51 protein-coding genes and 1 pseudogene (2 of these 52 running past the window's edge) are annotated in these 57,288 nt (G+C 66.2%); 22 read left to right on the top strand and 30 right to left on the bottom strand.

Annotation, left to right across the window (positions count from 1 at the left end; genetic code table 11):
- On the top strand, positions 1 to 230 hold the final stretch of the coding sequence (pgl, locus tag AB0O71_RS06635; RefSeq protein ID WP_363743473.1) for a 6-phosphogluconolactonase. The gene continues 502 nt to the left of window position 1, outside the view; only the last 230 of its 732 coding nucleotides appear in the window; the start codon falls outside the window, past its left edge; it ends in the stop codon at positions 228 to 230.
- Positions 231 to 318: 88 nt separating this feature from the next.
- Positions 319 to 1,917 carry an ABC-F family ATP-binding cassette domain-containing protein gene (locus AB0O71_RS06630; RefSeq protein ID WP_363743471.1) on the top strand — a complete coding sequence of 533 codons (1,599 nt, stop codon included), beginning with the start codon at positions 319 to 321 and terminating at the stop codon, positions 1,915 to 1,917.
- Here AB0O71_RS06630 and AB0O71_RS06625 read toward each other — a convergent pair.
- The 4 genes from AB0O71_RS06625 to AB0O71_RS06610 are packed head-to-tail and all read right to left on the bottom strand — an operon-like array spanning position 1,914 to position 4,350.
- Positions 1,914 to 2,816, bottom strand: coding sequence for a cutinase family protein (locus tag AB0O71_RS06625; protein ID WP_363743469.1), 903 nt, complete (start codon positions 2,814 to 2,816; stop codon positions 1,914 to 1,916). The genes AB0O71_RS06630 and AB0O71_RS06625 overlap by 4 nt on opposite strands.
- Positions 2,809 to 3,741, bottom strand: coding sequence for an SURF1 family protein (locus AB0O71_RS06620; RefSeq protein ID WP_363743468.1), 933 nt, complete (start codon positions 3,739 to 3,741; stop codon positions 2,809 to 2,811). Before AB0O71_RS06620 ends, AB0O71_RS06625 begins: the two co-directional genes overlap by 8 nt.
- Positions 3,734 to 3,979 carry a hypothetical protein gene (locus AB0O71_RS06615; protein WP_363743466.1) on the bottom strand — a complete coding sequence of 82 codons (246 nt, stop codon included), beginning with the start codon at positions 3,977 to 3,979 and terminating at the stop codon, positions 3,734 to 3,736. Before AB0O71_RS06615 ends, AB0O71_RS06620 begins: the two co-directional genes overlap by 8 nt.
- Positions 3,976 to 4,350, bottom strand: coding sequence for a DUF3099 domain-containing protein (locus AB0O71_RS06610; protein ID WP_363743464.1), 375 nt, complete (start codon positions 4,348 to 4,350; stop codon positions 3,976 to 3,978). The genes AB0O71_RS06615 and AB0O71_RS06610 overlap by 4 nt, the downstream gene beginning before the upstream one ends.
- A 133-nt stretch (positions 4,351 to 4,483) precedes the next feature.
- Here AB0O71_RS06610 and fabG point away from each other — a divergent pair, with 133 nt between their 5' ends.
- A complete protein-coding gene (gene fabG, locus AB0O71_RS06605) occupies positions 4,484 to 5,194 on the top strand; it encodes a 3-oxoacyl-ACP reductase FabG (protein ID WP_363743462.1) in 711 nt (236 codons plus the stop codon).
- A gap of 64 nt (positions 5,195 to 5,258) precedes the next feature.
- Complete coding sequence (locus AB0O71_RS06600; protein WP_363743460.1) at positions 5,259 to 6,068, top strand: isocitrate lyase/phosphoenolpyruvate mutase family protein; 810 nt, start codon at positions 5,259 to 5,261, stop codon at positions 6,066 to 6,068.
- Between the two features lie 3 nt (positions 6,069 to 6,071).
- Here AB0O71_RS06600 and serB read toward each other — a convergent pair whose 3' ends face one another.
- Entirely contained in the window at positions 6,072 to 6,737 is a 666-nt protein-coding gene (gene serB, locus AB0O71_RS06595; protein ID WP_363743458.1) for a phosphoserine phosphatase SerB, read from the bottom strand.
- A 24-nt stretch (positions 6,738 to 6,761) separates the two neighbouring features.
- On the opposite strand from serB, the gene AB0O71_RS06590 reads away from it, so the two are divergent.
- Positions 6,762 to 7,553: an ABC transporter ATP-binding protein gene (locus AB0O71_RS06590; RefSeq protein ID WP_363743456.1), complete on the top strand. Its 792-nt coding sequence runs from the start codon at positions 6,762 to 6,764 to the stop codon at positions 7,551 to 7,553.
- A 121-nt stretch (positions 7,554 to 7,674) separates the two neighbouring features.
- Positions 7,675 to 7,923 (top strand): type B 50S ribosomal protein L31, encoded by a 249-nt coding sequence (locus tag AB0O71_RS06585; protein WP_363743454.1) that lies wholly within the window; start codon positions 7,675 to 7,677, stop codon positions 7,921 to 7,923.
- 89 nt (positions 7,924 to 8,012) lie between these two features.
- Here the strand turns inward: AB0O71_RS06585 and AB0O71_RS06580 are convergent, their stop codons facing one another.
- Positions 8,013 to 8,711, bottom strand: a complete 699-nt coding sequence (locus AB0O71_RS06580) for an exonuclease domain-containing protein (protein WP_363743452.1) — start codon at positions 8,709 to 8,711, stop codon at positions 8,013 to 8,015.
- 147 nt (positions 8,712 to 8,858) lie between these two features.
- Between AB0O71_RS06580 and AB0O71_RS06575 the strand changes: the two genes are divergently transcribed.
- From AB0O71_RS06575 to AB0O71_RS06565, 3 genes are read left to right on the top strand one after another with little or no spacing between them, the layout of a single operon-like run.
- Complete coding sequence (locus tag AB0O71_RS06575) at positions 8,859 to 9,782, top strand: alpha/beta hydrolase (RefSeq protein ID WP_363743450.1); 924 nt, start codon at positions 8,859 to 8,861, stop codon at positions 9,780 to 9,782.
- The gene (locus tag AB0O71_RS06570) at positions 9,779 to 10,633 is read left to right on the top strand and encodes an RNA methyltransferase (protein ID WP_363743447.1); all 855 of its coding nucleotides are present in this window, start codon (positions 9,779 to 9,781) and stop codon (positions 10,631 to 10,633) included. Before AB0O71_RS06575 ends, AB0O71_RS06570 begins: the two co-directional genes overlap by 4 nt.
- Complete coding sequence (locus AB0O71_RS06565) at positions 10,630 to 11,424, top strand: phosphatase PAP2 family protein (RefSeq protein WP_363743444.1); 795 nt, start codon at positions 10,630 to 10,632, stop codon at positions 11,422 to 11,424. Before AB0O71_RS06570 ends, AB0O71_RS06565 begins: the two co-directional genes overlap by 4 nt.
- Positions 11,425 to 11,847: 423 nt before the next feature.
- Here the strand turns inward: AB0O71_RS06565 and AB0O71_RS06560 are convergent, their stop codons facing one another.
- Positions 11,848 to 12,300: a MarR family transcriptional regulator gene (locus AB0O71_RS06560; RefSeq protein WP_363743441.1), complete on the bottom strand. Its 453-nt coding sequence runs from the start codon at positions 12,298 to 12,300 to the stop codon at positions 11,848 to 11,850.
- Between the two features lie 113 nt (positions 12,301 to 12,413).
- On the opposite strand from AB0O71_RS06560, the gene AB0O71_RS06555 reads away from it, so the two are divergent.
- A complete protein-coding gene (locus AB0O71_RS06555) occupies positions 12,414 to 13,628 on the top strand; it encodes an MFS transporter (RefSeq protein WP_363743438.1) in 1,215 nt (404 codons plus the stop codon).
- Between the two features lie 13 nt (positions 13,629 to 13,641).
- On the opposite strand, the gene chrA is transcribed toward AB0O71_RS06555, so the two are convergent.
- Positions 13,642 to 14,862, bottom strand: coding sequence for a chromate efflux transporter (chrA, locus tag AB0O71_RS06550; RefSeq protein WP_363743435.1), 1,221 nt, complete (start codon positions 14,860 to 14,862; stop codon positions 13,642 to 13,644).
- Positions 14,863 to 15,009: 147 nt separating this feature from the next.
- Here chrA and AB0O71_RS06545 point away from each other — a divergent pair, with 147 nt between their 5' ends.
- The 5 genes from AB0O71_RS06545 to AB0O71_RS06525 all read left to right on the top strand — a co-directional run bounded on the left by AB0O71_RS06545 (position 15,010) and on the right by AB0O71_RS06525 (position 23,263).
- Positions 15,010 to 15,672: a phosphoribosylanthranilate isomerase gene (locus AB0O71_RS06545; protein ID WP_363743433.1), complete on the top strand. Its 663-nt coding sequence runs from the start codon at positions 15,010 to 15,012 to the stop codon at positions 15,670 to 15,672.
- Positions 15,665 to 17,671, top strand: a complete 2,007-nt coding sequence (locus AB0O71_RS06540; RefSeq protein WP_363743431.1) for a BCCT family transporter — start codon at positions 15,665 to 15,667, stop codon at positions 17,669 to 17,671. The genes AB0O71_RS06545 and AB0O71_RS06540 overlap by 8 nt, the downstream gene beginning before the upstream one ends.
- A gap of 233 nt (positions 17,672 to 17,904) precedes the next feature.
- A complete protein-coding gene (locus AB0O71_RS06535) occupies positions 17,905 to 20,913 on the top strand; it encodes a glycosyl hydrolase (protein ID WP_363743428.1) in 3,009 nt (1,002 codons plus the stop codon).
- Positions 20,914 to 20,960: 47 nt separating this feature from the next.
- Positions 20,961 to 22,259, top strand: a complete 1,299-nt coding sequence (locus AB0O71_RS06530) for an LPXTG cell wall anchor domain-containing protein (protein ID WP_363743426.1) — start codon at positions 20,961 to 20,963, stop codon at positions 22,257 to 22,259.
- Positions 22,260 to 22,423: 164 nt separating this feature from the next.
- Entirely contained in the window at positions 22,424 to 23,263 is an 840-nt protein-coding gene (locus AB0O71_RS06525) for a M23 family metallopeptidase (protein WP_363743423.1), read from the top strand.
- A 22-nt stretch (positions 23,264 to 23,285) separates the two neighbouring features.
- On the opposite strand, the gene trpD is transcribed toward AB0O71_RS06525, so the two are convergent.
- Entirely contained in the window at positions 23,286 to 24,350 is a 1,065-nt protein-coding gene (gene trpD, locus AB0O71_RS06520; RefSeq protein ID WP_363743420.1) for an anthranilate phosphoribosyltransferase, read from the bottom strand.
- Between the two features lie 195 nt (positions 24,351 to 24,545).
- Here trpD and AB0O71_RS06515 point away from each other — a divergent pair, with 195 nt between their 5' ends.
- The 4 genes from AB0O71_RS06515 to AB0O71_RS06500 are packed head-to-tail and all read left to right on the top strand — an operon-like array spanning position 24,546 to position 28,777.
- Positions 24,546 to 25,160 (top strand): heme-copper oxidase subunit III, encoded by a 615-nt coding sequence (locus AB0O71_RS06515; protein WP_090149051.1) that lies wholly within the window; start codon positions 24,546 to 24,548, stop codon positions 25,158 to 25,160.
- A gap of 20 nt (positions 25,161 to 25,180) precedes the next feature.
- The gene (locus AB0O71_RS06510) at positions 25,181 to 25,990 is read left to right on the top strand and encodes a cytochrome c (RefSeq protein ID WP_363743417.1); all 810 of its coding nucleotides are present in this window, start codon (positions 25,181 to 25,183) and stop codon (positions 25,988 to 25,990) included.
- A gap of 46 nt (positions 25,991 to 26,036) precedes the next feature.
- Entirely contained in the window at positions 26,037 to 27,152 is a 1,116-nt protein-coding gene (locus AB0O71_RS06505; protein ID WP_363743414.1) for a Rieske 2Fe-2S domain-containing protein, read from the top strand.
- Positions 27,149 to 28,777, top strand: a complete 1,629-nt coding sequence (locus tag AB0O71_RS06500; protein WP_363743411.1) for a cytochrome bc complex cytochrome b subunit — start codon at positions 27,149 to 27,151, stop codon at positions 28,775 to 28,777. Before AB0O71_RS06505 ends, AB0O71_RS06500 begins: the two co-directional genes overlap by 4 nt.
- 253 nt (positions 28,778 to 29,030) lie before the next feature.
- Here AB0O71_RS06500 and AB0O71_RS06495 read toward each other — a convergent pair whose 3' ends face one another.
- The 6 genes from AB0O71_RS06495 to erpA form a co-directional block, all read right to left on the bottom strand.
- Complete coding sequence (locus AB0O71_RS06495; protein ID WP_363743408.1) at positions 29,031 to 29,594, bottom strand: TetR/AcrR family transcriptional regulator; 564 nt, start codon at positions 29,592 to 29,594, stop codon at positions 29,031 to 29,033.
- Between the two features lie 2 nt (positions 29,595 to 29,596).
- On the bottom strand, positions 29,597 to 30,040 hold the full coding sequence (locus tag AB0O71_RS06490) for a GNAT family N-acetyltransferase (RefSeq protein WP_363743405.1): 444 nt from the start codon (positions 30,038 to 30,040) through the stop codon (positions 29,597 to 29,599).
- Between the two features lie 12 nt (positions 30,041 to 30,052).
- On the bottom strand, positions 30,053 to 30,475 hold the full coding sequence (locus tag AB0O71_RS06485) for a cytochrome c oxidase subunit 4 (RefSeq protein ID WP_363743402.1): 423 nt from the start codon (positions 30,473 to 30,475) through the stop codon (positions 30,053 to 30,055).
- Positions 30,476 to 30,493: 18 nt separating this feature from the next.
- Complete coding sequence (ctaD, locus tag AB0O71_RS06480) at positions 30,494 to 32,137, bottom strand: cytochrome c oxidase subunit I (RefSeq protein ID WP_363743400.1); 1,644 nt, start codon at positions 32,135 to 32,137, stop codon at positions 30,494 to 30,496.
- Between the two features lie 16 nt (positions 32,138 to 32,153).
- Positions 32,154 to 33,002, bottom strand: coding sequence for a cytochrome c oxidase subunit II (gene coxB, locus AB0O71_RS06475; protein ID WP_363743398.1), 849 nt, complete (start codon positions 33,000 to 33,002; stop codon positions 32,154 to 32,156).
- Positions 33,003 to 33,165: 163 nt separating this feature from the next.
- Positions 33,166 to 33,543: an iron-sulfur cluster insertion protein ErpA gene (erpA, locus tag AB0O71_RS06470; RefSeq protein WP_363743396.1), complete on the bottom strand. Its 378-nt coding sequence runs from the start codon at positions 33,541 to 33,543 to the stop codon at positions 33,166 to 33,168.
- Positions 33,544 to 33,692: 149 nt separating this feature from the next.
- On the opposite strand from erpA, the gene AB0O71_RS06465 reads away from it, so the two are divergent.
- On the top strand, positions 33,693 to 34,262 hold the full coding sequence (locus AB0O71_RS06465) for a DUF3043 domain-containing protein (protein ID WP_363743393.1): 570 nt from the start codon (positions 33,693 to 33,695) through the stop codon (positions 34,260 to 34,262).
- On the opposite strand, the gene AB0O71_RS06460 is transcribed toward AB0O71_RS06465, so the two are convergent.
- The 7 genes from AB0O71_RS06460 to AB0O71_RS06430 form a co-directional block, all read right to left on the bottom strand.
- Positions 34,259 to 35,320, bottom strand: coding sequence for a quinone-dependent dihydroorotate dehydrogenase (locus AB0O71_RS06460; protein ID WP_363743539.1), 1,062 nt, complete (start codon positions 35,318 to 35,320; stop codon positions 34,259 to 34,261). The two genes, AB0O71_RS06465 and AB0O71_RS06460, sit on opposite strands and share 4 nt — an antisense overlap.
- Positions 35,321 to 35,325: 5 nt before the next feature.
- Positions 35,326 to 35,820 (bottom strand): transcriptional regulator NrdR, encoded by a 495-nt coding sequence (nrdR, locus tag AB0O71_RS06455; protein WP_363743391.1) that lies wholly within the window; start codon positions 35,818 to 35,820, stop codon positions 35,326 to 35,328.
- Positions 35,820 to 37,139, bottom strand: coding sequence for a histidinol dehydrogenase (hisD, locus tag AB0O71_RS06450; protein WP_363743389.1), 1,320 nt, complete (start codon positions 37,137 to 37,139; stop codon positions 35,820 to 35,822). Before hisD ends, nrdR begins: the two co-directional genes overlap by 1 nt.
- Positions 37,140 to 37,191: 52 nt before the next feature.
- Positions 37,192 to 38,736, bottom strand: a complete 1,545-nt coding sequence (locus tag AB0O71_RS06445; RefSeq protein ID WP_363743387.1) for a methyltransferase — start codon at positions 38,734 to 38,736, stop codon at positions 37,192 to 37,194.
- Positions 38,737 to 38,796: 60 nt separating this feature from the next.
- The gene (locus AB0O71_RS06440; RefSeq protein ID WP_363743385.1) at positions 38,797 to 40,248 is read right to left on the bottom strand and encodes a glutamate synthase subunit beta; all 1,452 of its coding nucleotides are present in this window, start codon (positions 40,246 to 40,248) and stop codon (positions 38,797 to 38,799) included.
- Positions 40,241 to 44,941 carry a glutamate synthase large subunit gene (gltB, locus tag AB0O71_RS06435; RefSeq protein WP_363743383.1) on the bottom strand — a complete coding sequence of 1,567 codons (4,701 nt, stop codon included), beginning with the start codon at positions 44,939 to 44,941 and terminating at the stop codon, positions 40,241 to 40,243. Before gltB ends, AB0O71_RS06440 begins: the two co-directional genes overlap by 8 nt.
- Before the next feature lie 417 nt (positions 44,942 to 45,358).
- Positions 45,359 to 46,126, bottom strand: a complete 768-nt coding sequence (locus AB0O71_RS06430; protein WP_363743381.1) for an SDR family oxidoreductase — start codon at positions 46,124 to 46,126, stop codon at positions 45,359 to 45,361.
- 158 nt (positions 46,127 to 46,284) lie between these two features.
- Between AB0O71_RS06430 and AB0O71_RS06425 the strand changes: the two genes are divergently transcribed.
- Positions 46,285 to 46,644, top strand: a complete 360-nt coding sequence (locus tag AB0O71_RS06425) for an RNA polymerase-binding protein RbpA (RefSeq protein WP_363743379.1) — start codon at positions 46,285 to 46,287, stop codon at positions 46,642 to 46,644.
- 39 nt (positions 46,645 to 46,683) lie between these two features.
- Here the strand turns inward: AB0O71_RS06425 and lnt are convergent, their stop codons facing one another.
- From lnt to AB0O71_RS06385, 8 genes and pseudogenes are all read right to left on the bottom strand, one after another.
- Positions 46,684 to 48,333: an apolipoprotein N-acyltransferase gene (lnt, locus tag AB0O71_RS06420; RefSeq protein WP_363743377.1), complete on the bottom strand. Its 1,650-nt coding sequence runs from the start codon at positions 48,331 to 48,333 to the stop codon at positions 46,684 to 46,686.
- Positions 48,330 to 50,612, bottom strand: a complete 2,283-nt coding sequence (locus tag AB0O71_RS06415; protein WP_363743537.1) for a DEAD/DEAH box helicase — start codon at positions 50,610 to 50,612, stop codon at positions 48,330 to 48,332. Before AB0O71_RS06415 ends, lnt begins: the two co-directional genes overlap by 4 nt.
- 2 nt (positions 50,613 to 50,614) lie before the next feature.
- On the bottom strand, positions 50,615 to 51,466 hold the full coding sequence (tatC, locus tag AB0O71_RS06410) for a twin-arginine translocase subunit TatC (RefSeq protein ID WP_363743374.1): 852 nt from the start codon (positions 51,464 to 51,466) through the stop codon (positions 50,615 to 50,617).
- A gap of 44 nt (positions 51,467 to 51,510) precedes the next feature.
- Complete coding sequence (locus AB0O71_RS06405; RefSeq protein ID WP_363743372.1) at positions 51,511 to 52,500, bottom strand: WYL domain-containing protein; 990 nt, start codon at positions 52,498 to 52,500, stop codon at positions 51,511 to 51,513.
- Complete coding sequence (locus AB0O71_RS06400; protein ID WP_363743370.1) at positions 52,493 to 53,623, bottom strand: WYL domain-containing protein; 1,131 nt, start codon at positions 53,621 to 53,623, stop codon at positions 52,493 to 52,495. Before AB0O71_RS06400 ends, AB0O71_RS06405 begins: the two co-directional genes overlap by 8 nt.
- A gap of 8 nt (positions 53,624 to 53,631) precedes the next feature.
- Complete coding sequence (locus tag AB0O71_RS06395; protein ID WP_363743368.1) at positions 53,632 to 54,558, bottom strand: peptidylprolyl isomerase; 927 nt, start codon at positions 54,556 to 54,558, stop codon at positions 53,632 to 53,634.
- A 113-nt stretch (positions 54,559 to 54,671) separates the two neighbouring features.
- Complete coding sequence (locus tag AB0O71_RS06390; RefSeq protein WP_363743534.1) at positions 54,672 to 55,700, bottom strand: class I SAM-dependent methyltransferase; 1,029 nt, start codon at positions 55,698 to 55,700, stop codon at positions 54,672 to 54,674.
- Positions 55,701 to 55,907: 207 nt separating this feature from the next.
- Positions 55,908 to 56,480, bottom strand: a pseudogene (locus tag AB0O71_RS06385) (HAD family phosphatase); the annotation flags it as partial.
- 41 nt (positions 56,481 to 56,521) lie between these two features.
- Between AB0O71_RS06385 and AB0O71_RS06380 the strand changes: the two are divergent.
- A protein-coding gene (locus AB0O71_RS06380; RefSeq protein WP_363743366.1) for a PAC2 family protein crosses the window boundary here: on the top strand, positions 56,522 to 57,288 show its 5' portion. It continues 337 nt past the right edge of the window; the window shows 767 of its 1,104 coding nt (coding positions 1-767); it begins with the start codon at positions 56,522 to 56,524; its stop codon lies off the right edge, out of view.

The following is a 57,288-nucleotide window of genomic DNA, read 5'->3' as shown; positions in this document are numbered from 1 at the left end:
GCGCCTCGCCGAAGCCTCCCTCCGAGCGCGTGACGCTGACGATCCCGACGCTCTGTCGCGCGGAGCGTGTCTGGCTCATCGCGGCGGGCGCCGGCAAAGCGGAGGCGATCGCTCGCGTTCGCGCGGCGCACGAGCCCCTTCTCCCAGCAGCACGCATTCTAGGCACCGTCGAGACCGTGCTCTGGGCGGACACCGCGGCCCTGGGAGCGACATCTGCTTCGAGCAGCTAGGATGGTGAGGTTGCCCATTCGCTCAGCCCTGGCGCGAGAACGTCTCCCCGTGATGCGCTGAGCCGGCACGATCTAGGAGCCTCACACCATGATTTCCGTCGAAGACCTCGCCATCGACGTCGGCGCTCGTCGCCTCATGTCGGGGGTCACGTTCCGCGTGAACCCCGGCGACAAGATCGGCCTCGTCGGTCGCAACGGCGCCGGCAAGACCACGCTCACCCGCACGCTGTCGGGGGAGCTGCCTCCCGCAGAGGGCTCGATCAAGGTGACCGGTGAACTCGGGTTCCTCCCGCAGGATCCGCGCACCGGAGACCCTGAGCAGATCGCGCGGCACCGCATCCTCGACGCGCGCGGGCTCGGCACGCTGCAGCAGAACATCGCGAAGGCGACCGAAGACATGGGCTCGAGCGACCCAGCGGTGGCCGAGAAAGCCATGAAGCGGTTCGGCAATCTCACCGATCGGTTCCAGGCGCTCGGAGGGTATGCGGCCGAGTCGGAAGCGGCATCGATCTCGAACAACCTCGGGCTTCCCGACCGCATCCTGGATCAGCCGTTGAAGACGCTCTCCGGCGGCCAGCGCCGCCGCATCGAGCTCGCGCGCATCCTCTTCTCGGACGCCGACACGATGATCCTCGACGAGCCGACGAACCACCTCGATGCCGACTCCATCGTGTGGCTGCGCGAATTCTTGAAGCACTCGAAGGCCGGCGTCATCGTCATCAGCCACGACATCGACCTCGTGGGCGAGACCGTCAACCGTGTCTTCTACCTCGACGGCAACCGTCAGGTCATCGATATTTACAACATGAACTGGAAGCTGTACCTGCGCCAGCGCGCCGCTGACGAGGAGCGCCGCCGCAAGGAGCGCAGCAACATCGAGAAGAAGGCCTCGGTGCTGAAGGATCAGGCCGCGCGCTTCGGAGCGAAAGCCTCGAAGGCAGCCGCAGCCCACCAGATGGTCGCGCGCGCCGACAAGATGCTCGCGGGTCTCGAAGACGAGCGTCAGGTCGAGCGGGTCGCGAAACTGCGCTTCCCCGATCCGTCGCCGTGCGGCAAGACACCGCTCATGGCCGAGGGGCTCTCGAAGTCGTACGGTTCGCTGGAGATTTTCGCGGGCGTCGACCTGGCGATCGATCGCGGCTCGAAGGTCGTCATCCTGGGCCTCAACGGCGCAGGCAAGACCACACTGCTGCGCCTGCTCGCGGGCGTCGATGAGCCCGATACCGGTGAGCTCATCGCCGGTCACGGGCTCAAGGTCGGCTACTACGCCCAGGAGCACGAGACCCTCGATGTGAAGGCGAGCGTGCTGCAGAACATGGTCTCCGTGTCGCAGCACCTCACGGAGACGGAAGCGCGTCGTGTGCTCGGGTCGTTCCTCTTCACCGGGGATGACGTGCACAAACCCGCCGGGGTGCTCTCAGGTGGGGAGAAGACCCGCCTCGCCCTTGCCATGCTCGTGGTGTCGAGTGCGAATGTGCTGTTGCTCGACGAGCCGACGAACAACCTCGACCCGGCGAGCCGCGAAGAGGTGCTCGACGCGCTCGCGCACTTCTCGGGAGCCGTCGTACTCGTCTCGCACGACCCGGGCGCCGTCGAGGCGCTGAACCCCGAGCGCGTGCTCATCATGCCCGACGCGACCGAGGATCACTGGTCGAAGGAGTACCTCGAGCTCATCGAGCTCGCTTAGTCGGCGTTCCGAGGATCGGGCGACGGCGTTTCCCGGTCCTCGTCGTCACCGCGCAGCTCGGTCCCGGCACGATCGAGTTGCGTGATCGCGAACGCGGCGCCGTCTCCCTGCATGCCGTTCGAGTAGTACTCGACGTGCGGCTCCTCGTCGAAGTCGAGGCTGCTTTGGCAGATGAAATCGCCGGAGACGCAGTAGTCGCGCAGGCGTTCGCCGACGGAGTCGAGGGCGCCCTCAGGTCGGGGGAGCAGCCCATCGGTCTCTGGGTCGTAGCTCCCGACGTTGTACTCCTCGTCGCCCACGAACCGCGGATCTCCGTAGAAGACCACGGCGAGCACGCGGTCGAGGGCCTCCTCGGAGACAGCGCCGACCGTGGCCCCGACCATGCGTGCGTCAGGTACCGCGAGCGCGTCGCCCACCACGAGCGCGCCCTGCGAGTATCCGAGCAGCACGAACCGCTGGTCAGGGCACGCGTCGGCCTGCACGTTGAGCACATCAATGAGCGTGCGCACGCCGATGGTACCGCCCTCCTTGACGTCTGTATCTGCGGGGTAGTCGAGGTCGAGCACGTGCACGTCGCCCGGTCGCGCCTGGGAGATCGCTCGAGCTACGGGTGACAACAGCTGGCCCTGGCTCGGCTCACCCGTGCCGCGCGCGGTGACGACGAGATACGGATCGCAATCGACGGGATCCACGACGGGCTCCGGATGCAGCTCGGCGTCGTAGAGCTCGGCCGCTTCGGGCGGAGTCGGATTCTCGGTGACATCGGAGAGGGACTCTCGGGTCTCGGCCGGATCCACGGGAGCCGCGCACCCGCTCAGCATCAGCGCAGCTCCCAGCGTCACAAACGCCCCCGCTCGGGCCAGTCGCTGCGCGATCTCGCGCCCGTTCGTCTTACCCATCAAGCAGCGCATCCTCAATGTCGGCGTCGCTCGGCCCACGGCGCCGCTTGCGTTCGGCCGTCTTGCGGTCGTACTCGCGCACTTCATCGCTGCCGATGTTCAACGTGCGGTACTCTCGCCTGGCTGCGTACGTCACGCCGATCGCCGCGATGGCGATGAAGATGTACCACTGCACGGCATACGAGAGGTGCGGCCCCTCGTCGCGAGCCGGCTTTGCCGGGAGCACACCGTGCTCACCTTCGGGCGTCTCGCTCACGAGCATGCCGTAGGCGCCGGTGTACGTGGACTCGGGTGCGCCCGCCATCTCGGCGAGTTCGGGCAGCTCGATGCTCGCGACCGCCCGACCCGAGGTCGTGCGACCCGGGATCTCGGGCTCCGACGCGCGCAAGCGAGCCTCGACCGTGGTGGTGCCCTCGGGAGGAGGAGGCAATTCCGTCGGATCGGCGTTCTCCGCGGAGGCGCCGTCGACCGGTACCCAACCGCGATCGATGAAGAACGTGTCGCCCTCCGCAGTCTGCATGGCCTGGATCACGTCGGAGCCGACGCCTCCCGGCCCCGGGCGGTTTCGCGCCAGGAACGGGTCGCCGACGTACTCGCCCTCCACCAGCACCGTGCGCCACTTCTGGCGATCCTCGTCGAATTCGGAGAGCACCGGCAGCTCGTCCGCGAGCGCAATCGGCTCCGCGTCGTAATTGTTATCGATGCGATCGATCTCGGCGCGCGCTTCAGCACGTCGCTCGAACTGCCAGTTGCCGAGCAACACGCAGGCGATCGAAAAGATGAGCAGCATCGCTGCGTACCCCGCCCACCTGCCCGAGCGAAGAAAGCTCCAGCCCACGCGGTCACCGGAGCCCGGCTCGATGGCGTCTGGAGGCGAAGCGGAAACCGGGCTCGCGTCGCGATCGATCGTTCCGTGGTCAGTCATCGAGCTCTCCCACCGCGCGTACCTCGATGGGGAAGCTTCGCGCCGCGAGAAAGTCGTGCAGCGTTTCTCGGTGCTCATCGCAGGCAAGCCAGGTCTTTCGCCGTTCTGCGCCGTGGATCTTCGGGTTGCGCCAGAGGATCGCCCACGTCGCTTCGACCCGGCATCCGGCGCGAGAGCACTCGAAGCGACGCTCGGGAACTCCGCCGAGGGTCAGCGAAGGTGTGAAGACACCGCTCATCGGGGATCACCCGGCGAGGGGGAGCCGCCCCCGGTGCCGCGGCGCTCCGGTTCGACGTCGATGACGATCAGCTCGTGGGCCGCGTCGCTCGGTTCAACGTCTTCGGGCTCTGCCGCCTCGAGTTGCATCGACTCTGGCGCATCGGGAGCCTGTTCGCCCCCGTGCGCGACGGCGTTGCCCACGAGCACCGCAAACCAGGGCAGGAAGATCGCACCTGCGGCCGCGAGCAGCACCCACCAGTCGCGCACCCAGAACAGCGAGACGACGCACGCGACGCGCAGCGTCATGGCGATGAAGTACATGCGCATGCGGTGCGCGCGATCCTCGGCCGGGTTCACCCCCGCCGAAGTCACATCGTAACTCTTCGCCATGCGCCCCTTCTCCGTACCCGCCAAGCCTACGCGGTTCACCTGAATCCGAACCCTGGGATCGCCGGTTGCCCGGGCTCCGCGCGGCGGCGAATGGGTAGGCTGGACCGCAGTTTGTTCAGACGGAAGGACTTCCATGCCCACCTCGCGCACCGTACTCGTCACCGGCGGCAATCGCGGCATCGGCTTCGCAATCGCCGAGCGCATGCTTGCAGACGGCCACCGCGTTGCTGTGACCTCTCGCTCGGGCGAGGGCCCGGCCGGATCGCTCACGGTACGCGCCGAGATGACCGATGCCGCTTCGATCGATGCGGCATTCACCGAGGTCGAAGCTCAGCTGGGGCCCGTCGAGGTCGTGGTCGCGAACGCCGGCATCACGAAGGACACGCTGCTGCTGCGCATGACCGAGGAGGAGTTCACCAGCGTTATCGATACGAACCTCACGGGCACGTTCCGCGTTGTCAAGCGCGCCGCGAAGGGTCTGCTCAAGGGTCGCTTCGGTCGTGTGATTCTGATCTCGAGTGTCGTGGGCCTGTACGGAGGCCCCGGCCAGATCAACTACTCGTCGTCGAAGGCGGGCCTCGTGGGCTTCGCACGTTCGCTCACCCGCGAACTCGGATCACGTGGAATCACCGCGAATGTCATCGCACCGGGGTTCGTCGAAACCGACATGACGGCGGCTCTGCCCGAGGCGCAGCAGCAGCAGTATCTCGGGTCGATCCCCGCCGGCCGCTTCGGCCAGGTCGCCGAGATCGCCGGCGCGGCATCGTTCCTCGCTGGAGATGACGCCGCGTACATCTCCGGCGCGGTCATTCCCGTCGACGGCGGCCTCGGCATGGGGCACTGAACGTTCGTGGCGGAGCGCTCCTTCGGCCTTTCGCCCGCCCCGCCGCGACCAGTAGCCTGAGCGCATGAGCACTTCACAGCAGCCCCGTTCACTGACCCGAGTCGCGGTCGACGCCCAAAACCTCGCCGACTTGTACGCCGCACCGACGGCCCTCCGGGTGGTCAATGTGTGGGACGCGGTCAGCGCCCGTGTCGTCTCCCAGTTGCCGGGATCGAAAGCCATCGCGACCGCGGGTCACGGCATTGCGGCGAGCCATGGCTACGCCGATGGAGAACAGATTCCGCTCGACACGATGATCGCAGCGATCGCGCGTATCGCTTCGGCGACCGACCTGCCCGTATCGGCGGACCTTGACGGCGGCTTCGGCGACGCGGGCGAAACGGTGCGTCGCGCGATCGGCGCGGGCGCCTCAGGCGCGAACATCGAGGATCGTATGCGGCCGTTCGACGAATCGGTCGCGATCATGCGCGCGGCGGTCGAAGCGGGAGAGCGGGAAGAGGTCGCATTCGTTCTGAACGCGCGCACCGACGCTCTCATCAAGGGCGGAGACCGGCCCCGAGAGGCGGCGATTGCAGACGCGATCGAGCGTGGCCGCGCGTATCTCGAGGTCGGAGCGACCTGCGTGTTCGTGCCCGGCGTGCTCGATGCAGAAGACACCCGGGCGCTCGTCGAGGGCATCGGCGAGCGCAAGGTCAGCGTCATCGGGCTGCCCGGTGCACTGACTGCAGCAGAGTACGAGGCGCTCGGCGTCGCTCGCGTCTCCTACGGCCCGATGCCGCAGAACGTCGCGCTCACCGCACTGAAGCGACTCGGAGAATCTCTCCTGGCCGACGGCGTCATCCCCGCCGACACCGAGGCGCTCAACAACTTCTGAGCGCTAGGCTCTGAGGTCTGAGGCAAGCCGATCGAGCAGGGGAATCGCCAGGCTCAGATCGTGCTCGATCGAGACGTCCGCGCGCTCGCGCACGATCGGTTTGCCGTCGAATGCCACGCCGATCCCCGCGATCGCCATCATCTCGAGATCGTTCGCGCCGTCGCCGATGGCGAGGGTGGCCGAGAGCGGGGTCCCGGCGGCCGCCGCCCACTCTCGCAGCGCAGCCGCCTTCGCCGCAGCATCGATGATCGGCCCGTAGGTCCGCCCCGAGAGCGCACCGTTCACGATCTCCAAGCGGTTCGCGCGCCAGAGATCGATACCGAGATCTGCGGCGAGGGGATCCAGCACCTCGTGGAACCCGCCTGACACGACGCCCACCTGCCCGCCTCGGTCGTGCACCGCGGCAATGAGGTCACGGATGCCGGGGGTCGGCCGCACGCGCCGGTAGGCCTGGTCGAAGACCGACTCAGGGGTCCCGGCGAGGGTCGCGACGCGTTCGCGCAGGCTTGCAGCGAAATCGAGTTCACCGCGCATCGCGCGCTCGGTGACGGCAGCAACCTCTTCGAGGCTTCCGGCAGCCTCGGCGAGCAACTCGATCACCTCGTCCTGAATGGTGGTGGAGTCGCAATCGAGCACGACGAGGGGGCGTGTGGTGCCGGAAGAAGTCATGATTCCCAGGATAGGCTGAGCCCCATGGTCAATGTGCTCCGCCTCACCGATGTCTCCTATGTGCGCGACCGCCGGCCGATCCTCGACGGGATCACCTGGTCGGTCGACGATTCGGAGCGGTGGGTGATCCTCGGGCCGAACGGCGCAGGGAAGACGACGCTCATGAAGCTCGCCACTGCCAATGATTACGCCACCCGGGGCACCGTCGAGGTGCTGGAAGAGCGTCTCGGCAAGGTCGACATCTTCGAGCTGCGCAATCGCATCGGGTTCGTCTCATCGGCCTCTGCGCGACGCATCCCGACCAATGAACTCGTACTAGACGTCGTGCTCACCGCCGCCTACTCGGTCGAGGGTCGTTGGAACGAGCGCTACGACAGTATCGACGTGCGCCAGGCCGAACGGATCCTGGCCGAGTGGGATCTCGGATCCTTCGCCGACCACGCCTTCGGCACGCTGAGCGACGGGGAGCGCAAGCGCGCCCTCATCGCACGCGCGGTGATGACCGATCCCGAGCTGCTGCTGCTCGACGAACCGAGCGCCAATCTCGATCTGGGGGCCCGTGAGCGCATGCTACAGATGCTGTCGGGGTTCGCCGCCTCGCCATCGTCGCCGGCGATGATCATGGTGACGCACCACGTCGAGGAGATTCCGCCTGGATTCACGCACGCGCTGCTGCTGCGCGACGGCAAGATCCAAGCCGCCGGCCCCATCGCCGACACGTTGACAGCCGAGTCGCTCGAAGCGACGTTCGGCATGACCTTCGAGCTGTCGGTCACTGACGGCCGGTATGCCGCGGTGGCACGCCCGAGTGCCTGATCGTCCATATTCGCGGCGCAGTCTGCTAAAGTAGCACTTTGGTGCGACGAAATTCGCCGATCCCAAGACCTCTGAGCGTGCTGCTACACGCTCTCTCCCAGGCAAACACGAAGGAACTCTCATGAAGACCGATACCCACCCCGAGTACCACGCAATCGTTTTCCGCGACCTCGCGTCGGGGGAGACGTTCCTCACCCGTTCGACGCTCACCAGCGAGAAGACCATCGAGCTGGACGGCGAGACCTACCCCGTGCTCGATGTCGAGATCTCGAGCGCCTCGCATCCGTTCTACACGGGCAAGCAGCGCATCATGGACTCGGCCGGTCGCGTCGAGAAGTTCAACAAGCGCTTCAAGGGCTTCGGCGCCTAAGTCGCGACTGCGGCATGAACGGGCCGGGCGATCCTCTGCGGATCGCCCGGCCCGTTTTCGTTTCCGGGGCGCGTCAGCTCCGGTGCGGGTCAGCGAATCGGCCACCGTCCGTCAGCGACGAATGATGGATCGCGCGCCCGGCGCATGTAGTCCTGGAAGCTCGCCGCCTGCGACGCAGCCCACTCGACCTGCAGACGGTGGAGCTCGTCGAGCTCGGCCGGCACCACGTCGGCGTACTTCGCCGCAATGCGCTGCAGCACCCGGCCGGCGGCGATCGCATCATCGCCGGCATCGTGCGCATTGCCGATCTCGACTCCGTGGTGCGCTGCAACGGCCTCAAGCGTGCGCTTGCCCTTGCGGTAGCGATCGAGCTGCTTGTCGAGGATCAGCGGGTCGATCACGGGGGAAACCGCTGCGGGCCACGGCACGTTATGCCGAGCAGCTTCCGCCGCCAGGAGCGTGAGGTCGAATGGCGCGTTGTATGCGACAACCGGAAAACCGCGCTCGATCATCTCGAGCAGCTGATCGACGATCTGGCGCACACCGACAGCGGCCTCGATACCGCTCGTGCGGGCGATCTCATTGCTGATACCGTGCACCTGCACAGCAGCGGCGGGAATCTCGATACCGGGGTCGAGGAGCCAGTCGTAGCGCTCGGACACCTCGCCCCCGGGCCCGAGGAGCGCGATCGAAGCGCTCACGATGCGGGCGTGAGCCGTGTCGATGCCCGTCGTCTCGGTATCGAACACGGCGAGGTCTGCAGCCCACAACGGGAGCGTTTCGGTCACGGGAGTCCTTTCGTCTTCGTCGATCGTATCGACTGCAGGGCACCGGCCGTGCACCGTCGCGCTCCGGGCCTCGCTGGTCCACCTCACCGGCCTGCTCTACGAGCCGACAGCAGGAGGTTGTCAGGGGGTCTCGATAGAATCTCCTCCGTGACTCTCGCCCCCCGCGCCCTCCGCATTCCCGCCCTCGGGGTCGATACTCGAGCTTGGATCTATGGCGCAGACGCGGGGGAGACGCTGCTCCTGGTGCACGGATTCCGCGGCGACCATCACGGGCTTGCGGGCATCGCGGCCCGAATCGCAGCTCTCAGACCAGAACTGCGGATCGTGGTGCCCGACCTTCCTGGCTTCGGAGAAAGCCCGGCGATCCCCGGTCGCAGCCACGATCTCGCCCTCTATGGCGAGTGGCTCCGCGCTGTTGCAGACGCGGTGGCACCAGATGGCTTCGACGTACTGGGCCACTCATTCGGTTCGCTCGTCGTTGCAGCGGCGATCTCGCAAGGTCTGCATCCGCGCAGGCTGATTCTCATCAATCCGATCTCGTCACCGGCTCTCGCGGGGCCGCAAGCCGCACTCACGCAGCTCGCGATCGGCTATTACCGCGCCGCCGAGTTGCTGCCCGATCGCGCGGCGCGCTCCCTTCTGGGTCATCCCGCGATCGTGCGCGTCATGAGCGAAGTCATGGCGAAGACGCGGGATCCCGAGCTTCGTGCGTGGATTCACGACCAGCACGCACGATACTTCAGCACCTTCGCCGATCCGTCGACGCTGCTCGAAGCCTTCCGGGCTTCGGTCTCGCACACCGTGGTCGAGCATTCCAGCGCGTTCACCATGCCGACGCTGGTGATCGCGGGGGAGCGGGACGACATCACTCCACTGGTCAAGCAACTCGATCTGCAGCGTCGGGTGCGCGGATCGCAGCTCCGCATCGTGCCGGGCTCGGGCCACCTGGTGCACTACGAGGCGGTGCACGACGCGGCGGCGTACGTCGTCGAGTTCATCGCTCCGCTCTCAGTCGCGTCACCCGGCACGCGAACCATCGCCAGCGCACCCGCCTTCGGAGGAAGCGCGTGAGGGTCACGAGGATCGATGACCTCTCCGCCCCGGAACTCGCCGACTACACGCAACTCACCGATGTCGCACTGCGCCGAGTTCGGGAACCGGAGGAGGGCCTGTACCTCGCAGAGTCACCGAAGGTGATCGAACGCGCGCTGCGCGCGGGGCACCGCCCGCGCTCCGTTCTGCTGCTCGAGGAGTGGCTGCCCCGCGTCGAGCCGCTGCTCGAAGCCTTTCCCGACGTCGAGGTGTACGTGGGGGAGTCGGATCAGCTCGCGACTCTTACCGGCTTTCACCTGCACCGCGGCGCACTCGCCTCCATGCATCGACCTGAAGCCCGGGACCCATCGGAGCTGCTCAGAGATTCGCGGCGCATCGTCGTGCTCGAAGACCTCGCCGATCATACGAACGTCGGAGCCATCTTCCGCTCCGTCGCGGCGCTCGGCGCGGATGCAGTGCTCTTGACGCCGGCTTGCGCTGATCCGCTGTACCGTCGCGCAGTGCGTGTGAGCATGGGCGCCGTGCTGCAGGTGCCGTGGGCGCGGCTGCCCGATTGGCGGGAGGCCGGCCCGATGATTCGCGATGCGGGCTACGAGCTCACGGCATTCGCTCTTCGTGATGACGCAGAGGATCTGGCGACGTACGTCGAGGTGCTCCCCGAACGACTCGCACTCATGTTCGGCACCGAAGGAGCCGGGCTGACCCACCGGGCGCTTGCGGCGTCCACGCGCGCGGTGGTGATCCCGATGGAGCACGGTGTCGATTCGCTGAACGTCTCGACCGCGGCCGCGCTGGCACTCTGGGCGGTGCGCACGGCGGATGCGCGGTCGCAGGCTGATCCCGTCACGGCCTTCGGAGACCCCGCATGAGCGGATCGGCCGCAAGCGGACGGCGTCGAGCGACGTGGTTCCTCATCTTCTGGGCCGTGGTCGGCGTTGCATCGTACGTGCTCGGGGTGCGAAACGTGGTCGGACAACGCGCTGAGGAGAGCGTGCTCGATGCCGCGGAGTTCACATTCACGCCTCCGCCGCCACTCAACCTGGTGTCCATTCCGACGGTTGCGATTGCACTGGTCGTCGTCGGCATCATCGCATGGGTGTCGCACGGCTTCAGGCGGGCGCTCGTCGTGACTGCGATTCCGGCGTTGTCGATCCTCGCCGCTCAGCTGCTGAAGCTGCGGCTCCTGACCCGCCCCGAACTCTTCGAACTCGATGCGGCGAACACGTTTCCAAGCGGACACATGACGGTGTTCGCCGCTATCACTGCGGCGCTCATCTGGGCCGTGCCGAGCCGCGTGCGCGCGTTCGTCTCGATCGGCGGTGCGGCGCTCATCGCTGCGGTCGGGTGGCAACTGCTCGCGTACGGATGGCACCGTCCCAGCGACGTATACGGGGGGATCGCCCTAGCGGTCGCCGCCTTCGCGCTCGCGGCGCTCATCTACCCGCCCACGTCGCGCGGAGCCACGGTGCTCGGAAGCAGCACGTCAGTGGGCCTCGCGATCGTAGGATGGGTGACTGTCGCTGCGGCGGTCGTGCTCGTGGGCGTGGCTGTCGCAGCGGAGAATTCGGCTCTCATGCTCAGCGCAGGGGAGTTCGGTGGAGTCGGCGCGGCGGCCCTCGCGGCACGAACCATGCTGCTGCTCGGCTCACGCCGCGCGTAGGTGGCTCGAGCGCGTCGGGCGTTCCGAGAGAACTCCATCGGTGTACACGGAGCGGCGTCGCCCGAGAAGCGCAGACACAGGTTATGTCAGCTCGAGTGGGCGCGGTATGGCTCTGTTTGGCTCGATTCGGCTCGGTGCCGGACGGAGGGCGGGAATGCCGCCGACGGGACCACCGAGTCAATGACCTTCCAGCTGCGCAGTCAGATCTGCGTCTGCGTCTGCGGCGAGCCAGGTTCGGCAGCTCAGCTCGAGCCAGCAGCCGGTACGCGAGCGGTCGAGTGTCGATGTGCCGATTCGCGAATCTCGAGCCACGCCGGTCGTCTGCACTGAAGTACCTCAATGTCAGACACGGTTACGTGCACGATAATCTATATTATGTCAGCTCAGGCGGAGCGGACACCGTAGCTCCACGCCTCCGACGCACTATCGCGTCGGCACGATCTCTTGCTGCAGCGCTCGCACGACCGGAGCAAGTTCCGGTCGGCGCTCGGCCTGACCAAGGGCGCGCTCCAACGCTTCATCGTGCAACGGGTGGGCCCTGCGGTACAACTCCTGACCAGTTTCGGTGAGCTCCGTGTAGATCCCACGTCGATCCTCTGCGCACAGTACGCGCGTCAGCAGCCCACGATCTTCGAGACGCGTCACCAGGCGCGTGGTGGCACTCGCACTCAGTGCCGTGGCGCGCGCCAGCTGCTGCATGCGCATATGCCAGCCATCTTGACGGCTCAACGCATCAAGCACGGTGTACTCCACCACCGAGAGTTTCGCCGACTCGGCTAGCGCTCGCTCGAGTTCGGCCTCGATCAGCCCGTGCAGTGCGGCGAGCGTGCGCCAGCCCCGCGCCCGGATCTCGACAGCACCATCCGCAATTCCCACAATCGCCCCTCAATCGTTGCTTGCGCGGCTTACTTGCATGTGCAAGTATTGCTCTCGCCTGGGCAATTACCCGCGCTTGCAACTACCTTATCAAGAATGTTGAGATTTCCTCTATGCCTCTGGGACTCATCGCTCTCGCGCTCGGCTCATTCGGCATCGGGCTGACCGAATTCGTCATCATGGGCCTGCTGCCCGAGGTTGCGAGCGACCTCCGGGTCTCCGAAACCGCAGCTGGCTGGCTCATCTCGGGGTACGCCCTCGCGGTTGTCGTCGGAGCTCTCGGACTCACCGCTGCCACCACCCGACTCCCCCGCCAACCTGTCCTGCTGGGACTCATCGTGTTGTTCATCATCGGCAACGCCGTGACCGCGCTTGCCGACGGGTACGAGTTGGCGATGGTCGGGCGCATCATCGCAGCACTCAGCCATGGTGCGTTCTTCGGCATCGGTTCAGTCGTCGCAGCCAGCCTGGTGCCGGCGCAACAGCAGGGTCGCGCCATCGCCATCATGTTCACCGGCCTGACCGCCGCGAACGTGTTCGGCGTTCCCTTCGGCACATTTCTCGGCCAGCAGTTCGGGTGGCGTTCCGCGTTCTGGGTGATCTCGGCGATTGGCATCGTCGCGTTCGTCGGGATCGCGGTCCTCGTACGCACTCCTCGCACGAGCACTCAAGCGGTCAGCCCGCTCAGCGAACTCGGCGCATTCCGCTCCGCGCAGGTCTGGCTATCGCTCACCGTGACGATTCTCGGGTATGGCGGCATGTTCGGCGCATTCACCTACATCGCCTACACGCTCACCGGAGTCACCGGGTTTGAGAGCACAACTGTGCCATGGCTGCTCGTCCTCTTCGGAATCGGACTCGTCTTCGGCAACTGGGCCGGCGGGCGCCTTGCAGACCGCTCGATCGACGGCACCCTCATCGGATTCGTCGCAGCCCTGACCGTGGTCCTCGTGCTCTTTGGCCTGCTTGCGACGCATCAAATCGCGACGATCGTGATTCTCGTACTGATGGGCGGCTTCGGCTTCGGTACGGTCCCTGGTCTGCAGAGTCGCGTGATGCGATACGCGGGAGGGGCGCCCACGCTTGCCTCGGGCGCCAATATTGGTGCGTTCAATGTCGGGAACGCGCTCGGAGCCTGGGCGGGGGGAATCGGGATCAGCATGGGCCTCGGCTACACGGCACCCATCTGGATCGGCGCAGCGCTGACGGCGACGGCACTTGTCGTACTGGTACTCGCAGCGCGTGCCGCGCGAATCCTGCAACGTTCCCTGGTCGACCCCGATAGCAACGGGCCCTCCGCCGAGCGCGAGCTCTCTACGATCGCCTGACGACGCACGGAAGCTAGAGCACAGAGAGCCCGGCTCCGCACGCGGCGCCAGCAACGACCACGAGCCACGGCGGCACGCGCATCATCAGCGCGACGAGCGCGAGGATCGCGACTGCGAGTGTTGCCGGGCCAGTCACTCCGTGCACGAGGACGGGATCGACGAACGCCGCTGCGAGCACTCCGACGACGGCCGCGTTGGCGCCCTGCATGGCAGCCGCAATGGTCGGCCGACGATTCAGACGTCCCCAGAACGGGAGCACCCCGATCAGCAGCAGAAGGCCGGGAAGGAAGATTGCGACCAGAGCGACCGCGGCGAGGCCGGCTCGTGCTGGGATGCTCCCCGAAGCGTCAACCAGGGCGCCGGCATAGGCGGCGAAGCTGAACAGGGGGCCAGGCAGCGCTTGGGCAGCACCATATCCAAAGAGCAGGTGATCCTGCCCGATCGGCCCCGCGAATGCGGGCTCCGCCTCGAGCGTCGCGAGTACCACGTGCCCTCCCCCGAACACCGTCGCGCCGGCGCGGTACGCGGCGTCAGCGACAGAGAACGCGGAGTGCTGCAAGCTCGCCGCGATGATCGGAAGTAGAGCGAGGAGCGCGCCCGCGGCACTGAGCGCCGCCAGTGCACCTCGACGACCGATCGGCAGCTCTTCATCGTGCTCGTGCGCAGGCGCCTCCGGCTCCGCAGTGCGTCCGAGCAGCGCGACTCCGGCTATCGCCCCACCGCAGAGCACCGCCAGCTGCCCCCACACCCCGCCGATCAGCAGCGCGACGATCGCCGCGACGATCGCGATACTCGCCCGTTGAACGTCGGGAGCGAGTGAGCGCGCCATCCCGGAGACTGCCTGTGCGACCACCGCGACCGCGACCGCCAGCACCCCGAGGAGCACGCCATCGGCGATCGGACCCGATACGGTGCTCGCGCCCAGGGCGAGCATGAGCATCAGCAGCGCTGACGGGATCGTGAACCCGAACCAGGCACCGATCGCCCCAGGCAGGCCCGCCCTTCGCAATCCAAGAGCGAACCCCACCTGACTCGACGCCGGACCGGGAAGAAACTGGCACAGTGCGACGAGCTGCGCGTACTCCGCGTCGGTCAGCCACCGGCGACGAACGACGAATTCGTCACGGAAGTAGCCGAGGTGCGCGACGGGGCCGCCGAACGAAGTGCAGCCGAGACGCAGGAAGACGGCAAAGGTCTCGAGTACTCGAGACGGGTCGCGAGCACCCTCGAACATCCTTCGAGCGTAACGAAGGAGGAGCGAGACCGGGGCGGCCCGTGCCCGGTGTTCACTCCCCCGACATCCGCGTCGCCCGTCTCTCGCAATTTCTTTCACGGAGCGCATTCGGTACCCTGAATAGTCGGTCGAGGAGAGGAGTGAGATATGTACGTGAAGATCTGCGGGCTGCGAGACCCCGCGCACGCCACCCTCGCGGCCGAACTGGGAGCGGACGCTGTCGGCGTCGTGATGAGCTCGCGCAGCAGCCGGCATGCTTCGGTCGACGACGCGCGAGCCGTGGTTTCCGCCGCCCGAAGTACGCGCAGCGACATCGACACGGTGCTCGTCGTGAACACGCTTCCCGCAGCAGAAGCGGCTCGGCTGGCCGTCGACCTCGGGTTCGATGTACTGCAGCTGCACGGCGAATACACCGCCGACGATGTCGCGGCTGCACAGGCACTGCTCCCCCGGGTGTGGCGCGCGACGTCGCTCGTCGGAGCCCCGCAACTCTATGCAGGTGAGCTCAACGAGGAACGGCTTCTCCTCGACGGCGCGACCCCCGGTTCGGGCGACACGTGGGATCTCTCCCCACTCGGCAGCGACAGCGCGCTCAGGGGCCGCATTGGAACCGACTGGCTCCTCGCTGGTGGCCTCTCCCCCGACAATGTCGCAGCGGCGATCGCCCTCGCACGACCCGGAGGCGTCGACGTCTCCAGTGGAGTCGAGAGCGCCGCGGGCCACAAGCATCCAGATCTGATCAGCCGCTTCATTGCGGCAGCGCGCGCGGCATCCGCGTCAACCGACGAAAGCGATACACTTCATGAGTGACCGGCACGAGCCAGGCAAGCGCACCCGCAAGATCACGCTGGTGACACCGCCGCCAGTCCCTCACCCGGGCCTGATCCCCGGAATCGGGGTCGAGCAGACGGGCGTCCGATTCGCGACGAACTGGGTGGTGCTCGGCGTCGCGGTTGCCTGCACACTCGCGGTGATCCTCTGGGCCTTCATCGCTCCCGATACGATTGCGGTCGTCGGAGGCACCTCGCTTACGTGGGTGACCGAGAACTTCAGCTGGCTCTTCGGGTCGCTCGCGATTGCGGTTGTCTGCTTTATGCTCGTCGTCGGTTTCGGACGCACCGGTGGTATTCGTCTCGGCTCCGATGACGAAGAGCCCGAATTCTCAACCCTGTCGTGGATCTCGATGCTGTTCGCAGCCGGGCTCGGGATCGGCCTGCTCTTCTACGGACCACTCGAACCACTGACGTACTTCTTGAGCCCCGCCCCCGGCCTCGAGGTCGAGCCCGCGAGCGGAGACGCAGCCCTTCCCGCACTGGCACAGACCATTCTGCACTGGGGCCCGATCGCGTGGTCGTTCTACGCCCTGGTGGGGGGCGCAATTGCTTACAGCGCCTACCGCCGTGGCCGCGCGCCGCTCATCTCGGCGCTCTTCGAGCCCATCTTCCCGGGCAGCAGCAACCGCATACTCGGGCGCATCATCGACATCTTCGCGATCATCGTGACGCTGTTCGGCACCGCCGTATCGCTCGGCATCGGGGCACTGCAGATCGAAAGCGGGTTCCGAATCGTGACGGGCCTCGGCCCGATGGGTAACGCCTTCATCGTCGGATCAATCGCGATTCTCACCGCGTTCTTCATCGCTTCGGCGGTCGCCGGAGTCAAGAAGGGCATCCGCCGACTCTCGAACCTGAACATGTTTCTCACTGGCTCGCTCGCGGTGTTCGTGTTCATCGTGGGGCCGACGGTCTATCTGCTCAACTTCCTGCCCGCATCAATCATCGAGTTCTTCCAGCAGGCGATGATCATGCTCGCGCGCAACCCGAACCAGGGTGAAGAGGCGACCCAGTTCCTATCGACCTGGACGACCTACTACTGGGCGTGGTGGGTTTCGTGGACGCCGTTCGTCGGCATGTTCATCGCCAAGATCTCTCGCGGTCGTACGCTGCGGGAGTTCGTGACCACTGTGGTGCTTGTTCCGTCGGCCATCGTCATCACGTGGTTCGTCATCTACGGCGGCACAGCCATCTTCCAGACCCTCAATGGCGCCGAACTCGACGCCGGCGGGTCGGGCGAGTCGGTGCTCTTCGAAATGCTGAACGAGCTGCCCCTCGGCATGATCGCTTCGGTAGTGGCAATGATCGCAGTGCTGGTGTTCTTCGTCACCGCAGCCGACTCGGCATCCATCGTGATGGCTTCGATGTCGCAGGCGGGCCGACCCGAGCCCTCGAAATGGGTGACGATCGTCTGGGGCCTCCTCCTCAGCCTGATCGCGGTCGCTCTGCTGTTGGCGGGCGGGCGCGATACGCTCTCGGGCCTGCAATCCCTGATGGTGGTGTCGGCGCTGCCGTTCGCGTTCATCGTGATCGGAATCATGATCGCGTGGGTCAAGGATCTGCGAACCGATCCCTACATCATCCGTCGCGCATACGCGCGTGCAGCGATTGCGCAGGGCGTGCGCCGCGGTATCGATGAGTTCGGCGACGACTTCGTCTTCGGCACGAACAGCGTGCCCGCGGATGAGGGCGCCGGAGCCGGCTTCGATAGTGAGGATCCCGCTCTCACCGACTGGTACGTCGATGCGACGACTGGCCCTATCGAGACCATTAGAGCGACCGACGTGCAGCGCACGGTCGATCCTGGCCGCATCCAGCCTCCTGGTCCGGAACGGGACGACCACGCGGCCTCAGGGGATGCTTCCCTTTCTGCAGGCGGCGACACGCGATCGCACTCAGGCGAGCCGGGATCGACTGCGACTCCCCCAACGGCGCCTCGCACGACCGAGGACGATGCTCGCGACAACGATCGCTGAGCTACCGAACGACACACGGGTGTCACCGGCAGCCGGGGCGCAACTGCTTCGGCACCGGCTGGTAACACCCGCGTCGCGATCGAAGCGGAAGTAGCACGCGGGATAACGCGCTGGCAACGTTGACATTGCCAGCGCGTTATCAGTAGGCTTTTCTTGCACGGTTTTGAAACGATTCAACTCAACGGCGAGTGCGCGAAAGCAGTGACGCCGTTGTCGCAAGGGAGCGCAATCGCATGCCACACCACGTCGACCGCCAGCCATCTGGTCTGACCCGCCGACAACTCATCCGCTATTCGGCCGTGACCGCGGCCGGTGTCGCCGCACTCTCGGCGTCCCAGCCAGCGTCAGCCCTCGCCCTCGCACGCAGCGAGGCGTCCGCAGCCGGTACAGCGACGCTTGACGGGTTCACGAACCCCACGATGGCCACCGCTCCGCGGTTCCGCTGGTGGTGGCCGAACGGCCAGGTCGATCTCGAGCAGATCGCGACTGAGGTGCGCACTGCCGCACGCTCCGGCTTCGGTGGGCTCGAGATCTCCGATGTGCACCATAGCGTCAGAAGCGGCCTCGACATCGACAATTACGGTTGGGGCGGCGAGCACTGGGTCGCCGCGGTCGAGACGGCGCTCGCCACCGCCGAAGAAGAAGGCATCGAAATCGACATCACGCTCGGGCCATCGTGGCCGGCGGCGACGCCGAACATCACTCCGCAGTCGGAAGCGGCGATCAAGGAGATCGCGCATGGATCGGCCACTCTCGCGCCGGGGGCCGCATTCTCGGGTGCACTCCCCGAGCCGATCACTCCCCCGGAGCCCGGCGTCACCGAGCGCACGCTCCTTGGCGTGCACGCACTCGAGATCGTCAGCGTGGGACGAACGACGGTGCTGAAGCGCAGCAGCCTCGTCGATCTGACCGGAGACGTTGCGAACGAGAGTCTCGAGTGGACCGCGCCCGCCGCGGGCGGATCCTGGGTGCTACTCGCCTACTGGGAGCGCGGCAGCGGTCAGCGGCCCGAGGGCGGCGATCACACGAATCCGACGTCGTACGTCGTCGATCATTTCAGTGCGGAGGGCGCGCAGACCCTCATCGACTACTGGGAGGCGAATCTCCTCACCGATCGCATCAAGGGCCTGCTCGGTTCGGTGGGCGGAAGCTTCTTCGAAGACTCGCTCGAAATCGAAACCCACGCCACGATATGGACTCCGAAAGCCCGCGAAGAGTTCCAGAGCCGCATGAGCTACGACATCTTCCCGTTTCTCCCCGTGCTCGTGGAGACCAAGGAGAAGTACCTCTACGATTACGACGACATCGTCACCACCCGTGTGCGCGACGACTTCAACCAGGTGATGAGCGAGCTGTACTCCGAACACCACCTCATCCCGCTTCGCGACTGGGCGCACTCGTACGGCCTTGAGTACCGTGTGCAAGCCTATGGGCTCGAGCAGGATTCGATCGAGCAGGCCGGTATCGTCGATATCCCTGAAACCGAGTCGCTCGGAGCGAAGAACGTCGACGACTATCGCGTGCTCGCGAGCGGGCGCGATATCGCCGGCCGCAAGCTGCTCAGTTGCGAGTCATCGGCATACCTCAACAAGGCGTACCTCACGACTTGGCGCAATGAAGTGCTCTACACGCTCGCCGAGACCTTCTGCGGCGGCGTCAACCAAACGGTGCTGCACGGATACGCTTACGCTGCGGCGCCGGGGGCGGGTTGGCCGGGTTTCGCGGCATTCTCCCCCTATAACGGCGGCGTCGGGTACTCCGAGGCCTGGGGCCCGCGCATGCCCGTCTGGAAGCATCTCGATCGAGTGGCCGCTGCGATCTCCCGCACGCAGTGGGTGCTGCAGCAGGGACGCGCCGTGTACGACATCGCGTTCTTCCGGCAGAAGGGCTGGGCGCAGACGGGCATCGGCGCCCCGTGGGCGACTGCGGCCGGCATCCCGATTGGCTGGTCGCATGGATTCTTGAACGAGTCGGGACTCTTCCAAGAGCTCTCGGTATTGCAGGGAGGCCGTTTTGCGCCGCAGGGCGGCAACTATCGCGCCTTCATCCTCGATATCGACCGGTTCCGCGGCAGCGAGGCCACCATGTCCGTGCGTGCCGGCGAAGCACTGCTCGCGCTCGCGCAATCGGGCTTCCCCATCGTGTTCTTCGGCAATTGGAGCGCGCCGGCATCGACGGGATACCGCGACGCCGCGACGAACCAACGGGTCGTCGATATCATCGCCGAGATGCGCGCGCTGCCGAACGTGGCCGATGCTGCCGGCAACGACGACATTCCGCTGGCTCTGGCTGCGCTCGGAGTGAACCGCACTGTCAGCCACGCGAGCTCGAGCGTGAAGCACGTGCATCGTGTGGCAGACGGGATCGACTACTTCTACTTCGTCAATGCCAAGCACAATCCGGGCAAAGACAAGCTCACGTTCGTCGAGCAAGATGTGACCGTGCTCGCCACATTCGACGCGCACGTGCCGTATGAGCTCGATGCCTGGACGGGCACGATCCGACCTCTCGCGAAGTACACGCGCGATGGGGCGAACGTCACGGTGCACCTGCGGCTGCAGCCGGCGCAGTCCACCGTGATCGTGCTCGCTCCTGAGGGCTGGGCCGCGACGACGGCCCCGCGGGCCATCGTCGCCGAAACGAGCGGACAGGAGGTGTCGGTGACCGCTGACGGCGCCGTGTACATTCACGCCGCCCAGGCCGGCCCCCATGCGGTGCGCTTCGCGGACGGTCGTCAGAAGCAGACGCTCGTGCCATCTCTTCCTGAACCGCTCGCGCTCACCGACTGGTCGCTCTCACTCGATGATTGGCGACCAGCCGCCGATGGAGTGGCGACCGACCACGTCACGCACCGCGTCGAGAACAACGCGCTCGGAGCCTGGACGCAACTGGGATTCACCGACGTCGCGGGAGTCGGCGACTACCGGACGACCTTCACACTGGACGCCTCGTGGCGACCCGGCAGCGGAGGCGTCCGTCTGTCGCTCGGGCAGGTGCTCGACACCTTCAGAGTCTGGGTAAACAGCGTGCCGGTCGACCACGTCGACCTGAGCGACACGGAGCTGGACATCTCCGATTACGTGCGCACCGGGCGCAACACCCTCCGCGTCGAAGTCGCATCTCCGCTCATCAATCGGCTCCGGGTCGTCAACCCGACCGTGTACGGCGTCGTCCCCGCTCAGGCATACGGCCTCATCGGCCCAGTATCGATCGTTCCGATCGGAAAGGCGCGGGTGGCCTGACCATGAACGTCACGACTCTCACTACTCTCACGACCAGAAAGAGCAGCATGACCACTCGTCCCGCCCTTCGCCGCGGCTTGCCGGCAGCATTCATCGCGGCGGCGCTGATCGCGGCACCGCTGAGTGCGACGAGTGCCGCAGCCGTCGATGCCACCATCGCAGGCAGCGTTACCGAGGATGAAATGCCCGTCGGCCGCGTGGAAGTCTCGGCCTATCGCTGGGACAGCGCGCAGAGCACGTACGTCTTCGAGCAGGAGACCGAAACCGACGCCGACGGTGCGTGGACACTCGACTTCCTGCCCGACGGCGCGTACACCCTCCAGTTCGACACCTCGGTTTCGAGCGCGCGCTATGCGCTCGGCGAGTCGCTCGGCGGCAACGCCTCGTACCTGGACGACGCGCCGGCCTTCGAGATTACCGACGGCACCAGTGATGCGGACCCGTTCGCCGAGCACGATCTCGAGCGATGGGGCGGCGAAGTCACGCTCTCAGTGACCGAAGGCGATAGCACGCTCATCGACCTCGATGATGCCGTTGCGCAGCTGCAGGGCATCGACGTCGGCGGAGTCGCATCCGAATCGCAACGAGAGTACGCCGACGAGACCGGTGAGATCACCATCTCGCGCGTGCCTGCGGGTGGATACGTGCCCTGGGTCGCTGCGCGGGGCGAGGCCGCCGCACCAGCCCCTCTGGATGCACTCGTCTTTCCCGGTACAACCGTCGACTTCGGCCCGATCGCACTGGGGGTCGCCCCGGAGGGTGAGTTCGCAGCGGATGCCCCGACTCTGTCAGGCGAACCTCGCGCCGGGGAGACTCTCACGGTTGTCGATCCCGTGTTCACTCCGGATCCCGAGATCGTCTCCCACCGCTGGAGCGCCGGGGAGACACCGCTCGACAGCACGAGTGCGTCACTGGATCTCACGGCCGAGCTTGTGGGCGATCCGGTCACGGCATGGGTATTTGCTCACGGAGCGGGAAACGCGCCCTTCGTCTCGATGGTCACGTCTGACCCGGTGCTCGCAGCGGAGGCGGACCCGAGCGCTGAGGCCGAGGCAAGCGGCGCCGGCGCAGCCGCCGACGCGTCAGGATCGAGCACCGCGGGAGGCGCGGATGCAGACGCCTCGACTGCGGGGAGCACCGATGCATCGGCGACCGGCGCTGCAGATGTGGAGGCGGGCGGAACTTCGGATTCCGGTGCGGCCGAGAGCGACGGGAGCGAGCCAGGAGACGGGTCGCTGCCGATAACGGGCGCCGGCATCGCCGGGATCGTAGCGGTCGCGATCGCACTGCTCGCGGCTGGCGCGATCCTCCTCTTCCGTCGTCGTTCACGGCTGCACGCAGAATGATGGATTGGGCGGGCGGAGCTCCCAGGCTCCCCCGCCCGATCGGCTGCTCTGGCATCGTCGTGCGACAGCGAGTATCCTGACGTCTATGCCCGAGCGGTCTCTGCCGCCCCTCCGCATCCGCGCGCGGACGCTTCGGGCCTCCCCTGTTTCCGACGAAAGTTTGCATGACTCCCTTCGCACGAACGCCCGACAGTTCGAATGCTGCTCCGCAGGCCGAGCCGTTCGAGCACACGGAGTACGTGACCAGCCCGCGCCTGACGCACGTGCCTGATGCTGAGAGCACGCTCCGCACCACGCCGCGCACGAGACGCAATCGGTTGGCGCGCGGTGCAGCTGCTGCGAGCGTCTGCGGGCTCGTCTCGACGCTCGCGATCCCGCTCGTGCAGCATCCCGGATCGACGGACACGGCCGCGGCTCAGCAACGGCTCTTTTCAGAGGTCTCGGTCGACGATCTTCCCTCGTCTCTCGCCGAGATCGACGCTGTCGACACAGACGCTCCTTCACCGGTCGGATACTCCTACCGAGCACGGTCCCTCGTCAACTATCCGTTTGCGACGCCGGTCGCCCTCACCGACCCATTCGGGTACCGAACCGCTCCAGTCGAGCAGTTTCACGACGCCCAAGACTTCGCAGCTGCCGCGGGCACCGAGATCCTCGCCATAGCGGATGGGAAGGTCTCCGAAGCGGGCGAGGCGACCGACGGATGCGGATTCGCCCTCACGATCGAACACGAGATCGACGGCAAGGAGGTGACGAGCCGGTACTGCCATATGCAGACCGATTCGCACTCGTGGGAAGTCGGCGACGGCATCGAGATGGGCGAGCGAGCTGGGCGAGTCGGGTCGACGGGTATCTCGTTCGGGGCCCACTTGCACCTCGCTCTGCGCGTCGACGACACTCCCATCGATCCGATGCCGTTCCTCGCAAAGTACTACCGAACTGACCGCGATGAAGCGCCTGCCTCCGACAGGCCCGCGCGCGATTCGGAGCTGCCGGCCGACTGATCAGTTCGGCACCGCACGCGCCTCAGCGCGCAGCGGCGGACGAGGTCGCGCGGGCCCAGTCATCAAGCTTCGCCGCGGCCTGTCCCGAGTCGATGGCGGCTGCCGCGACCACGAGTTTCTCGCTGAGACGCTCGAGCAATGCGCGTTCAGCCGTCTCCGGCCGCTGCGCGAGGTCGAACGCGACGAGCCCCGCAGCCGCGTTCAGCAGCACGATGTCCCTGATCGGCCCGGATTCACCAGAAAGCACCCGCCGCACGACCTGGGCGTTCTCGTCGGGCGTGCCGCCCACCAGGTCACTGATCTGGGCCCGCGGAATTCCGAGGTCGCGCGGATCGATGTCGTGCTCCGTCAGTCCGCCGCGACTCACTTCCCACAGCCGCGAGTGGCCCGTGGTCGTCAGCTCGTCGAGCCCGTCATCGCCTCGGAACACGAGCGCGGAGGCACCGCGCAGGCGGAACACGCCGACAAAGATCGGCACGCGCTCGATGTCGGCCACTCCGACAGCCGATGCCTCTGGACGCACCGGATTGCACAGCGGGCCGAGGAAGTTGAAGATAGTCGGGATCCCCAGCTCTTTTCGGGCATTCGCGACATGGCGGAATCCCGGGAGGAACCGAGCGGCGTGAACGAATGCGATCCCAGAATCGCGGAAGGCACGGGACAGCTGCGGACCATCGAGTGTCAGGTCGATGCCGAGCGAGCTCAGCACGTCGGAGGAGCCCGACAGACTGCTCGCCGCCTTATTCCCATGCTTCACCACGGGAGCGCCAGCGGCCGCTGCAGTGATCGACGCCATGGTGGAGATGTTCACCGTTCCGAAGCGGTCTCCCCCGGTGCCGACGATATCGAGCGACATCGCGGGCAGGTCGAGCGGAAGCGCCTCTGCCAGGATCGCATCGCGGAACCCGATCACTTCGTCGACCGTCACGCCCTTCGAGCGCAGCGCTACGAGGAGGGCGCCGATCTGCGCACCGCTCGCGGCTCCGGTCATAAAACTGGACATCGCCCATTCGGCTTGCGAGACGCTCAAGTCGTCGCCTTCCAGCAGCGTCGTAAGTACGGTCGGCCAAGTCCGTTCGTCGATCATGGGTCGATTCTATCGAGGGCCAGAAAACCGCGAGATCACGCCACTTCATCGGATGAATGTCGAGCGTTCGTGGGAATCCCGGGCCGCCGGAGACGGTAGGCTACCGGGGAAGGATGCAGAAAGTTCGGCTCGCCGTGTCCGGGTGAAAATGCACACCTGACTTTCAGCCATAATGGAAGGGTGACAACGACCACTATGAATACCAAGTCAGCCGTGCCTGCGGTGAAGCGACCGAATCTCGTCGCCGTGGGCACGATCGTGTGGCTCGGCAGCGAGGTCATGTTCTTCGCGGGCCTCTTCGCGATTTACTTCACGCTGCGGGCGATGAACCCCGAACTGTGGGCGGAACAGACCGAGAAGCACAACTTCACGTTCGCGCTGATCAATACGCTCATTCTGGTCGCTTCGTCATTCACCGCACAGGCCGGCGTCTTCGCCGCCGAGCGCATGCAGCCGCGTGCCACCGGCGCCAGCATGAAGAAGTGGGGAACCGTCGAATGGTTCTACCTCACCTTCTTCATGGGCGCGATCTTCGTCGCGGGCCAGGCCTACGAGTACGCCACCTTCGTCTCTGAGGGCATCACTCTTGCGTCCGACCCGTACGGCTCTGCGTTCTACATGACCACCGGCTTCCACGGCATCCACGTCTCGCTGGGTCTCGTCGCATTCCTCCTGGTCATCGGTCGCATCTACGCCGTAAAGAACTTCACGCACAAGGAGGAGACCACCGCAGTCGTCGTGTCGTACTACTGGCACTTCGTCGACATCGTGTGGATCATCCTCTTCATCGTCATCTACGTCCTCAAATAGGGTCAGGAGCAATCGACATCATGGCTCGCGCCAAGAAGAATCTTCGCAAGTCCGGCCGCCGGCACCCGCTCGCGACGGTCGCACTCGTCGCCGTCGGACTCCTCGTGACCGGCGCCGCGTATGCAGGCTTCAGCCAGACCTCCGCGACGGCAGAGGTCGACCTCACCTCTCCCGCCACGATCGAAGCGGGTGAGAAGCTGTTCGGCGCTAACTGCGCGACCTGCCACGGCGCTGCCGCCGAGGGTACGCCCGATGGCCCCACACTGATCGGCGTGGGCGCAGCATCGGTCAACTTCCAGGTGGGCACCGGCCGTATGCCGCTCGCATTCCAGGGCCCCCAGGGCATGGTCAAGCCACAGCAGTTCACCGAGGAGCAGACGCTGCAGATGGCGGCGTACGTCGCATCGCTCGCTCCCGGACCCGCGCTTCCCGAGACGCAGTACCTGCAGGCCGACAGTGACGATGAGGGTGTGGCTAACGGCGCATCGCTCTTCCGCATCAACTGCGCCATGTGCCACAACGTCGCAGCCGCGGGTGGTGCGCTCACCGAGGGCAAGTTCGCGCCGAAGCTGACGGGAGTCGCTCCGACGCACATCTACGAAGCGATGATCACCGGGCCGCAGAACATGCCGGTCTTCAGCGACGCGAACATCTCGCCGCAGGACAAGGCTGACATCATCTCGTACCTCAAGTACATCGAGAACCAGCCAGCAGTCGGCGGCCTCACCCTCGGATCGATCGGCCCCGTCGCCGAAGGTCTGTTCATCTGGGTGATCGGCCTGGGCGCCGTTATCGGCCTCACGGTCTGGGTCACCGCAAAGTCGAACTAGTCGACGACGCGTCACAGTTTTCATGAGTCAGGAATCAAGGAGCAACATGGCAGAGGAAGCGAAGAACAACGGCGGCGAGCACGCCGTTGTCGTTGCCGCCGGCCACGGCTCGGTCGAAGCCGCCGCGGGTACCGCGGTGATCCCGTCCGACGCCGTGCAGAATCCGGGCCTTCCCCCGCACCGCAAGCGCGTCACGGATCTCGATCCGAAGAAGGATAAGAGCGCCGAACGAACGGTCTACACTCTCTTCTACCTCTCGATCGCGGGCAGCCTCGGCGCCGTGCTCGCCTACATGTTCTTCCCGATCGAAACGGGTGAACTGATGGCGATTCGCCTGCACACGATGTTCGTCGGCCTCGGCATGGCACTTGCCCTGCTGGCTGTCGGCATCGGCGCGGTCCACTGGGGCAAGGCGATCATGGCGGATCACGAATCCATCGATTACCGTCACCCCGTCGCGAGCGATGCGCCGACCCGTGAAGGATCGGCTGAGGTCTTCAAGCTTGCCGACGAGGAATCCGGTTTCTCGCGTCGTTCGCTCGTGCGGAACAGCCTCATCGGTGCGCTGATCGCATTCCCCCTGCCCGGAATCACGCTCTTGCGCGGTCTCGGCCCCCAGGATCGCGATCCGGTCGAGCTTGCCCACCACACGATGTGGACCGAGGGCGTGCGACTTGCGCGCGACCCTTCCGGTGTTCCGATCAAGGCCAGCGAAGTCACCATTGGTTCAGCGTTCCATGTGATTCCCGAAACCCTCAATCACGAGGACTTCGAGAAGATGACTCTCGATGAGCGCGGCGGCAGCGTTCACCTGCTCGACGCGAAGGCGAAAGCCATCGTGCTCCTGATGCGCCTGAACCAGGAGGATCTCCACGAGCTTCCGGAGCGCAAGGACTGGTCGTACGACGGCATTGTCGCCTACTCGAAGGTGTGCACGCACGTCGGATGCCCGGTGGCCCTGTACGAGCAGCATACGCACCACCTGCTGTGCCCCTGCCACCAGTCACAGTTCGATGTTTCGGAGCACGCGAAGGTGATCTTTGGGCCGGCGAAGCGTCCGCTTCCCCAGCTTCCCATCACCGTCGACGACGAGGGTTACCTCGTTGCGCAGAGCGATTTCCATGAACCCGTCGGCCCGAGCTTTTGGGAGCGCCTCAAGTGAGCAGCACTGTCACCGAAACCCCCGCGTCGAGCCAGCAGGCTCAGAACGGCTCGAGCCGCTTCACGGCTGCAGCCGCGAACTACATCGACGAGCGCACCAAGATCGGCGTGGCCGTCAAGGAGTTCGGCCGCAAGGTCTTCCCGGATCACTGGTCGTTCTTGCTGGGCGAAGTCGCGCTCTACAGCTTCGTAGTCATCCTGCTGTCGGGCACGTTCCTGACGCTCTTCTTCCAGGCATCGATGGTGGAGACCCATTACACGGGCCCCTACGTCCCGATGAAGGGTGTCGAAATGTCGGTGGCAATGGCCTCGACGCTCGACATTTCATTCTCGGTGCGGGGCGGCCTGCTCATGCGTCACGTGCACCACTGGGCGGCGCTGCTCTTCGTCGCCTCCATCGGCTTGCACATGCTCCGCATCTTCTTCACGGGAGCGTTCCGCAAGCCGCGTGAGCTCAACTGGGTGATCGGCTTCGTGCTCTTCATCCTCGCCATGGCAGAGGGCTTCACCGGCTACTCACTCCCCGACGACGTGCTTTCGGGCAACGGTCTGCGCATCATCGACGGCATCATCAAGGCCATTCCGGTGATCGGCACTTATCTGTCGTTCTTCTTCTTCGGTGGCGAGTTCCCGGGCACTGCGATCGTCGGCCGTCTCTACATGCTCCACATCATGGTGCTTCCAGCATTGGTGATCCTCTTCATCGCGCTGCACCTCGCGTTTGTGGTCATCCACAAGCACACCCAGTACCCCGGACCCGGAAAGACGCAGCAGAACGTCGTCGGTTTCCCGGTACTCCCGGTCTACGCAGCGAAGGCCGGCGGCTTCTTCTTCATCGTGTTCGGTGTGATCGTGTTGATCGCGTCACTGGTGGGAATCAACCCGATCTGGAACTACGGGCCGTACGACCCGTCTCCGGTGTCGGCCGGTACACAGCCCGACTGGTACATCGGCTTCGCCGACGGCATGCTCCGATTGGTGCCACCGGGTCTCGAAACCGAGTGGTTCGGTTACACCTGGTCGTGGAACATGCTGCTTCCGCTCGCGATCATCGGTCTGTTCATCGTCCTCGTCATGATCTACCCCTTCATCGAGGCGTGGGTCACCGGCGACAAGCGCGAGCACCACATCCTCGACCGTCCGCGCAACGCCCCGACCCGCACCGCAATCGGTGCGGCAGGCGTGACGTTCTACGCAGTGATGTGGGCCGGCGCGAGCTCCGACCTCATGGCGACGCACTTCCAGCTCTCCATGGAGGGCGTGATCCACGGACTGCAAGCGCTGCTGATTCTCGGGCCGATCTTCGCCTACCAGGTCGCGAAGCGCATCTGCATCGCCCTGCAGAAGAAGGACCGCTCGATCGCCCTGCACGGCTACGAGTCGGGTCGAATCGTGCGCATGCCCGGTGGCGAATTCGTCGAGGTGCACAAGCCGCTCGACGAGTATGAGTCGTGGCAGCTCGTGAGTTACCACGATTACGCTCCGCTGATGCTGCGCCCCAACGATGACGGTCGTATCCCCTTCTCGCAGCGGCTCCGCGCCGGCTTCAGCCGCTGGTTCTTCGAGGATCGCATTGTTCCGCCGAGCAAGGGCGAGATCGAACAGGGACATCACGAGGGCCACTAACCCCCTCTCGAGAACACAACACAATGCCCCGCAGGATTCTTCCTGCGGGGCATTGTGTTGTCCGGTGCGACGTTCTCCCAAAGGCTGCCGCTCCCCTCGGTCGAACTCGCCACGCACTACTGATTTCCTCTGGGAACTCCCCGATCCGGTGCTGAACGACGCCGCACAGCAGCTCCGCGAACGCGCAACGAAATCGAGCGGGTCGACCTTTCGAGACCAACCCTCCCCCGACCAATCTGCCGAATACTCAGACTCAGCAGGCTGTGAAGCCTCGCTCGGCCGACTCGCTGCCGCTATTCAACGTCTTAGCGCCGTCACCGAGCGTCATCTCAAAGGTGATTGCCGCCTCGAGGACCGCCACGCCCACACTTCCGTAGGCATGATGGAACTCAGTTCGCCCCCAAACATCTCGAAACGCCGTGAGAATCTCGAGAAGCGGCGCACGGAGTTCATCGATGTTCAGCACTGCCAGTGCCTGCGCAACGACGCTATGAGCAGCGCCCAGGGCATTTCTGCGGCGCGTGCCTCCCGCGTCACCGCGATCACCTGCGCGCTCCACAGGCATGTCCGTTCGCGCTCCGTCGACGGCACTGCTCTGTGCAAGGATGAGCTCGACCGCGGTACGGCAGCATTCACGAAACAACTCGTGCTTGTTCGAGAAATTGGCGTAAACGTGGGGCTGAGGCACACCCGCACGGGCGGCGATCGATGCCGTGGCGGCCCCATGAAAGCCAAAGAGGCCGAACTCAATGAGTCCGGCCTCGATGAGGCGCACGCGGTTCTCGCCGGGCCTTCTCCGAGCACGGCGCGCGTTCATGGTTATCCGAGCGCGAGGATCTTACGGTAGTGCTCGCCTACCGCTTCAAAGCCGCGGTGATTGTAGAAGGAGCCGAAGCGAGCCGTTGAAGCTGATAGCTGGCGCACTCCTCGTCCCATGCAGTAGTGCTCGTTCGCCTGCATCAGTCGATCACCGACGCCATGCCCACGCGACCCCTCGTCAACAACGATCTCTTGCAGGTGGGCGGTCAGACCCGGAGCATGCAGCAGACGGGAGACCGTCATCAGGGAATACCCGACAACCGCGCCGTCGAGCTCAGCAATGAAGAGAACGTTGGCCTCTTGGTCGCGATGCCGCAGCACGTTGTCATAGGCAACCGAGAACTCGTCGCGTCCGATGGGCTCGCGGCCGGTGGTGAACTGCCGCGCAAGCCCGAAGACTGCTGCGTCGTCGTCACCGCGACCACGACGAATGATGATGCTCAAACCGTGCCGTCCTTAACGCGCGAAGTTGCCGCGGTAGTACTCGTATACCCAGCCGATCACGGCGACGAGCACGATCGGAAGTGACAGGAATGCCAACCAGAAGTCGAATCCGACGCACAACCCGAGAATGACGAGCGCGGCGCCGAAGGCCAACACGATCGGCCACCAGCTCCACGGGCTGAACTCGCCGAGCTCGGGATCCCCATCGTCGATATCCGAGTCGTCGCGGTCTTCCACGAGCACGCCGCCCTGCTTGCGCTGAACAAGCATGAGATAAGAGGCGATGAAGCCGGTAAGTCCGCCCGAGAGCAGGATCGCGGTCGAACCCACCCACTCGACGTACCCGTGCTCGATCAGATTCCACACCGTGTACACCGCTGCAAGGAGCACCATGTAGACGGTTAGGATCCAGAAGATGACGATGTTCGATTTCATAACTCGTTACTCCTCAGCTCACTGTTTCTCAGCGAGCTCGCGCTCGGTCTGCCGCACCGGTTGTTCCACGCCGGTGATCTCGGGGTGATTGAGATCGAAGGCCGGCGACTCCGAGCGGATGCGCGGGATCGACGTGAAGTTGTGGCGGGGCGGCGGGCAGGAGGTCGCCCATTCGAGCGAGCGACCGTAGCCCCAGGGATCGTCCACGGTAACCTTCGGCGCACGACGCGCGGTGATGTACACGTTCAGCAGGAACGGGATCATCGAAGCGCCGAGGATCATCGCGCCGACAGTGGAGAGCTGGTTACCCCACGTGACGCCGTCCGACGGGAGGTACGTGTAGTAGCGGCGCGGCATTGCCATGACCCCGAGCCAGTGCTGGACCAGGAAGGTGGTGTGGAAGCCGATGAAGAGCACCCAGAAGTGAATCTTGCCGAGCCGCTCGTCGAGCAGCTTTCCGGTCCACTTCGGCCACCAGAAGTAGAACCCGGCGAACATCGCGAAGACGACCGTGCCGAACACCACGTAGTGGAAGTGCGCCACAACGAAGTAGGTATCCGAAAGGTGGAAGTCGAGTGCAGGCGATGCCAAGATGACGCCGGTCAGGCCGCCGAACACGAATGTCACGAGGAAGCCGATCGACCACAGCATGGGGGTCTCGAAGGTGATCGAGCCACGCCACATCGTGCCGAGCCAGTTGAAGATCTTGACGCCCGTGGGCACCGCGATCAGCATCGTCATCAGCGCGAAGAACGGGAGCAGAACGGATCCGGTCACGTACATGTGGTGCGCCCACACTGTCATCGAGAGCGCTGCGATCGCAATGGTCGCGTAGATCAGAGTCTTGTACCCGAAGATTGGCTTCCGGCTGAAGACCGGGAAGATCTCAGAAACGATTCCGAAGAACGGGAGCGCGATGATGTAGACCTCGGGATGTCCGAAGAACCAGAACAGGTGCTGCCAGAGGATGGCACCGCCCTCGCCGTTGTAGACCTGAGCGCCGAATATGCGATCTGCCGCGAGCGCGAAGAGTGCAGCTGCAAGAACCGGGAAGACGAGCAGCACGAGGATCGAGGTGATCAGCGTGTTCCATGTGAACACCGACATGCGCCACATGGTCATTCCCGGAGCGCGCATGGTGATGATCGTCGTGATGAAATTCACGCCGCCCATGATCGTGCCGAAGCCAGAGAACGCGAGGCCGAGAACCCAGAGATTGCCGCCAACTCCAGGAGAGTAGGTCATATCCGAGAGCGGCGCGTATGCGAACCAGCCGAACGACGCCGCACCCTGGGGGGTGAGGAATCCACCGACCGCGATGAGCGACCCGAAGGTGTACAGCCAGAAGGCGAACGCATTGAGTCGCGGGAAGGCGACGTCGGGTGCACCGATCTGGAGCGGCATGATCACGTTGGCGAACCCGGAGAACAGCGGAGTTGCGAACATCAGCAGCATGATCGTGCCGTGCATGGTGAACAGCTGGTTGTACTGCTCCTTGGTCGCGACGACCTCAAGACCGGGAGCGAACAGCTGCGCGCGGATCACGAGAGCCATCAGGCCGCCGATCAGGAACCACACGAAGGAGCTGATCAGGTACATGTACCCGATCACCTTGTGGTCCGTGGAAGTTATCCACGAGACAATGACATTGCCCTTCTTCATCTTCTGCTATCCCTCGTTACTCGTTCTGAGCCTTGGCCTGGTCACTCTGGAAGTGTTCCTGGTTCGGGTTGTATTCCTCGGGCACCAGACCGGTGTTGCCGGCCTCGCGGAGCGACGCGATGTATGCGTCATACTCGTCCTGCTCGACGACCTTGACCTCGAACAGCATCATGGAGTGGTACTCGCCGCAGAGCTCTGCGCACTTGCCCATGAAGGTTCCGGTTTTGGTCGGTGTGAAGCTCATGTAGTTGGTCTGACCCGGGATCATGTCCTTCTTGTACAAGAACTCGACCACCCAGAAGGAGTGGATGACGTCACGGGTCTCGAGACGAATCTCGGTCGTCTGATCGACGGGAAGGTAGAGCACAGGCATAGTGTCGGCCTCGGCCTCACCATCGTCATCGGTCTGCACCTGCACGCCCTGGAAGTAGACGTCCTCATCGACATAGTTGAAGTCCCAGGACCACCGCTTGCCTACGACCTCGACAACGTTTTCGGGGTTGTCATAGCGCGCCTCGATCTTGCTCTGCTCCTGCGCGGTGAACGCGAAGAAGCCGATGACGAGGATCACGGGAACGATGGTGAAGAACGTCTCGATCGGCATGTTGTAGCGCAGCTGCACGGGAAGCCCGGTCTGGCCTTTGCGGCGGCGATAGGCGATGGTCGCCCAGATGATCAGTCCCCAGGTGACCACGCCGACGGCGAGCAGGACGATCCAGGACGTGACCCACAGGCCGGTCACCCCATCCGTGTGGTTCGTGGCCCCTTCGGAGCCCGCGGGAAGAAATCCCCGCTGCTGCTCCGGGGTACAGCCCGCCAGTACCAGCGCTGCGGAGAGCGCCACCGGGGCTGCGACCCATTTCATTCGACGATTGGAACGCACCGCATACCTTTCGAAAACGTTGTTTCGCCGCACGCATGCGAACGAAGCTGATGACTCCCTGACAGCTTAGCGCGAACGCGACCGTTCCCCGAACCACGGACGGGTGTCGCGAAATCCGGTCTGACGAGGCGCGGCGCGAGCTCGTTCAGCTGAAGCTGTCGCCGCAGGCGCAGCTTCCCTGAGCGTTGGGGTTATCGATCGTGAAGCCCTGCTTCTGGATCGTATCTTCGAAGTCGATGGTCGCTCCGTTGAGGTACGGGATGCTCATCATGTCGACGACGACGCCGACACCATCGAAATTCACCACGGCGTCGTTCTCGAGCTCGCGCTCGTCGAAGAAGAGCTGATAGATCAGGCCGGAGCAGCCGCCCGGCTGCACCGCGATGCGGAGACGCAGGTCGTCGCGACCCTCCTGTGCGAGGAGGCTGCGCACCTTCTCGCGCGCGTTCTCGCTCAGCTGCACGCCGTGCGCCTGCTCGGCCGTGGTCGAAGCGCCCTCTGGTGCGATCGTGTCGGTGCTCATCTGTAACTCCTTGCTCACGTCGTGATCGTTCGCGTGCCAGTCTACCGCCCGGGCGAGGCGGGAACCGGCCTCAAGTCGCGGTACGCTAGAAGTCTTCGGCGGACGCCGAGCAGGGTGGCGCGCACAGCGTCGGAAACGGGAGGATCTGCGTGGCTCAGAAGGGCGCTGCGAACGAGCAGGGTGCAACGGACGGCAGCGAGGCCGTCGTCGGAAAGGGACGCCCGACGCCCTCGCGGAAGCAGGCGGAGGCCGCGAACGCCCGCCCGATCGTCGGCTCCCGCGACAAGGCCGCGATCAAGGAGCAGCGCCGCCAGCAGGCCGAGCTGCGTGAGCGCGCTCGCGTCGGCATGATGCAGGGAGACGAGCGCTTTCTCGGCCCGCGCGACAGAGGCCCGCAGCGTCGCTTCGTGCGCGATTACGTCGATGCTCGGTGGAACGTGGGCGAGATGCTGATCCCGATGATGCTCGTGGTGCTCGTCATGACGTTCATTCCGGGCACGGTGCAGGTCATCAGCCTGTTCGTCATCTGGGCGTTCGTGGGGCTCGCCGTGCTCGATGCGGTATTCCTGGGGGCCCGTCTCAAGCGCAAGCTGTCGGAGAAGTTCGGTGAGGATCGCGTGCAGCCCGGATTCCGCTGGTACGCCGCGATGCGCGCATTCCAGTTCCGTCCGCTCCGCGCCCCCAAGTCCGTGGTGAAGCGCGGAGCCTTCCCGAGTTAACGCCTTCCGGCGGGCGCGCCGCTCCCCCGGAATCCGGCGCGCCTCAGCCCGCGGTTGACGCTCCGCGCCCACAAGGGGCCGGCATAGACGAACGCCGTGTAGCCCTGCACCAGTGTTGCTCCCGCCCGCAGGCGTTCGAGCACGTCGAATGCACTCTCAACACCACCGACTGCGATGACGCAGAAGTCGGGATCCGGTTCGACGGCGCGGATTCGACGAAGCACATCGAGCGACCGATCCCGCAGCGGCTCGCCCGAGAGGCCACCCGCACCGATCCGAGCGATCTCTGCCTCCGAGGCGCGCAAGTTGTCACGCGACACCGTCGTGTTGGTCGCGATGATCCCGTCGAGGCCCACCCTCCGGGCGAGCGCGACGATCCCGTCGATCTGCTCGTCCTCCATGTCGGGGGCGATCTTGACGAGCAACGGCGTCTGACCTGCAGCCTCGCGCACCGCGGCCAGCAATGGTTCGAGCAACTCGAGCTCTTGCAGACCCCGCAGGCCAGGAGTGTTCGGTGAACTGACGTTGACGGCGAGGTAGTCGGCGATCGGAGCCAGTCGCTGCGTGCTCCACACGTAATCCGCCACCGCGTCCTCGACCTCGGTGACACGGCTCTTGCCGATGTTCACGCCGATCACGGGGCGCCGGCGACTCAGGCGAGCGCGTTCGATACGCGGAACCGCGGCGGCTGCGCCCTCGTTGTTGAACCCCATCCGATTCACCAAGCCTCGATCGTCGACGAGGCGGAACATGCGCGGCTTCGGATTGCCCTTCTGCGCATATCGGGTGAGCGTACCGACCTCGACGTGTCCGAAACCCAGTTCCGCGAGACCGGCGATGGCGGTCGCATTCTTGTCGAAGCCCGCCGCCAATCCGAAGGGGCTCGGGAACGTCGTACCGAGGGCTCGCACGCGCAGCGACGGATCTGGCCCGCACAGACGACGAACGATTCCTCCCGCGAGCGGAACGGCCTGAATGACTCGGAATGCCCAGTGGTGAGCGGATTCCGGGTCCATCCGTCGCAGCACGGTCGTGAAGAGCATCGGGTACCAGCGCATTGCGGTCACGCTTCCTGATCTGCGTCGGAGCGATCGCTGCGTGCAGCGGATCCGCTCGGGCGGGTGCGGAGTTCTTCGATCGCGGAGTCGAAGTCGGCGAGAGACTCGAACGCCTGGTAGACGCTGGCGAAACGCAGATACGCGACCTCGTCGAGCTTGCGCAGATGCGGCAGGATCGCCAGCCCGATCTCATTGGCATCGAACTGCGCGATACCGCTCGATCTGACCGACTCCTCGACCTGCTGTGCGAGTACCGCGAGGTCGGCCTCGGTGACCGGGCGTCCCTGGCAGGCTTTGCGCACGCCGCTCATGACTTTCTCACGGCTGAACGGCTCGACGACGCCCGAGCGCTTGATCACTGTCAGGCTGGCGGTCTCGGTCGTCGTGAATCGGCGTCCGCACTCGGGGCATTGGCGGCGGCGGCGCACCGAGAGCCCGTCGTCGGCGGTTCGAGAGTCGATGACGCGAGAATCGGGGTGTCGGCAAAACGGGCAATGCATCAGCCGCGCTCCCTTCGGGTTTCGAATCGTGCGCTCACGGCGTCACCGTGAGCCGGCAGGCCTTCCGCCTGAGCGAGGACCTGAAGCGGCCCGGCGACGTCGCTCAGTGCATCGTGGTCGTACCTGACGATCTGCTGAGGACGCAGGAAGGTGTGCGCACCGAGGCCTGCTGCGAATCGCGCGGTGCCGCCCGTCGGCAATACGTGATTGGAGCCTGCGAGGTAGTCTCCGAGGCTCACCGGCGTGTACCCGCCGACGAAGATCGCGCCGGCGTCGGTGATGTCCGCGAGCACTGACTCGTCATCCCGGGTCTGAATCTCGAGGTGTTCCGGCGCATAGGCATTGCTCACGGCACTCGCCGCGTGCAGATCGTCGACGAGTATGATCGCCGACTGCTGCCCGGAGAGCGCCTCCGCCACGCGACCGGCGTGGCGGGTGCCGGCAGCACGCGTCGCGATCTCGCGCGCCACCTCCTGCGCGAACTCCTCAGAGTCGGTGACGAGCACCGAAGCGGCGGCCTCATCGTGCTCGGCCTGACTGATGAGATCGGCGGCGACGTAACCCGGCTGTGCCGATTCGTCGGCGATCACCAGAATCTCAGTGGTCCCGGCTTCAGCATCGATCCCCACCAGACCAGTCACTACGCGCTTGGCCGCTGCGACGAATACGTTGCCCGGGCCCGTCACGACATCGACCGCGTCGAGGTCGATCTCGGGAACTCCATGGGCGAATGCGGCGATAGCCCCGGCTCCCCCGATGGCGTAGACCTCGGTGATGCCGCAGAGAGCGGCAGCCCACAGCACAGCGGGGTGCGGGAGACCGGAGTTGTCGGCCTGCGCGGGCGACGCGAGCGCAAGACTCGGCACGCCCGCAACCTGCGCGGCAACTGCGTTCATCACGACTGATGAGGGGTAGGCCGCCTTGCCGCCCGGCGCGTACAGGCCGACACGGGTGACCGGCTGCCAGCGCTGCCGAATGACCGCTCCATCGGCGAGTCGCGTCACCTGCTCGGCGGGCACCTGGGCCGACGAGCCCTGGCGCAATCGCGCGATGAGCTCTCGCAGCGCTCCTTCGACCTCCGGCGGGCAGTTGCGCAGTGCGTCCGTCACACTCTCGCTCGGAACGCGCAACTGATGCCCCTCGACGCGATCGAAATCGCGCGCCTGTTCCCGCAGCGCCGCTTCGCCGCGTTCCGCGACGTCGGCGATGAGCGGGCGCACCCGCTCCACCGCGATTTCAGCACTGACCGCTGCACGCGGCACGAGTCTGAGGAGTTCGTTTCGGAAGAGCGCGCGGCCCCGGAGATCGATCGTTCGCATCACCCGACCAGTCTACTGAGGCAGCCGGACCTCACATCGCGGGCCCGGAATGTCATGCTTGCGCAACGAGCACCCCGAACCACACCAGTTCGCGCACTCCAGTCACCAGCGCCTCGCGCGCGGCCGAGGCGTCGACCTCCAGCAGTGTCGCGAGCGCGTCGGCGATCTGCCCGAGCGAGAGTTCGCCGTCGCACGCGCCAACGGCCGCCGCGAGCAGGGTGTCAGCCGCGATCCGCCTCGCAATGGGGCGCGCCGTCTCCAGCGTGATGCGGCGCGGCGCCTCTTCCCCCGGCTGGTGCTCGCGAATCTCCACGACAGCACGGTCGAGCACCCACCGGGTGTCGAGCATCTCGCCCGATGACATGCGCGCCGTCGCTGCACCCGTTTCGAAGGCGAGCTGCAGCGCGTTCCCGAGTCCATTCGCATCGGCGAACGCTCCTACGGCCGTATCGAGGTGCACCACCGGTGCTGCCTGCGCATCGGCTGTGGCGCGCTGCACCCGTACAGACCCCAGACCGATGGCCGTGATCCTGCGCTGCGCGAAATCGTCGATCCACGCCGCCAGCAGCCGCTCGAATTCGACATCGCCCGGTCGGACTCCGCCGTCGCGCACCCACGTCTCGGCGTAGCTCGCGGGTTCGACGCGGTCGCGCTCGATCACCCAGGCGTTCAGCACACCCGCCGAGGCTGCCGCCGTGCCGATCCAGTGCGATACGCGGTTGAGTCCGTTCGAACCCCAGGGCGACTCCCAGTTCGCGAGGCAGAGCAGAGTACCGCCCACACGCAGCAGTGCCGGCCCGGTTTCGATCACCGATTGGGCAAGCGCATCCCCAGTTCGGCCGCCATCGCGGTACTCGTATACCGGAGCCTCTCCAGAACGCGGCGTGATGACGAATGGCGGGTTCGACAGGATGAGATCAAAACGGTCTTCGGCGACGGGCGAGAACAGATCGCCCGGGCGAAACTCGATCCGATCGCCGACGCCGTTCAGTCGCGCATTCATGCGCGCGAACTCGAGCGCGCGCTGCGAGATGTCGGTCGCGATGACACGTGTTGCGTGGCGCGTCAGGTGCATCGCGACAATGCCGCAGCCGGTGCCGAGGTCGAGCGCTGCGTCGACCGGGGCCGTCGGTGCTTGCGCGATCAGCGATCGAGTGGCTCCTCCGACGCCCATCACATGATCCGCGCGAGCGGGCCCCCGTCGCAACTGGTCGTCGAGGTCGGAGAGCACCAGCCAGTGCTCATCGACCGAGAGACGCACCGGGTTCAGCGACCACGCGGCGCTGAACCGATCCTCGCCCTCGGGCCGGCCCGGCACCGCGTGCACGAGTCCGAGTTCACCGGCGCCCGCGGCCGTCAATTGAGGCAATGCGGCGTCGAGCTCGGTCGACGTGACGTGAGATCCGAGCAGGAAGCATCGGACGAGGATCGCGCGCGCATCGTTCTCCCGACCGGCGATGGCGCGTAGCGCGGGCGCGAAGACGCCGCGCTGTCGGGCGCTGTCGGCCGTATCCCCCAGGAGCTCGGCAACGGACTCGACGGAGAGCTCGGCGACGGAGAGATCAGCGCGAAGGCGGTCGATGAGTTCTGCATGCACTCGCCCAGCGTAGTCGCAGACCGGGCTCACGTGCGTGGAATCGAGCACGGTCTGCGGGTGCTACGCGAAAGCTCGGTCGTGAGCCGTGACCGGGCTGGGAAGCACGGTTGCGCCGGTGAGATACTGATCGACTGAAGCGGCGACCGCACGCCCCTCAGCGATGGCCCACACGATCAGTGATTGCCCCCTGCCGGCGTCGCCCGCGACGAAGACGCCCGGCAGGCCGGTTGCATAGTTGCGGTCCCGTTCGAACGCCCCGCGCTGCGAACGCTCCAGTCGATGCGCCGGATCCTCGATCTCCTCGGGTCCGGTGAAGCCCATGGCGATGAGCACGAGATCTGCATCGAGCAGCTGCTCGGTGCCGGCCACGGGCACGCGCCCCTCCTCGGTAAATCCAGTCTCCGCCACGCGCAAGCCGGTAACCTCCCCGCGATCGTTGCTGACGAACTCGACGGTCGAGGCGAGGTAGCGCCGCTCGCCGCCCTCTTCGTGCGAGCTCGACACCTCGAAGAGGGTCGGATGCACGGGCCACGGCTGGCCTGTCGTGCGAAACTCTGACGGTTTTTCGCCGATCGCGAGGTTTGTGACCGACGCGGCGCCCTGGCGGTGCGCCGTTCCGATGCAGTCGGCTCCGGTGTCGCCGCCGCCGATGACGATGACCCGCTTGTCAGCCGCGTCGAAGGGTGTCGCTGCAAGAGCTCCTGACTGCACTCGGTTCGATGCCGCGAGGAAGTCCATAGCCGGGAGGATCCCGGCGTACTCGCGTCCCGGCAATGGCAGATCCCGCGCGACCGTCGCACCGGTCGCGACGACAACAGCGTCATAGCGCCGCCGCAGCTCGCTCCATGACATGTCGCGACCGATCTCGATCCCGCAGCGGAACCGAGTGCCCTCTGCCTTGAGCTGCTCGATACGGCGTACTACGAGACTCTTCTCCAGCTTGAAATCGGGAATCCCGAAGCGCAGCAGCCCTCCCGGTTCCTCATCGCGCTCGTACACCGCGACCGTGTGCCCGGCTCGCGTGAGCTGCTGCGCAGCTGCGAGACCGGCCGGCCCCGACCCGACCACCGCGACCGTCTTTCCGGTGAGACGCGACGGCGGCTGCGGCACCACCCAACCGTTCATGAATGCCTGATCGATGATGCTGTTCTCGATCTGCTTGATCGTAACCGCGGGCTGGTTGATGCCGAGTACGCACGCCGATTCGCAGGGGGCCGGGCATGCCCGACCCGTGAACTCGGGGAAATTGTTCGTCGCGTGCAGCCGCTCGATGGCTTCCCGTTCGCGGCCTCGGAACATCAGGTCGTTCCATTCAGGAATCAGATTGCCCAACGGGCAGCCCTGATGGCAGAACGCGACTCCGCAATCCATGCAGCGCGATGCCTGCTTGGCGACGAGCTTTGGATCGGCAGGGTCGACGACCTCGCTCCAGTCCTTCAATCTGAGTGCGATCGGCCGCTTCGGGGCGAGCTCGCGCTCGCGAACCTTCAGGAATCCGCGGGGATCAGCCATGAGTCGCCTCCAAGATTTCGGACCAGACACGGTCGCCGTCGGGATCGATGCCCTGTTCGCCGGCGCGCACTCGAATCTCGAGTACGCGCGAGTAGCCACGCGGGATCAGACGCGTAAAGCGGGCAAATGTGCCCTCAGGATCACGCTCGATACTCTCGAGCAGATCGGCCGCGATACTCGAACCGGTCTGCTCGAAGTGGCGCTTCACCAGTTCGACGATCTTCGCCCGCAGAGCTGCTTCCTCTCCAGTGGGAACAGCGGGACTGGGAACAGCGGGACTGGCAACAGCGGCACTGGCAACCGCGGGGCTGGCAACAGCGGCACTGGCAACCGCGGAGCTCGGTGCACGGTGGCCGGGCTCTGCCGCTCCGCCGAACCGCTGCAGCATCAGTGATCCCGAAGCGAGCTCGGCCGAGTTGACGTGAGCCGGATCGAGATCCAATACGACCGCCTCACCGCCCGACATGCCGGCGCCGATGTTGCGTCCCGTCGGTCCCAGGATGAGCGCGAAGCCGCCGGTAAAGTACTCGAGCGCGTGGTCGCCGGTTCCCTCGACAACGGCGATCGCGCCCGATCCGCGAACGAGGAACCGCTCGCCGACCACGCCGGCGATCCAGAGCAACCCGCTGGTCGCCCCGTATCCGATGACATTGCCGGCGATCACGTTGCCCGACGCCGGGTGCCCCGCATCAGGATGCGGTTTGATCACCACTTCGCCGCCCGACAGCCCCTTTCCGACGTAGTCGTTGGCGTCACCCGCGAGACGCAGCGTGATGCCGGCCGGCAAGAACGCCCCGAGCGACTGTCCGGCCGATCCCGTGAGCGTGATGTCGATCGTCTCCGGCGCGAGTCCCTCTGCACCGTACCGCTGGGTCACCTCATGGCCGAGCATCGTGCCGACCGCCCGATCGATGTTGCGAATCGGGAGATCGATGAGCACCGGCTCCCGGCGCTCGAGCGCATCGGTCGCCATCCTGATGAGCCCGCCATCGAAATGCGCGTCGAGCTCGTGGTCCTGGTCCCGGCCGTGCCGACGCGGCTCCCCCTCGGCGAACACCGGGCCCCGCAGTACCGGGGTGAGATCGAGACCGGAAGCCTTCCAGTGCGAGATCGCATCGTCGACGTCGAGCGCAGAGGTGTCGCCCACCGCCTCGTCGATCGAGCGGAACCCGAGCGACGCGAGAATCTCGCGCACCTCCTCGGCGATGAAGCGGAAGAAGTTCACGACGTGCTCGGCCTGTCCCGTGAATCGGGAGCGCAGTTCGGGATTCTGCGTCGCCACGCCCACCGGGCAGGTGTCGAGGTGACAGACGCGCATCATGATGCACCCGGACACGACGAGCGGGGCCGTTGCGAACCCGTACTCCTCGGCTCCCAGCAGCGCCGCGATGACGACGTCGCGGCCGGTCTTCAGCTGGCCGTCGGCCTGCAGTACGACCCGCTCGCGGAGCCCGTTGAGCATCAGCGTCTGCTGCGCTTCGGCCAGGCCGAGTTCCCACGGCGATCCTGCGTGCTTCAGCGAGTTCATGGGGCTCGCACCCGTGCCGCCGTCGTGCCCCGACACCAGGATGACATCGGAGAGCGCCTTCGCGACGCCGGCCGCCACCGGGCCGATGCCGCTCTGCGCGACCAGTTTCGTGCTGATGCGCGCGGCAGGATTCGCTCGCTTCAGGTCGAAGATGAGCTGCTTCAGGTCTTCGATCGAGTAGATGTCGTGGTGGGGCGGAGGCGAGATCAGGCCCACGCCCGGCGTCGCGTGCCGGGTGCGCGCGATCCACGGATACATCTTCGTCGGCGGAAGCTGGCCGCCTTCGCCCGGCTTTGCCCCCTGGGCGAGCTTGATCTGAATCTCATCGGCATGCGTCAGGTACATCGAAGTGACGCCGAAGCGGCCGGAGGCGACCTGCTTGATGGCGCTGCGCCGTTCCGGGTCGAGCAGGCGATCTTCAGCTTCGCCGCCCTCACCCGTATTCGATTTCGCGCCGAGGCGGTTCATCGCGATGGCGAGCGTCTGATGCGCCTCGGGCGAGATCGAGCCATAGCTCATCGCGCCCGTTGAAAATCGCTTGACGATCTCAGAGACGGGCTCGACCTCGTCGAGCGGCACCGGAGGCCGCTGCGGCGCGAAGCGGAACAGCCCGCGCAGCGTCATCAGTCGTTCCTGCTGCTCGTTGACCCGCTCGGTGTACGCCGTGAAGATGTCTCGGCGCCCGGTGCGCGTCGCGTGCTGCAGCCGGTAGATCGTCTCGGGGTCGAACAGGTGCGGTTCTTCCCCGCGGCGCCACCGGTACTCACCGCCGGTCTCGAGCTTGCGGTGCGCGTTCGCTGCGGGATCGTCGGGGTACGCCGCACGGTGTCGGGCGGCGACCTCTGCGGCGATGACATCGAGGCCGACACCTCCCAACCGCGACGTGGTGCCGGTGAAGTACCGATCGACGAGCTGCTGGGCGAGTCCGATCGCCTCGAAGGTCTGCGCGCCGCAGTAGGAGGCGACCGTCGAGATGCCCATCTTGCTCATCACCTTGAGCATGCCCTTGCCGAGCGCCTTGATGAGCCCGGCGATGGCCTCGTCCTCCGACACGCCGGGGATCGACCCATCGCGCACGAGGAGACCGACGGTCTCCATCGCGAGATACGGATTGACCGCAGCCGCTCCGTATCCGATCAGCGCTGCGACGTGGTGCACCTCGCGCACGTCGCCCGCCTCGGCGACCAGGGCGACGCGCATGCGCAGCCCCTCGCGAATGAGATGGTGATGCACCGCTGACACGGCGAGGAGCGACGGCACGGGGGCGAGATCCTTGTTCGAATCGCGGTCGGAGAGGATCAGGAACTCAGCGCCGGCCTCGATAGCGGCGCTGGCTTCAAGGCACATCGCCTCCAGGCGATCGGCGAGGCCGCGGGCACCCGAATCGACCTGGTAGAGACCGCGGAGCGTGACAGCGCGCTCACGTTCGGGGTCGTCACCGAAGTGCTGAATGCGCGCGAGCGCATCATTGTTGATCACCGGGAAATCGAGGATCACCTGACGTGCGTGCTCCGCTGACTGACTGAGCAGGTTCTCCTGCGGTCCCATTCCGGCGCGCAGGCTGGTGACGAGCTCTTCTCGCAGCGCATCGAGCGGCGGATTCGTGACCTGCGCGAACTGCTGAACGAAGTAGTCGAAGACGAGGCGCGGCCGATCCGAGAGGGCTGCGATCGGGGTGTCCGTTCCCATCGCTGCGAGTGGTTCGATCCCGTCGTGAGCCATGGGCATCAGCAGTACGCGCAGTTCCTCCTCGGTGTAGCCGAACGTGCGCTGACGCCGTTCGATCGACGCCGGCGGATGCACGAGGTGCTCGCGCTCGGGCTGCTCGGAGAGTCGAATGCGGCCCTCGGCGAGCCACTCTCCCCACGGTGCGGACGCTGCGAGCTCCGACTTCACTGCATCATCGTCGCGGATCGCGCCCGTCTCGAGATCTACGGCGAGCATGCGGCCAGGCTGGAGCCTGCCGCGTCGCACGACGCGATCCGGCGCGATGTCGAGCACGCCGGTTTCGCTCGCGATGACGAGCACACCGTCGGAAGTCACCAGGAAGCGACCCGGGCGCAGCCCGTTGCGGTCGAGCAGGGCGACGAGTTCTCGGCCGTCGGTCGCGATCATCGCGGCGGGACCATCCCACGGCTCCATGATGAGCGAGTGGTACTCCAGGAAATCGACGAGAGCCGGCTGCATGCCCGGTTCCGCTTCCCACGCCTCGGGCACCATCATCGCCAGCGCGTGCGGCAGCGTTCGCCCGGCCATCACGAGCAACTCCAGCACTTCGTCGAAGCTCGCCGAGTCGCTGCCTCCCACCGAGCAGATGGGGAGCAGCGGCTCGATGTCGCCCAGTTGATCGGAGGCGAGCTGTGCCTCGCGGGCGCGCATCCAGTTGCGGTTGCCGCGCACCGTATTGATCTCCCCGTTGTGCGCCACCAGTCGCAACGGTTGCGCGAGATGCCACGACGGGAACGTGTTCGTCGAGTACCGAGAGTGCACGATCGCGAAGCGGCTCATGAATCGCGGATCCGAGAGCTCGATGTAGAAGCCGGGCAGCTGCAGCGTCGTGACCATGCCCTTGTAGACGATGGTTCGCGCGCTCAGCGACGGCAGATAACTGCCCGTCTCGTGCTGCACGCGCTTGCGGGCGCGGAACGCGCGCCGTTCGAGTTGGTCGGCCGAGAGCGTCACGCCCGCAGCCGGCACGAGCACAAGTTGTTCGATGACGGGGCTCGCGACTCGAGCGCTCTCGCCGAGCACCTCCGGGCGCACGGCGACGGGACGCCAGGCGAGCACCGACAAGCCCTCTTCTGCAGCGATCGCGGCGATGCGGTACTGGGTTGCTCGTCGCTCGGTCGACGCCTGCGGGAGAAATGCGAGCCCGGCGGCGTACCCACCGGGTTCGGGGAGACGCAGGCTCGGATCGAGGCGCGCGAGTTCTTCACGGATCAGCGCATCCGGAATATCGCTGAGGATTCCCGCGCCGTCGCCCGTTCCGGCATCGGAACCGACCGCGCCCCGGTGCTCGAGGTGCTCCAGTGCGTCCAGCGCCATCTCGATGATGCTGTGACTCGCCTCGCCCGTGAGGGCGACGACCGAAGCGAGCCCGCAAGCGTCGCGTTCGTCCGCGGGATCGTACAGCCCGACAGGGGCGGGGAGGGCCGACCCTGGCATGGCGGAAACCATCGGGTGGGAATTCGGCGAGCGCTGCGGCATCGTCGTCCTCTCGATCGACGGGACGACGGCGGTACGGCGGTCCCGGTGCGAATGCGCGCTGCACGAGATGAGACCGGAGGCGCTCGCGTCGGCAGGGCGATGACTGAGCTCTGAATGTAGCACTCCGTTTCTTCGGTGAAACGAAGAGGCGTGCGCACTTTGTTCCCCGCATTCGGAGACGCGCCACGGAAAGCCGAATTTATGACGGAAGTTGTTGACTTTTGCCGCAGACGACTTCTGCGTGAAACGTTCTCGAAACAATTCGCTGTGCGCCCCACCTCACGGAACGCAGAACGCGGTGTTCGATAATCGGATTCGGCACCCTGCACCGCTCACATATCGAACACCGCGTCATCGTTCACGCGCGACGCGGGGTCAGCTCTCAGTGGCAAAGCTCCGCGTGTCTCCGACCAGGCGCGTGTAATCGCTCGGAACGGGGTCGACCGCTGCGCGCGCCACCTCTGCGGCAAACTCCGAGACGTTGTAGAGCCTGCCGGCCTCTTCCCGCCGAGCCTCGATAGCGCCGGGGTTCAGACGATTCAGCAGGGTCGCTGTGACCGTACCCTCGATCATGTCGCCTGAGACGACCGTGAAGCCGATCCCGCGTGCGGCGAGATCGGGAATGAGCTCGCGGAGCGCGTCCTCACCCGCCCGTTTCGACTCCGCGACGGGCACGTATTCGGGCATCGTGGGGGTGGTTCGGATGAAATGGGCCTGGTGACTCGTGACGAAGACCACGCGCGAGCCCTCACCCATGAGCGGCAACGCCGCGTCGAGCACGGAGAGTTGCGCGTCACGATTGAGTCGCAGCGCGTAGTCCTCGCCCATATTGCTCTCCATGCCGCCGGAGGCGTTGAGCACCAGGATGTCGAGTCCGCCGAACTCCTCCCGCACTGCCGCCATCATGGCCTGCACGGAATCCGGGTCGGTCAGATCTGCACCTTGCACGAGCGCCCGCACCCCGAGCTCCCGGAACTCAGCCGCGAGCTTCTCGGCGCGCGGCGCCTTGTTGCGGAAGTTGACGACCACGTCCGCACCCGCCTGCGCGAAGTAGCGCGCAGTGTCGGCACCGACGCCGCGAGATGATCCCGTGACGAGCGCGCGGCGGCCGGCGAGGCTGCCGGGTTCGAGAATCTGGGTCACATGTACTCCTCAATCGTGGTGATAATCGTCGTCCCAGGGTACTGGACGGCCAGCTGTTGCCCAGGTCGGGGCTATCGCCGGGGCACCGCAGGCGGGTACCCTGCAAGAGGAGGCAAGGCGCCCCGGCAACGTGGGCGTCAGACATGAGGGGGTTCCACATGGCCGATCGAACACTCCGCGGGACGCGCATCGGCGCGACCAGTTTGCAGGGTGAAGAAGGCGTCGAGCTTTCCCCCCGCCGTTCAGTCGAGTACCTCACGGACCGCGGGGTCCGATTCACGATCATGTTCGACGCTGATGCCGAACCCCCCGCCGAATGGGTGGATCAGAAGAGCGGCGAGGTCGGATTCCTGGACGACGAGGCGGGCCGCGCCGCGAGGGCCGAGTTCGAGGAGAAAGAGTCGTCACAGCGCACTCCGTGGGACATGCTCATCGAGCGCCGCAGCCGCGAGGAGCTCGAGGAGCTGCTCGAGGAGCGCCTCCGTCTCCTGCGATCCCGCCGCGGCTCCGGTCAGTAGGCCCCTGGGGGCCGGGCGATTTCGATATCGGCGCGCGGCCTACTCCCGGGGGCGACCGCGTCGAGCGCTGACGAGACCGATGATCCCGCTTCCGAGCCCGAGCACCCCGATGGCGGTGACCAGCGTAGCGAGGGTGGCACCGAAACGGAGCGCCGGGGTGAGCCCGGAGACCAGCGGAACCTCGGCGACCATCGCGTCCCGCGTGAACGGCGTGAGCGAAGCGAGCTCCCGGCCATCCGGGGCGACAACGGCGCTCGTGCCGACCGTGGAGTCGTTCACCAGGGCCCGACCCATTTCCACAGCACGGGTGCGAGCGATGTCGAGCTGCTGCGCGCTCTCGTCGGTGGGACCGAAGTCGGCATTGTTGGTCTGCGCGAAGATCACCTGCGCCCCGTCCGCTGCCATCTCCACCGCCTGCGGGTCGAAGATGATGTCGAAGCAGATCGCGATCCCCGCCTGGATCGCGCCCGCAGGGGTCTCGACCTCGAGCACTGAGGACCGGATGCCCGGCGCGTACTCGAGCTGCACCAGGTCCACCAGGTCGGGCACGATCGCGCGGAAGAATGGCCGGTTCGGCATGTACTCGGCGAACGGGACCGGGTAGCGCTTGTCGTAGCGCGCGTCGGTCGGGCCATCAGGATCCCAGACGAGCGAGCTGTTGCTGTACGTACCGTCGTCGTTCGCCAGGATCGACCCGACCACGATCGGCGCTTCCGCACGCTCTGCGAGTTTCGCGAGACGCTGGCTGCGCAACAGGTTGTCAGGAGCGCTGAATTCAGCGCTGTTCTCGGGCCACACGATCACGTCGACCGTCTGCCCGTCTTCCTCGAGCCGATCGAGCAGTGCATCCGTCGCGGCGAAGTGGTCGCGGATCACGCCTCCCGCTTCACGGTCGTCGAAGATGCCCGACTTCGAGTTCCCCTGCACCGCCGCGACTCGCAGCGTGCCCGACTGCTCGAGCGGAGCTGCCGGAACGAGGGCGAGTCCGACCAGCACTGCCAGCGACGCCGCCGTGCTGGTGAGCGCAGGCCGAAGTCCTGAGACGGAGCGGCGCGCCGCGAAGGCGGCCGAGATGGGAAGCACGCTCACGAAGACCAGCATCGCGGACAGCCCCGCGAAGCCGATCCAGGAGACCGCCTGCAAGATGGGTCCGTCCGCCTGCGTCGTGGCGATACGACCCCACGCGAATCCGCCGTAGGGCACGGCGCCCTGCAGCTGCTCGCGCAGCATCCAGAGAGCGGACACCGTAGCGGCCTGAGCCACGATCAATCCCACCCGGTGCCGGTGGAGCAGGCGCAGCTCGCGCAACCCACGCGTCGCGAGCGCCGCAGCAAGGCCGAAGAGCCCGAACCAGATGGTCATCAACGCGCACAGCGCCGCCCAGGGAATCGGGCCGAGATACAGTGTGAGCCACCCGATGTGCGGCATCCAGAACGCTGCACCCGCGAGTGCTCCCACGGCGAATCCCATGCGGGCGCGCTGGTGCCACACGGCGGCGCACACGAGCGCGACTGCGGGAAATGCGAGCGGCCACCAGCTCAGACCCGGCGTCGCGGTATCGAGCAGCAGGCCGCCGGCGACGGCCGCGATCACGGCTACGTACCAGCGCAGCTTCCGCGCACCCGACACTTCGACGTACGCCCATGAAAGAGCTCCGGAAGGCGGACTGACGAGCGAGGGTGCGTTCACGAACTGCTCGACGCTTCGACGATGCCCCGCTTCACCCCTCGTTTTGCCTCCCGAGCGAGTCGAGCGAGGGCACCGAGGCGCTCCGCGTCGACGTCGTCGATCACGGCTGCCTCGCAGGCCTGGGCGACCTGATCGAGCAGGTCGATCGTCTGCTTCGCCCAGCGTACGAAATCACCCGCCCCGATACCGGCCGCTTCGAGCACCTGCTCGATCGGACGCCCGGTCGCCCAGGCGTGCATCGTCATCGCGAGACCCGCGTGGGGCATTTCGCTGCGCGCCAAACGCGACCGCTCCGCCAGATCGTCGAGACGCACCCAGATATCGAGCACACGATCGTGGGCCTCGGCGAAAACGGGACCGGCCGGGAGTCGGCCCTCGCCCTCGTCGTCGCGACGCGGCTCGTAGCTGAGCACGCAGCACATCGCGGCGAGTCCGGCAGCATCGAGTCCGCGCCAGGCATCCTCGCGGATGCACTCCGCGATGAGCAGGTCGCGTTCGCCGTAGATGCGTCGGAGCAGGTTTCCCCACGGCGTGACGTTCGGGTCGCTCTCCCGGTCGGCCTCGAGGTAGCCGAGCTCGAGCAGCTGGTCGACGACCCGGTCGAAAGTGCGCGCGATCGTGCCCGTGCGCGAGGCGATCTGACGCCGACCGCGTTCGACGCGTCGGCGCAGCTTGCGGGCACGATCCTCCCACCGTTTTCGGTCGGACCCCTGCCCACGGCTGGCCGCCGCATCGTACCCGGCCAGCGATTCCTGCTCTTTCCGCAACTCGCGGGCCTGATCGACGACTGCGCGATCCGCTTGGAACTGGGCAAATGAGAGCTCGAGCATCTCGCGCACGTGCGCGCGGTCCATGCGCTGCAGCAGATTGACGGTCATGTTGGCCGTCGGGCGGAAGCTGGAGCGCACCGGGAAGGACCTGGCGCCGGCGAGATGCGCGAGGGCCTCGAGATCGACCTCGTCGCTCCATACAACGACGGCGTGACCCTCATCGTCGATGCCCCGACGCCCGGCGCGCCCCGTGAGCTGCGTGAATTCGCCGGATGTCAGTGGGACGCGCTGCTCACCGTTGAATTTGTCGAGCCGCTCGATGACGACGGCGCGCGCCGGCATGTTGATACCGAGGGCAAGCGTTTCAGTGGCGAAGACGAGCTTGACGAGGCGCCGTTGGAAGAGGCGCTCGACCACGGCCTTGAATGCAGGGAGCAAGCCGGCGTGATGCGCCGCCACGCCGCGCTCCAACCCGGCGAGCCACTCCCGCACCCCGAGCACCCGGCGCTCCTCGTCGCTCATCCCGGCGACTTCCGCACGCGCGATGCGGCGAATCTCGTCGCGCTCCTCGCGGCTCGTGAGCGTAATGCCCTCCATGAGGCACTGACGAACCGCTTGATCGCAGCCGTTGCGGCTGAAGATAAACACGATGGCCGGCACGAGATCGGTCTCGTCGAGCGCGCGTGCGATGTCGGAGCGCGAGACCCGCCGTGCGCGCCGCACCGGTGGCCTCCCGCGCGAGCGCTCACCGCGGCCGCGGTCACGATCGCGACCGGAGTCACGCGATCCGCTCCGTCGATCGAGTGCGTACAGCTCGGGATTGACGCGGCCGCCGGTCGCGAGCTCGCCGGCCCGATCGACGTACAGCGGCAGCAGCGCGCGCGAGGTGAGCACATGCTGATACAGCGGAACCGGTCGATGCTCCGAGAGGATCACGTCGGTGTCGCCGCGTACGGCGTGCATCCAGTCGCCGAACTCCTCGGCGTTCGACACCGTAGCCGACAGCGACACCAGGCGCACCGCGGGCGGCAGATGGAGGATGATCTCCTCCCACACGGCCCCGCGGAAGCGGTCGCCGAGGTAGTGCACCTCGTCGAGCACGACGAACTCGAGATCGTCCAGCGCATCAGAGCCCGCGTAGATCATATTGCGGAGCACCTCGGTGGTCATCACGATGATGGGCGCATCCGATCGCAGGTTCACGTCGCCGGTGAGCAGGCCGACCTCGTCCTCGCCGTACTCATCGCAGAGCTCCCGAAACTTCTGGTTCGAGAGCGCCTTGATCGGGGCGGTGTAGAAGATGCGCGCATCCCGCTCGCGCCTCGCGAGATAGACCGCGAATTCGGCGACGGTCGTCTTACCCGAGCCGGTCGGAGCGGCCACGAGCACGCTGCGGCCCTCTTCGAGTCGCTCGCAGGCGGTCCGCTGAAACGCGTCGAGCGGATACTCGAGCCGCGCTGAGAAGGCATCGAGCGCGCGCTCCTCCTGCCGCTCGCCGGCTTCCGGCATACTCATCGACGTCCTTCCGTGCGGCCAGATTCGCCGCGATCAGCTGCGTGTTCGGCCTCTTCGTCGAGATCGTATTCTGCGAGCTCCGCTGCCCGCCGCTTGTCGACTCGCCGATCGTGCAGCAGCGAGATGCCCGCCGCGGCGAAGTAGAGCACGATGATCGGTGCGGCGAGCAGGAACATGCTCATGAGGTCCGCCGCCGGCGTCGCAATCGCGGCGAACAGGATGATGACGAGGATCGCGATGCGCCAACTCCTGATGATCGACGCGCCGCGCAGCACGCCGATGAAGTTCAGCATCACGAGGAGCACGGGAAGCACGAAGCCCACGCCGACGGCCAGCAGCAGTTTGATTGCAAAGTCGAGGTAGTTTCGGGCCGTCAGATAGAAGGCGTCCTCCTCGGGCTGAAAACTCGCCATGAGACGCACGATGTTCGGGAGCACGAGCCATCCGGCATAGGCGCCGCCGAGGAACAGCGGGACGGCAGCACTGATGAATCCGACGCCCGTGAGCTTCTCGCGGCGGGTCAGCCCTGGGGCGAGAAACGCCCAGACCTGGAACAACCACACCGGGGAGGCGATGAGGACTGCGATGAAGAGCGCGATCTGCACCTTTGTATCGAAGCCACTCGAGATGTCGCCGTACGAGATGATCGCATCTCGTCCCTGCATTTCGAGGTCGTTGATCGGCTGACGGAGCACTTCCCAGACCCACGTCGAGAGAAACCAGCCGGCGACGAGTGCGACGATGATGGCCGCGGCCGAAATCATCAGTCGCTTGCGGAACTCGACCAGGTGCTCGCCCAGGCTCATTCGCCCGTCGGAATTGCGCCGTTTGCGCGCCCTGTCTGCCATTGGTTCAGTGTATCTCAGCGATGCGCCGCAAACGTCTGAATCGGCTATGCCCCGTATGCGGCGAGAGCGCGCTCCGTCCACTCACGCACCGCCGCACGCGCCGACTCGGGAGACTCGATCTCGATGCTTCCGGGGAGCACCTGCACGATCTGCACGGCTGTGCCACGGTGCCAGGCTGCGATACGCACCCGCAGGAGCCCGTCGTCGCCCTGCTCCATCACCTCGGGAGCGAATCCGGCGAGCTGCGCGAGCGCGGCTTCAGACACCCGCGCGATGATGGAGACGCCGGTCGCGGCGGCATCCGGGCGGCCAGTGCCGACCGCCGTCGCCTCCGCTGCGCGCGCCACCGCTTCGCCGGTGCTGTCGCTCGAAGCTGAGGCAATCGTGATCTCCCGCATCTGGTCGACTCGGAAGGTCCGATCCGCCTCGCGATCGAAGCAGTACCCGCGCAGATACCAGGTGCCGGCGCCCTGCGTGAGCGAGCGCGGCCTGACGGTTCGCCGGGAATCGGAACCGGTGGTGTCGCGGTAGACGAATGAGACGGTCAGATTCGCCTCGATCGCCGCCACCAGCCGCGGCAGCAGAGCCTCTCCAGGGCCGCTGGCGACCGACATCGATGCTTCCGGGGCGGCCCCGAGCGCAGACCCGAGTTTCGCCGCGGTCGCACGCGCCAGTGCCGCGTCCTCGGGTCCGAGCATGCCGGTGAGCGCCTGCAAGCCGGCGATGAGGGCCGCCGTTTCCAACGGTGCGAAGCGTGGAGCGTCGTCGACCGCGACCGTTCGGGTGAGACTCACCAGATCCTGCTGCTCGAGCGCATCCCAATCGATGTCGAAGAGATCCTCGTCAGGGTAGTTCAACGTCTCGCCCGGTACGCCGGCGGTGCCGAGAAACCGCACCAGGGTGCGCACCAGTTCCGGTGGAACCGAAAAGCGCTCCGCGAGCTCCGCGACGGTCGACGGGCCGGTGTCGCGCAGGTATGCGACGAGCGAGAGGAGAAACGTGACGCGCTCGGGAGCGAGCACCTGTTTACGCATCGACTGCGCTCCCCTGACCCGTTGCCTGTCGCCCGGCGTCGTCGCCGGCTGAGGCGGGGAGCGCCTCATGTACCGCGGCGATGCGTCGCAGTCCCGCGACGACGAGTTCGCGGAGCTGCGCCGGCTCGCACACGGACACATCCGCTCCGTAGCCGATCAGCTCACTCGAGAAGATGTGGAGGTCGAGGACGCCGACCTCGAGTTCATGATGATCGCTCGCGCCGCACCGCGCGGGCCGCGACGCCGCATCAACATTGGTCCGTGACATCAGACGAGCCTCCGCGATACTCCCCCGCCGCACGCAGAGCACGGCGCGCCGCTCCGCGTGCAAGCGCTCGAGATCGGCTACCGCGGCATCTGCGCGCAGACGCAGTTCAGGATCGATCTCCTCGCTGAGCTGCTGCACGCGCCCCTCGATACGCGCGAGCAGGAACGTGCGAGCTGCGTCACGTTCGAGGTCCCAGGAGATCAGGTGCCAGCGACCCTCCGCTCGATGCAGCCGCAGGGGCGCCACCCTTCGCGGCAGGGCGGTCGCCCGATCCGGCAAACGATATGCGAATCGCACCGCGCGCCCGGCATCGATTGCGCGCTGCAGAGGCACAGCCGACGTTTCCGCCGCACCGAGGCGGGGCGCGATGCCGAGATGCTGTACGTCGAGGCCCGCCCCCAGCGCTTCGAGCTTCATGGCAGCTCGGCGCGACTCTGCGTTGAGGCTTCCCTCGCTCCAGGCGAGTGCCGCAAGCCGGAGCAGCATGAGCTCGCGTTCGGAAAACCGGAGATCTGCCGGGAACTGCAACCGCTCCTTCGAGATGCGGTACCGCGTGAGCTGATTGTTGCCGGTTTCGTGCGGATCTTCGAACGTTTCGATGTGGATTCCGAGCGTGCGCAATTGATCCTTGTCGCGCTCGAACTGCTTGTCGAGTGCCACGCTCGTTTCTCCGTGCCGGTATCGGTCGGCGTAGCCGTACACCGACGAGAGCAGTTCGCGTTTCGTGGCGCCGAACGGGCTCACGACGAGGGCGAGCACGAGGCTGAAGAGCCGCTGCTCACTCGGCACGGCAGAACGCTGCCGACGGTCGGCCCGCCGCTCGGCGGGGCCAGGAGCTGCCGCGCTGCTCGGCACGTCCCGCCTCAGCTGACGCCGAGGATGTCGACCACCACGACTCGAGCGTTCGCGCCATCCTCGTTCTCGACGATGACGACCTGCGACCCGACGGGCTTGCCCGTGAGCTCAGCGCGATACGTGGTACCCGACTGCGCGATATCGGCCTCGGTGTAGAGCAGCTTGAGCCCCGTATCCCAGGTGTTCTCCTGCTCCGTACCGTCCCAGCCGACGGCCAGCACCTGTGCGATCACGTTATCCGTGGCGGTGACTTCAGCCCCGTCGCCCTCGATGCGCACGGCGGAAGTGGTGCCTGCCGGGGCCTCGGTCGGCGGCAGCACGACGCCGGCGCGTCCCTCATCGTCGGTGACCACGGCGGGGAACCCGTTGGGCAGGCCTCGAGCCGGGCCCTCCGATGCCGTCGGTGCGGTCGTGACCACGTCGATCACGCCGATCACGGCGTCGACGCCCGTGGCGCCGAGCTGCCCCGCGAGCTGCTCGCTCTCGCCCGGTGCGAGCGCGAGCACGACGCGATCCCCGGGAACCGTGCACCGCACGGCCTCACTCAATGGGTTCGCGGTCTCCTCAGCGACGAGCAGCGGCTGCGTCGGCTGCGATGCATCGCCGAAGCCTCCGCCCTCGAAGAGCGTGTCCCCCGTCGCCGCATCGAAGAACGCCACATTGACGCCCACCAGGGACTGCTCGCCAGCGACGTGTCCGTCCGAATCGCCCGATTCGACGACGGTGCGCTGTGAGGAGAGGATCTCGATATCTTCCGGGGCGGAGATCTCTGGCATTTCGCCGAAGCCGCCCAGAACCGTCGTGCCGTCGCTCAATGCGCCCGGCTGGAGCATCGTCGTGCAGTCAGAAGCCTGCGCCTGCTGCGCGCTGCAGCCGGTCGCTCCGGCGAGGAGCAGCGCAGCAGCTGCGGTAGCGGGAATGAAGCGACGGAGCATGAGCACCTCTCGAGGAAGCCGACGTGAACCCCGCCATCTTATCGAACCGCGACTGGGCGCACGCGCGCGACCCACGGTGCCGAGGTGACGGCCGGCGATCCGCGCCCGCCCGACTACTCGGCGCCCGGCAGGTCTCCGCCGCGCTCCCGCGCGAACTGCTGGGTCTCGCGCACCTTCTTGCGCAGCACCTTGTCACTCTTGCTGCGCTCGCCGACCGCCTCGGGCGTCCACACGGCCGCACTCTCGGGGGCGTCTCCCTCTGGGCCGAGATCGGGCAGCCAGCTGCCGAGATCGGTCTCGCTGAAATCGCTCTTCGACGCGCGGCGCTTCAGCTCGGGAAGCACCGTGCCGGGGGCAAGGCGCCGAGCCGTGACGAGGAAGCCCGTGTGCGCGACCATGCGGTGGTCGGGGCGCACCGCCAGCCCTTCCACGTGCCACCCGCGCACCAGCGTCTCGGATGCCTGGGCGTGGGCGAACCCGCCGTTGCGACGAATCTGCTCGACCGTGCGGGAGAGCTGGGTCACGGTGGCCACGTAGCAGATGAGCACGCCACCGGGCGCCAGCGCCTCCGCTGCAACGTCCACGCACTCCCACGGAGCGAGCATGTCGAGCACGACTCGATCGATGGTTCCCGACGCGCAAACGGCGGGAAGGGTCTCCTGCAGATCGCCCACGGTAACGGTCCAATTCTCCGGGACGCTGCCCGAGAACGCCACGACGTTTCCCGTCGCGATCTCCGCGAACTCCTCGCGACGCTCGAACGAGTACAGCGAGCCTTCCGGCCCGATCCCTCGGAGCAGATGCAGGGAGAGAGCGCCCGACCCGACTCCGGCTTCGACCACGCGAGCGCCGGGGAAGACGTCGGCGAGCGAGAGGATCTGCGCCGCATCCTTCGGGTACACGATCGCGGCACCCCTGGGCATGGACATCACGAAATCTGAGAGCAGCGGGCGCAGCGCGAGGTACTCCTCACCGCTGCTGTTGGTCACCACCGACGCATCGGGGCGCCCGACGATGTCGGCGTGGGGAATGACGCCGCGATGGCTGTGGAACTCGCCGTCGTGCACCAGGGTGATCGTGTTCAACCGCCCCTTCGGCCCCGTGAGCTGCACACGATCGCCGAACTGGAAGGGGCCGCGGATCGCCGGGCCGCTTTCGGGCGTCTCCGCTTCGCTGGCCGCTCCGCCCGCATGAGGTGCGACGGGCGCGTCGTGCCGATTCGCGCCAACCGCTCCCCGAAGCGTCGCGTAGCGCTCGCTGAGCACCGTCGCGTCGACGCCGTCGAGCGACTGCCAGATCTCGTGCGCCGGCGCCTCCGACAGGTCGAGCAGATTCGGGATGCCGACGGCGACGGCGCCGGACGCGTGGGCAGAGCGGAGACCGGTGATCGAATCTTCGAGAGCGACGCACTCGGAGATATCGACTCCGAGCGCTGCGGCACCCATGAGGTACGGCTCCGGATGCGGCTTCTCGTGGGTGACTTCATCGCCACCGAGCACGTGCGCGAAAAGCGAGTCGGGCAACAGGGCGACGACGGTGTCGGCGATCTGCCGCACGGCCATGGTCACGAGCGCGCACGGAATCCCCGCGTCTCGCAACGATTCCAGCAGTTCCACTGCACCCGGGCGCCACAACGGCTCTGAAGCGGTGAGGCCGGCGACGACACCGGCCGTCCACTCCGCGATGATCTCATCGACCTCCAACGGCACTCCGAGTTCCTGGAAGCGGCGCGCTGCGGCGCTGAGACCCGAGCCGATGAGCTGGGTGCGGATCTCGGGGGTCAGTTCGATCCCGTAGCGACCGAGCATCGAGAGTTCAGCGGAGAGCCAGAGGGGTTCTGAATCGATCAGGGTGCCGTCCATGTCCCAGAGGACGGCGGCGGGACGTGCGTCGAGTGTCCGCTCAGAGAGGAATGCATTCATCCGAATCAGTCTACTGTTCGTCAGCAGATACGCTGGAGCGTATGTCCACACCCTCCGTTCCGAGCTCCCGCGTACTGATTGTCGCGTTCCAGGGATGGAGCGACGCCGGCGACGCGACCACCGAGGTACTGCAGCATCTCGGCGGACTGATCGACGCCGAGGTGCTGCATGAGATCGGCGCCGAAGGCTACGTCGACTTCCAGGTGCACCGGCCGAAGGTCTTGTTCGACGAGACCGGTAAACGCGTGCTCGAATGGCCCGACACTCGGCTGTTCGGCCCTGTGCAGCGCCCGGGAGGATCGACAGGCACGAGTGGTGCGCCTGGTGCCGCCCAGGCCGCCGATCCGGCGCAGACCGCCGATCCGGCTGAGAGCGATACCGTGCGGCGCATCGACGGAAGCCCGGTACGCGATCTCTTCCTTCTCGCCGGCGTGGAGCCTGCGAGAGACTGGCAGAACTTCGCCGATGAGATCGTCGAGCTCGTGGACGTGTGGGCGATCGACCTCGTCATCATTCTCGGATCGATGTTCTCAGACGCGCCCCACACGCGGCCCATCGTGACGACCGTGACCTCCGAGCACGAGGCGCGACGTGATGCCGCGGGGGCTGTTCGCAGCAGCTACGAGGGCCCGGCCGGCATCTCCACGGTCATCGACCTCGCACTCGCGGAGGCTGGGATCGAAACGCTCTCGCTCTGGGCGCAGGTGCCGCATTACGTGCACAGCACGCCGTCGCCCAAGGCCTCACTCGCGCTGCTCGACAAGCTCGAGGAGCTGCTCGACATCGTCATACCCCGGGGCGAACTGCT

Origin of the sequence: Leucobacter sp. NPDC077196 (genome assembly GCF_040687075.1) — a bacterium.
Taxonomy (GTDB): Bacteria; Actinomycetota; Actinomycetes; order Actinomycetales; family Microbacteriaceae; genus Leucobacter.
The sequence above is the reverse complement of the archived record's forward strand: the minus strand, read 5'-3'. Positions and strand labels throughout refer to the sequence as shown.

What these genes read in the sequence shown, in the direction of transcription:
- AB0O71_RS06585 (WP_363743454.1), top strand. Translation starts at nt 7,675, where the DNA reads ATGAAGACCGATACCCACCCCGAGTACCACGCAATCGTTTTCCGCGAC.
- gltB (WP_363743383.1), bottom strand. Translation starts at nt 44,941, where the DNA reads ATGCCAGGGTCGGCCCTCCCCGCCCCTGTCGGGCTGTACGATCCCGCG.
- tatC (WP_363743374.1), bottom strand. Translation starts at nt 51,466, where the DNA reads ATGGCAGACAGGGCGCGCAAACGGCGCAATTCCGACGGGCGAATGAGC.
- AB0O71_RS06495 (WP_363743408.1), bottom strand. Translation starts at nt 29,594, where the DNA reads ATGAACGCGCGCCGTGCTCGGAGAAGGCCCGGCGAGAACCGCGTGCGC.
- AB0O71_RS06565 (WP_363743444.1), top strand. Translation starts at nt 10,630, where the DNA reads ATGAGCGGATCGGCCGCAAGCGGACGGCGTCGAGCGACGTGGTTCCTC.
- AB0O71_RS06630 (WP_363743471.1), top strand. Translation starts at nt 319, where the DNA reads ATGATTTCCGTCGAAGACCTCGCCATCGACGTCGGCGCTCGTCGCCTC.
- nrdR (WP_363743391.1), bottom strand. Translation starts at nt 35,820, where the DNA reads ATGCATTGCCCGTTTTGCCGACACCCCGATTCTCGCGTCATCGACTCT.
- AB0O71_RS06440 (WP_363743385.1), bottom strand. Translation starts at nt 40,248, where the DNA reads ATGGCTGATCCCCGCGGATTCCTGAAGGTTCGCGAGCGCGAGCTCGCC.
- AB0O71_RS06620 (WP_363743468.1), bottom strand. Translation starts at nt 3,741, where the DNA reads ATGACTGACCACGGAACGATCGATCGCGACGCGAGCCCGGTTTCCGCT.
- fabG (WP_363743462.1), top strand. Translation starts at nt 4,484, where the DNA reads ATGCCCACCTCGCGCACCGTACTCGTCACCGGCGGCAATCGCGGCATC.
- AB0O71_RS06460 (WP_363743539.1), bottom strand. Translation starts at nt 35,320, where the DNA reads ATGCGCTGGTACCCGATGCTCTTCACGACCGTGCTGCGACGGATGGAC.
- AB0O71_RS06590 (WP_363743456.1), top strand. Translation starts at nt 6,762, where the DNA reads ATGGTCAATGTGCTCCGCCTCACCGATGTCTCCTATGTGCGCGACCGC.
- AB0O71_RS06485 (WP_363743402.1), bottom strand. Translation starts at nt 30,475, where the DNA reads ATGAAATCGAACATCGTCATCTTCTGGATCCTAACCGTCTACATGGTG.
- AB0O71_RS06415 (WP_363743537.1), bottom strand. Translation starts at nt 50,612, where the DNA reads ATGCCGGAAGCCGGCGAGCGGCAGGAGGAGCGCGCGCTCGATGCCTTC.
- AB0O71_RS06545 (WP_363743433.1), top strand. Translation starts at nt 15,010, where the DNA reads ATGTACGTGAAGATCTGCGGGCTGCGAGACCCCGCGCACGCCACCCTC.
- AB0O71_RS06525 (WP_363743423.1), top strand. Translation starts at nt 22,424, where the DNA reads ATGACTCCCTTCGCACGAACGCCCGACAGTTCGAATGCTGCTCCGCAG.
- trpD (WP_363743420.1), bottom strand. Translation starts at nt 24,350, where the DNA reads ATGATCGACGAACGGACTTGGCCGACCGTACTTACGACGCTGCTGGAA.
- AB0O71_RS06395 (WP_363743368.1), bottom strand. Translation starts at nt 54,558, where the DNA reads ATGCTCCGTCGCTTCATTCCCGCTACCGCAGCTGCTGCGCTGCTCCTC.
- AB0O71_RS06425 (WP_363743379.1), top strand. Translation starts at nt 46,285, where the DNA reads ATGGCCGATCGAACACTCCGCGGGACGCGCATCGGCGCGACCAGTTTG.
- AB0O71_RS06535 (WP_363743428.1), top strand. Translation starts at nt 17,905, where the DNA reads ATGCCACACCACGTCGACCGCCAGCCATCTGGTCTGACCCGCCGACAA.
- AB0O71_RS06515 (WP_090149051.1), top strand. Translation starts at nt 24,546, where the DNA reads ATGAATACCAAGTCAGCCGTGCCTGCGGTGAAGCGACCGAATCTCGTC.
- serB (WP_363743458.1), bottom strand. Translation starts at nt 6,737, where the DNA reads ATGACTTCTTCCGGCACCACACGCCCCCTCGTCGTGCTCGATTGCGAC.
- hisD (WP_363743389.1), bottom strand. Translation starts at nt 37,139, where the DNA reads ATGCGAACGATCGATCTCCGGGGCCGCGCGCTCTTCCGAAACGAACTC.
- AB0O71_RS06540 (WP_363743431.1), top strand. Translation starts at nt 15,665, where the DNA reads ATGAGTGACCGGCACGAGCCAGGCAAGCGCACCCGCAAGATCACGCTG.
- AB0O71_RS06505 (WP_363743414.1), top strand. Translation starts at nt 26,037, where the DNA reads ATGGCAGAGGAAGCGAAGAACAACGGCGGCGAGCACGCCGTTGTCGTT.
- ctaD (WP_363743400.1), bottom strand. Translation starts at nt 32,137, where the DNA reads ATGAAGAAGGGCAATGTCATTGTCTCGTGGATAACTTCCACGGACCAC.
- AB0O71_RS06625 (WP_363743469.1), bottom strand. Translation starts at nt 2,816, where the DNA reads ATGGGTAAGACGAACGGGCGCGAGATCGCGCAGCGACTGGCCCGAGCG.
- AB0O71_RS06405 (WP_363743372.1), bottom strand. Translation starts at nt 52,500, where the DNA reads ATGCGTAAACAGGTGCTCGCTCCCGAGCGCGTCACGTTTCTCCTCTCG.
- chrA (WP_363743435.1), bottom strand. Translation starts at nt 14,862, where the DNA reads ATGTTCGAGGGTGCTCGCGACCCGTCTCGAGTACTCGAGACCTTTGCC.
- AB0O71_RS06615 (WP_363743466.1), bottom strand. Translation starts at nt 3,979, where the DNA reads ATGAGCGGTGTCTTCACACCTTCGCTGACCCTCGGCGGAGTTCCCGAG.
- AB0O71_RS06600 (WP_363743460.1), top strand. Translation starts at nt 5,259, where the DNA reads ATGAGCACTTCACAGCAGCCCCGTTCACTGACCCGAGTCGCGGTCGAC.
- AB0O71_RS06510 (WP_363743417.1), top strand. Translation starts at nt 25,181, where the DNA reads ATGGCTCGCGCCAAGAAGAATCTTCGCAAGTCCGGCCGCCGGCACCCG.
- AB0O71_RS06610 (WP_363743464.1), bottom strand. Translation starts at nt 4,350, where the DNA reads ATGGCGAAGAGTTACGATGTGACTTCGGCGGGGGTGAACCCGGCCGAG.
- coxB (WP_363743398.1), bottom strand. Translation starts at nt 33,002, where the DNA reads ATGAAATGGGTCGCAGCCCCGGTGGCGCTCTCCGCAGCGCTGGTACTG.
- AB0O71_RS06530 (WP_363743426.1), top strand. Translation starts at nt 20,961, where the DNA reads ATGACCACTCGTCCCGCCCTTCGCCGCGGCTTGCCGGCAGCATTCATC.
- erpA (WP_363743396.1), bottom strand. Translation starts at nt 33,543, where the DNA reads ATGAGCACCGACACGATCGCACCAGAGGGCGCTTCGACCACGGCCGAG.
- AB0O71_RS06555 (WP_363743438.1), top strand. Translation starts at nt 12,414, where the DNA reads ATGCCTCTGGGACTCATCGCTCTCGCGCTCGGCTCATTCGGCATCGGG.